This is a genomic window from uncultured Algibacter sp., assembly GCF_947495925.1.
Lineage (GTDB): Bacteria > Bacteroidota > Bacteroidia > Flavobacteriales > Flavobacteriaceae > Algibacter_E.
Genome location: NZ_CANMAU010000003.1, coordinates 1 through 57,671 on the forward strand (window position 1 = coordinate 1; position 57,671 = coordinate 57,671).

General features: G+C 33.0%; 54 protein-coding genes and 1 tRNA gene (1 of these 55 running past the window's edge). 36 read left to right on the forward strand and 19 right to left on the reverse strand.

Annotated elements, in window-relative coordinates:
• The 7 genes from Q0857_RS06260 to Q0857_RS06290 form a co-directional block, all read left to right on the forward strand.
• On the forward strand, positions 1-1,089 hold a 1,089-nt coding region (locus Q0857_RS06260; protein ID WP_298533123.1), incomplete at its 5' end, for a gliding motility-associated C-terminal domain-containing protein.
• Positions 1,090-1,120: 31 nt separating this feature from the next.
• Entirely contained in the window at positions 1,121-2,053 is a 933-nt protein-coding gene (locus Q0857_RS06265; protein WP_298533124.1) for a type IX secretion system membrane protein PorP/SprF, read from the forward strand.
• A gap of 9 nt (positions 2,054-2,062) precedes the next feature.
• Positions 2,063-4,018: an OmpA family protein gene (locus Q0857_RS06270; protein ID WP_298533125.1), complete on the forward strand. Its 1,956-nt coding sequence runs from the start codon at positions 2,063-2,065 to the stop codon at positions 4,016-4,018.
• A gap of 109 nt (positions 4,019-4,127) precedes the next feature.
• On the forward strand, positions 4,128-4,652 hold the full coding sequence (gene idi / locus Q0857_RS06275; protein ID WP_298533126.1) for an isopentenyl-diphosphate Delta-isomerase: 525 nt from the start codon (positions 4,128-4,130) through the stop codon (positions 4,650-4,652).
• A complete protein-coding gene (locus Q0857_RS06280; RefSeq protein ID WP_298533127.1) occupies positions 4,649-5,059 on the forward strand; it encodes a 6-carboxytetrahydropterin synthase in 411 nt (136 codons plus the stop codon). Before idi ends, Q0857_RS06280 begins: the two co-directional genes overlap by 4 nt.
• A 119-nt stretch (positions 5,060-5,178) precedes the next feature.
• A complete protein-coding gene (locus Q0857_RS06285; protein WP_298533128.1) occupies positions 5,179-5,448 on the forward strand; it encodes a hypothetical protein in 270 nt (89 codons plus the stop codon).
• A gap of 60 nt (positions 5,449-5,508) precedes the next feature.
• A tRNA-Thr gene (locus tag Q0857_RS06290) sits at positions 5,509-5,582 on the forward strand.
• A 124-nt stretch (positions 5,583-5,706) separates the two neighbouring features.
• On the opposite strand, the gene Q0857_RS06295 is transcribed toward Q0857_RS06290, so the two are convergent.
• The 3 genes from Q0857_RS06295 to Q0857_RS06305 form a co-directional block, all read right to left on the reverse strand.
• Complete coding sequence (locus Q0857_RS06295; RefSeq protein ID WP_298533129.1) at positions 5,707-6,408, reverse strand: DUF4369 domain-containing protein; 702 nt, start codon at positions 6,406-6,408, stop codon at positions 5,707-5,709.
• A gap of 50 nt (positions 6,409-6,458) precedes the next feature.
• The gene (locus Q0857_RS06300; RefSeq protein WP_298533130.1) at positions 6,459-7,763 is read right to left on the reverse strand and encodes a DUF819 family protein; all 1,305 of its coding nucleotides are present in this window, start codon (positions 7,761-7,763) and stop codon (positions 6,459-6,461) included.
• 508 nt (positions 7,764-8,271) lie between these two features.
• Positions 8,272-8,865, reverse strand: a complete 594-nt coding sequence (locus Q0857_RS06305) for an alpha-ketoglutarate-dependent dioxygenase AlkB (protein WP_298533131.1) — start codon at positions 8,863-8,865, stop codon at positions 8,272-8,274.
• A gap of 39 nt (positions 8,866-8,904) precedes the next feature.
• Here Q0857_RS06305 and Q0857_RS06310 point away from each other — a divergent pair, with 39 nt between their 5' ends.
• Positions 8,905-9,570, forward strand: a complete 666-nt coding sequence (locus tag Q0857_RS06310; protein WP_298533132.1) for a M15 family metallopeptidase — start codon at positions 8,905-8,907, stop codon at positions 9,568-9,570.
• A gap of 19 nt (positions 9,571-9,589) precedes the next feature.
• Here Q0857_RS06310 and Q0857_RS06315 read toward each other — a convergent pair whose 3' ends face one another.
• From Q0857_RS06315 to htpG, 9 genes are all read right to left on the reverse strand, one after another.
• Entirely contained in the window at positions 9,590-10,093 is a 504-nt protein-coding gene (locus Q0857_RS06315) for a cupin domain-containing protein (RefSeq protein WP_298533133.1), read from the reverse strand.
• A gap of 12 nt (positions 10,094-10,105) precedes the next feature.
• A complete protein-coding gene (locus Q0857_RS06320) occupies positions 10,106-11,347 on the reverse strand; it encodes a DEAD/DEAH box helicase (protein WP_298533134.1) in 1,242 nt (413 codons plus the stop codon).
• A 41-nt stretch (positions 11,348-11,388) separates the two neighbouring features.
• Positions 11,389-12,024, reverse strand: a complete 636-nt coding sequence (locus Q0857_RS06325) for an MOSC domain-containing protein (protein WP_298533135.1) — start codon at positions 12,022-12,024, stop codon at positions 11,389-11,391.
• A 61-nt stretch (positions 12,025-12,085) separates the two neighbouring features.
• A complete protein-coding gene (locus tag Q0857_RS06330) occupies positions 12,086-13,351 on the reverse strand; it encodes an acyloxyacyl hydrolase (protein ID WP_298533136.1) in 1,266 nt (421 codons plus the stop codon).
• Positions 13,352-13,444: 93 nt separating this feature from the next.
• A complete protein-coding gene (locus tag Q0857_RS06335; protein ID WP_298533138.1) occupies positions 13,445-13,900 on the reverse strand; it encodes an FKBP-type peptidyl-prolyl cis-trans isomerase in 456 nt (151 codons plus the stop codon).
• Positions 13,901-13,932: 32 nt separating this feature from the next.
• Positions 13,933-14,625, reverse strand: a complete 693-nt coding sequence (locus Q0857_RS06340; protein WP_298533139.1) for a YafY family protein — start codon at positions 14,623-14,625, stop codon at positions 13,933-13,935.
• 65 nt (positions 14,626-14,690) lie between these two features.
• On the reverse strand, positions 14,691-15,068 hold the full coding sequence (locus tag Q0857_RS06345; protein WP_298533140.1) for a VOC family protein: 378 nt from the start codon (positions 15,066-15,068) through the stop codon (positions 14,691-14,693).
• 258 nt (positions 15,069-15,326) lie between these two features.
• Positions 15,327-17,801, reverse strand: a complete 2,475-nt coding sequence (locus tag Q0857_RS06350; protein WP_298533142.1) for a T9SS type A sorting domain-containing protein — start codon at positions 17,799-17,801, stop codon at positions 15,327-15,329.
• Between the two features lie 197 nt (positions 17,802-17,998).
• Positions 17,999-19,909: a molecular chaperone HtpG gene (htpG, locus tag Q0857_RS06355; RefSeq protein ID WP_298533144.1), complete on the reverse strand. Its 1,911-nt coding sequence runs from the start codon at positions 19,907-19,909 to the stop codon at positions 17,999-18,001.
• Positions 19,910-20,070: 161 nt separating this feature from the next.
• Between htpG and Q0857_RS06360 the strand changes: the two genes are divergently transcribed.
• Positions 20,071-21,078 carry a 3-oxoacyl-ACP synthase III family protein gene (locus Q0857_RS06360; protein WP_298533146.1) on the forward strand — a complete coding sequence of 336 codons (1,008 nt, stop codon included), beginning with the start codon at positions 20,071-20,073 and terminating at the stop codon, positions 21,076-21,078.
• 474 nt (positions 21,079-21,552) lie between these two features.
• Here the strand turns inward: Q0857_RS06360 and Q0857_RS06365 are convergent, their stop codons facing one another.
• Entirely contained in the window at positions 21,553-24,033 is a 2,481-nt protein-coding gene (locus Q0857_RS06365; protein ID WP_298533147.1) for an outer membrane beta-barrel family protein, read from the reverse strand.
• A 107-nt stretch (positions 24,034-24,140) separates the two neighbouring features.
• Here Q0857_RS06365 and Q0857_RS06370 point away from each other — a divergent pair, with 107 nt between their 5' ends.
• Positions 24,141-24,503, forward strand: a complete 363-nt coding sequence (locus tag Q0857_RS06370) for a CoA-binding protein (RefSeq protein ID WP_298533149.1) — start codon at positions 24,141-24,143, stop codon at positions 24,501-24,503.
• Here Q0857_RS06370 and Q0857_RS06375 read toward each other — a convergent pair.
• Positions 24,480-25,922, reverse strand: a complete 1,443-nt coding sequence (locus Q0857_RS06375; protein ID WP_298533150.1) for a sodium:solute symporter — start codon at positions 25,920-25,922, stop codon at positions 24,480-24,482. The genes Q0857_RS06370 and Q0857_RS06375 overlap by 24 nt on opposite strands.
• Positions 25,923-26,035: 113 nt before the next feature.
• On the opposite strand from Q0857_RS06375, the gene recR reads away from it, so the two are divergent.
• The 13 genes from recR to Q0857_RS06440 all read left to right on the forward strand — a co-directional run bounded on the left by recR (position 26,036) and on the right by Q0857_RS06440 (position 36,572).
• Positions 26,036-26,653 (forward strand): recombination mediator RecR, encoded by a 618-nt coding sequence (gene recR, locus Q0857_RS06380; protein WP_298533152.1) that lies wholly within the window; start codon positions 26,036-26,038, stop codon positions 26,651-26,653.
• A 12-nt stretch (positions 26,654-26,665) separates the two neighbouring features.
• Positions 26,666-27,778 (forward strand): glycosyltransferase family 2 protein, encoded by a 1,113-nt coding sequence (locus Q0857_RS06385; RefSeq protein WP_298533153.1) that lies wholly within the window; start codon positions 26,666-26,668, stop codon positions 27,776-27,778.
• A gap of 76 nt (positions 27,779-27,854) precedes the next feature.
• Positions 27,855-29,189: a dihydrolipoamide acetyltransferase family protein gene (locus Q0857_RS06390; protein WP_298533155.1), complete on the forward strand. Its 1,335-nt coding sequence runs from the start codon at positions 27,855-27,857 to the stop codon at positions 29,187-29,189.
• A 100-nt stretch (positions 29,190-29,289) separates the two neighbouring features.
• Entirely contained in the window at positions 29,290-30,066 is a 777-nt protein-coding gene (locus Q0857_RS06395) for a 3'-5' exonuclease (RefSeq protein ID WP_298533157.1), read from the forward strand.
• Positions 30,067-30,210: 144 nt separating this feature from the next.
• Positions 30,211-30,822, forward strand: coding sequence for a fumarylacetoacetate hydrolase family protein (locus Q0857_RS06400; protein WP_298533158.1), 612 nt, complete (start codon positions 30,211-30,213; stop codon positions 30,820-30,822).
• Positions 30,823-30,824: 2 nt separating this feature from the next.
• Positions 30,825-31,166 carry an Hpt domain-containing protein gene (locus tag Q0857_RS06405; protein ID WP_298533160.1) on the forward strand — a complete coding sequence of 114 codons (342 nt, stop codon included), beginning with the start codon at positions 30,825-30,827 and terminating at the stop codon, positions 31,164-31,166.
• Complete coding sequence (locus Q0857_RS06410) at positions 31,166-32,416, forward strand: competence/damage-inducible protein A (RefSeq protein ID WP_298533161.1); 1,251 nt, start codon at positions 31,166-31,168, stop codon at positions 32,414-32,416. Before Q0857_RS06405 ends, Q0857_RS06410 begins: the two co-directional genes overlap by 1 nt.
• A gap of 82 nt (positions 32,417-32,498) precedes the next feature.
• Positions 32,499-32,735 carry a 50S ribosomal protein L28 gene (rpmB, locus tag Q0857_RS06415; RefSeq protein ID WP_072402996.1) on the forward strand — a complete coding sequence of 79 codons (237 nt, stop codon included), beginning with the start codon at positions 32,499-32,501 and terminating at the stop codon, positions 32,733-32,735.
• Positions 32,736-32,761: 26 nt separating this feature from the next.
• Positions 32,762-32,944 (forward strand): 50S ribosomal protein L33, encoded by a 183-nt coding sequence (gene rpmG / locus Q0857_RS06420; RefSeq protein WP_007648529.1) that lies wholly within the window; start codon positions 32,762-32,764, stop codon positions 32,942-32,944.
• A gap of 46 nt (positions 32,945-32,990) precedes the next feature.
• On the forward strand, positions 32,991-33,140 hold the full coding sequence (locus tag Q0857_RS06425; protein WP_136480553.1) for a DUF4295 domain-containing protein: 150 nt from the start codon (positions 32,991-32,993) through the stop codon (positions 33,138-33,140).
• Between the two features lie 237 nt (positions 33,141-33,377).
• The gene (gene ftsY / locus Q0857_RS06430; protein WP_298533163.1) at positions 33,378-34,352 is read left to right on the forward strand and encodes a signal recognition particle-docking protein FtsY; all 975 of its coding nucleotides are present in this window, start codon (positions 33,378-33,380) and stop codon (positions 34,350-34,352) included.
• Between the two features lie 135 nt (positions 34,353-34,487).
• A complete protein-coding gene (rimO, locus tag Q0857_RS06435; protein ID WP_298533165.1) occupies positions 34,488-35,792 on the forward strand; it encodes a 30S ribosomal protein S12 methylthiotransferase RimO in 1,305 nt (434 codons plus the stop codon).
• A gap of 93 nt (positions 35,793-35,885) precedes the next feature.
• A complete protein-coding gene (locus Q0857_RS06440) occupies positions 35,886-36,572 on the forward strand; it encodes a peptidoglycan DD-metalloendopeptidase family protein (RefSeq protein ID WP_298533167.1) in 687 nt (228 codons plus the stop codon).
• Positions 36,573-36,659: 87 nt separating this feature from the next.
• Here Q0857_RS06440 and secA read toward each other — a convergent pair whose 3' ends face one another.
• The 5 genes from secA to Q0857_RS06465 form a co-directional block, all read right to left on the reverse strand.
• Positions 36,660-40,016, reverse strand: coding sequence for a preprotein translocase subunit SecA (gene secA / locus Q0857_RS06445; RefSeq protein WP_298533169.1), 3,357 nt, complete (start codon positions 40,014-40,016; stop codon positions 36,660-36,662).
• Positions 40,017-40,179: 163 nt separating this feature from the next.
• Entirely contained in the window at positions 40,180-40,401 is a 222-nt protein-coding gene (locus Q0857_RS06450) for a DUF2795 domain-containing protein (RefSeq protein WP_019387375.1), read from the reverse strand.
• 312 nt (positions 40,402-40,713) lie between these two features.
• Positions 40,714-41,286 (reverse strand): cob(I)yrinic acid a,c-diamide adenosyltransferase, encoded by a 573-nt coding sequence (locus tag Q0857_RS06455; protein WP_298533170.1) that lies wholly within the window; start codon positions 41,284-41,286, stop codon positions 40,714-40,716.
• Between the two features lie 73 nt (positions 41,287-41,359).
• Positions 41,360-42,133, reverse strand: a complete 774-nt coding sequence (locus tag Q0857_RS06460) for an O-methyltransferase (protein WP_298533172.1) — start codon at positions 42,131-42,133, stop codon at positions 41,360-41,362.
• Positions 42,134-42,138: 5 nt separating this feature from the next.
• Complete coding sequence (locus Q0857_RS06465; RefSeq protein ID WP_298533173.1) at positions 42,139-44,001, reverse strand: ABC-F family ATP-binding cassette domain-containing protein; 1,863 nt, start codon at positions 43,999-44,001, stop codon at positions 42,139-42,141.
• A 106-nt stretch (positions 44,002-44,107) separates the two neighbouring features.
• Here Q0857_RS06465 and Q0857_RS06470 point away from each other — a divergent pair, with 106 nt between their 5' ends.
• The 13 genes from Q0857_RS06470 to cysC form a co-directional block, all read left to right on the forward strand.
• The gene (locus Q0857_RS06470; RefSeq protein WP_298533175.1) at positions 44,108-44,902 is read left to right on the forward strand and encodes a polysaccharide biosynthesis/export family protein; all 795 of its coding nucleotides are present in this window, start codon (positions 44,108-44,110) and stop codon (positions 44,900-44,902) included.
• A gap of 3 nt (positions 44,903-44,905) precedes the next feature.
• Positions 44,906-47,380, forward strand: a complete 2,475-nt coding sequence (locus Q0857_RS06475; RefSeq protein ID WP_298533177.1) for an exopolysaccharide transport family protein — start codon at positions 44,906-44,908, stop codon at positions 47,378-47,380.
• Positions 47,381-47,486: 106 nt separating this feature from the next.
• Positions 47,487-48,332, forward strand: a complete 846-nt coding sequence (locus Q0857_RS06480; RefSeq protein ID WP_298533179.1) for an ABC transporter permease — start codon at positions 47,487-47,489, stop codon at positions 48,330-48,332.
• A gap of 1 nt (position 48,333) precedes the next feature.
• Positions 48,334-49,551 carry an ABC transporter ATP-binding protein gene (locus Q0857_RS06485; protein ID WP_298533181.1) on the forward strand — a complete coding sequence of 406 codons (1,218 nt, stop codon included), beginning with the start codon at positions 48,334-48,336 and terminating at the stop codon, positions 49,549-49,551.
• Positions 49,552-49,563: 12 nt separating this feature from the next.
• Positions 49,564-50,244: a YqiA/YcfP family alpha/beta fold hydrolase gene (locus Q0857_RS06490; protein ID WP_298533183.1), complete on the forward strand. Its 681-nt coding sequence runs from the start codon at positions 49,564-49,566 to the stop codon at positions 50,242-50,244.
• A 19-nt stretch (positions 50,245-50,263) separates the two neighbouring features.
• On the forward strand, positions 50,264-50,998 hold the full coding sequence (locus Q0857_RS06495; RefSeq protein WP_298533185.1) for a sulfotransferase: 735 nt from the start codon (positions 50,264-50,266) through the stop codon (positions 50,996-50,998).
• Between the two features lie 7 nt (positions 50,999-51,005).
• Positions 51,006-52,028 (forward strand): UDP-glycosyltransferase, encoded by a 1,023-nt coding sequence (locus tag Q0857_RS06500; RefSeq protein ID WP_298533186.1) that lies wholly within the window; start codon positions 51,006-51,008, stop codon positions 52,026-52,028.
• The gene (locus tag Q0857_RS06505; RefSeq protein ID WP_298533188.1) at positions 52,021-52,938 is read left to right on the forward strand and encodes a glycosyltransferase family 2 protein; all 918 of its coding nucleotides are present in this window, start codon (positions 52,021-52,023) and stop codon (positions 52,936-52,938) included. The genes Q0857_RS06500 and Q0857_RS06505 overlap by 8 nt, the downstream gene beginning before the upstream one ends.
• 31 nt (positions 52,939-52,969) lie before the next feature.
• Positions 52,970-53,899, forward strand: coding sequence for a glycosyltransferase family 2 protein (locus Q0857_RS06510; protein WP_298533190.1), 930 nt, complete (start codon positions 52,970-52,972; stop codon positions 53,897-53,899).
• 6 nt (positions 53,900-53,905) lie between these two features.
• A complete protein-coding gene (locus Q0857_RS06515) occupies positions 53,906-55,060 on the forward strand; it encodes a glycosyltransferase family 4 protein (RefSeq protein WP_298533192.1) in 1,155 nt (384 codons plus the stop codon).
• On the forward strand, positions 55,061-56,233 hold the full coding sequence (locus Q0857_RS06520) for a glycosyltransferase family 4 protein (RefSeq protein ID WP_298533194.1): 1,173 nt from the start codon (positions 55,061-55,063) through the stop codon (positions 56,231-56,233).
• Positions 56,220-57,599, forward strand: a complete 1,380-nt coding sequence (locus tag Q0857_RS06525; protein ID WP_298533196.1) for an asparagine synthase-related protein — start codon at positions 56,220-56,222, stop codon at positions 57,597-57,599. The genes Q0857_RS06520 and Q0857_RS06525 overlap by 14 nt, the downstream gene beginning before the upstream one ends.
• A 59-nt stretch (positions 57,600-57,658) precedes the next feature.
• A protein-coding gene (gene cysC, locus Q0857_RS06530) for an adenylyl-sulfate kinase (protein ID WP_298533198.1) crosses the window boundary here: on the forward strand, positions 57,659-57,671 show its start. The gene runs 581 nt beyond the window's last position; the window shows 13 of its 594 coding nt (coding positions 1-13); it begins with the start codon at positions 57,659-57,661; the stop codon falls past the right edge of the window.

The window sequence follows — 57,671 nt, forward strand, 5'->3', positions numbered from 1 at the left end:
TTAGATGTAGCGAGTAGTGTAGATACGGTAATTGATATAGTAACTACTGATGGTACAGCAGCATCAGGAGATGATTATACAAGTACGACCACGACGATCACAATTTTAGCAGGTGATTTAAGTACGACAGTATCTATACCGGTCTTTGAAGATGATATCTCTGAGGGAGACGAAACTTTTACAGTAGGTGGTACTGTAACGAGTGGTAATACAGTTAATACCGATCCAAGTGGTGTTGTTACGATTATGGATTGTTTATCTTACCCTATGGATGATTGCGATGGAGACGGTGTTACAAATGCTGATGAAATTAGAGATGGCACAGATGTAGATGATCCATGTAGTTTTATTGGAACAAGTATCACATTGCCCGTTACTTCACCAGTTGATTGTGTAGCCAGTATTGAAGCTACTAAAATAGCTGATGTATTTGGCGAGGAAGTTGGAGATAGAATCAATTATACTATTGAGGTTGAAAATACTGGTAATGTTGAACTTAGCGATTTGGAACTGGAAGATATCTTTTTAGACGCTCAGGGCAATGTCATAGAGTTAACGAGTGGACCTACTTTTGTTAATTCAACTTTTGATAGTGCTGAAGGCATATTAATACCAGGGGAAATTGCTACGTATGAAGCTACTTTCATAATTGATCAACAAGCAATATATTCGGGAGGTGTGTCTAATAGTGTTATTGCTATAGCATCGGAGAATAATTTTAATACCGATATATCTGATGTTAGTGATGATGGTGATGATTTTGATGGCAATGATTTAGATGATGCGACTGTAACAGTACTTGGAAATTTATTAATATTTAACGAATTCTCTCCAAATGGAGATGGCGTTAATGATACATTTGTTATCAATGGAATTGAAGATTATCCTAATAGTAGTTTAGAAGTTTATAACCGATGGGGTAATATTGTTTACAAAACGAAAAATTACCGAAATGACTGGGGAGGTATTTCTAATGGAAGAGGTACCATAAACAAGCAGGAAGAATTACCAATTGGAACATATTATTATGTTTTAGACTTAGGAAATGGTTCTGAACCGAAAGTTGGATGGTTGTATATAAATAGATAATAAAGAGTTGGCAACTCAAAGAATTAAAAAGATGATTAAGAAAATATCATTAATAAAAAATTTGATTTTAGTAGTGTTTATTTTACTATTAAACTGCAACTTGGAAGCCCAACAAGATCCACAGTATACACAATACATGTATAACACCATGAGTGTAAATGCGGGTTACGCAGGTCAGAGAGGGGTGTTAAGTGCCACAGCATTATATCGTACACAATGGGTTGGAATAGATGGAGCACCCAAAACCATTACTTTTGGAATTCATTCACCATTAGGAAATGAAAGAATTGGATTGGGTTTAAATGTAGTTAGTGATCAACTTGGACCAGCTATGGAAACGAATTTAGACGCGAACATCTCTTATACTATACCTGTTGATTATTATGGCGAAATTGAGTTATCGTTTGGAGCCAAAGCTGGGGTACATTTTTTAGATACAGATTGGAGTAAGGGTATCTTTCAAAACCCTGATGTGGTTTTCAATGAAAACGTAAATTTGATATCTCCAACAGTGGGTGCTGCCTTGTATTTGCATTCTGAAAAATGGTATGTAGGTTTGTCCGTACCAAATGTCTTAAATACTAAGCACTATGACGATTTTCAAGAATCTTTAGCAACAGAACGACTACATTTGTTTTTAATCGGAGGTTATGTGTTCGATTTGAATACAAATACTAAATTGAAGCCCACATTTTTATTAAAAGGAGTTTCAGGAGCACCTTTAATTGCAGACCTTTCAGTAAATGCTTTATTTTATGAAAAATTTACACTAGGTTTAGCATATAGATGGAATGATTCTGTTAGTGGCTTAGTTGGGTTTCAAGTTAGTGATCAGATTTTTATAGGATATGCCTATGATGCAACCACAACGGGGTTAAATAATTATAATAGTGGTTCACATGAAATTATGTTAAGATTTGAATTGGCTGAGATTGGTAGAATTATATCCCCAAGATTCTTTTAAGGAAAATAAATGAAGTTAAAGATATATATTATAATACTTTGCAGTGTATTCTGTTTTAATAGTTCTTATGCCCAAATAGGAAAGATTAAGAAGGTTACTAAAAAGTATAATAATCTTGAATATGAAGAGTCGAAAGAAACTCTTTTAAATTTAGCTTACAGACCCAACCCTTCTCCCGATATCATTGAAAAATTAGCAAATGTCTATTATTTTAATGGTGACATGGAAGATGCCTCAAAATGGTATGAAGAACTTTTAAAACTAAAAGAGACGAATAAAATCGATTCTTTAGATTCTGAAAACTATTTTAGATATGCCCATGCTTTAAAGGCGCAGGAAAAATATGATGAAGCAGATGCTATTTTTGACGTTTTTCTTGCTCTTAATACAGAAGATTTAAGAGCTAAATCTTATTCGAAGAACCCAGATTATTTGCATGAAATATATAAGGTTTCTCAAGATTTTCCTTTGAATAGCCTAGATGTTAATACTCAATTTTCAGATTTTGGGGCATCGCTTCACAACGGTAAATTAATTTTTGCATCATCAAGGGGTAAGGGCAAGGGTAAAAAATTGTATGGTTGGAATGGACAACCTTTTCTTGATTTGTTTCAGATTGATTCATTAGGAAATGTAGAAGAATTTGGTAAAGAGATAAATTCAAAGTATCATGAAGCTACAGCTACATTCTCAAAAGACGGAAAAACATTGTATTTCACTAGAAACAATTATTTTAAAGGGAAATTTAAAAAGAGCAAAAAGAATTCTCATGTATTGCAGATTTTTAAAGCTGAGTTAGTAAATGGAGCTTGGACGAATATAGAGCCATTACCATTTAATAGTAAAGAATTTAATGTAGCACATCCAGCTTTAAGTTTAGATGAAAAAAAACTGTATTTTGCTTCAGATATGCCAGGGACTCTTGGGGGATCTGACTTATTCGTTGTTGATATAAATGAAGATGGAACTTATGGTACTCCAGTAAATTTGGGTGAAAAAATTAATACAGAAGGAAGGGAAAATTTTCCTTTTATAAGTGAAAAGAATATTCTTTATTTTTCTTCTAACGGTCATGTTGGCCTAGGCGGTTTAGATGTTTTTAAAATTGATGTTAACGATATACATCTTTCGGAAATAGGTGTGAGTGAAATAAATGTTGCTGAAATAAAGAATATCGGTAGACCAATAAATAGTCCGAAAGATGATTTTGGATATGTGATTTTTGAGGAATCGGGAAGAGGGTATATTTCTTCGAATAGAGCTGGTGGTAAAGGAGATGATGATATATATAGTTTTACAACTCCAAAATGTGAACCTATTGTAAAAGGAGTTGTTATAGATAAGTATACTCAGGAAGCCATTCCCAATGCGAGTATCGTTATTTATGATGCCGATAAGAATATCATAATTTCATTAACTACTGATGATTTAGGATTCTTTTCTTACGGGTTGGATTGTTTAAAGGAAAACTATGCTGTTGAGGGTAAGAAAGAGGGTTATTTCGATGACTATGCTGAGTTCAAAATTGTGTCTAATATTACTCAAACATCTAATGTTAAATTACAGTTAGCGCCAATACCAGCGCCAATAGGTACAGATTTAACTGAATTACTGAGTTTAAATCCTATTTACTTTGACTTTGATGAATCTTTTGTTCGTGAAGATGCTCAAGCAGAATTAGAAAAAGTAATCGCTTATTTAGAAAGGTACCAAACGGTAAAATTAGATGTACGTTCTCATACGGATTCAAGGGGTACGGATGAATATAATATTGAGTTATCTAACAAAAGAAATGAAGCTACATTAGATTATATACTAAAATATGGCAATGTCGTGCAAGACCGATTATCTGGAAAAGGTTATGGTGAATCTCAACTTACTAATAAATGCTCAGATGGTGTACCATGCTCAAAAAAAATGCATCAAGCTAACAGACGTAGTGAGTTTATCATTTTAGATAACTAATTCTTTTTTTTTATTTCAGTCAAATACCTGAAATGTGTTATGGGTACTTTTTATTTAATTTATTTTCAAGCTTAACAATTTTATTATTTGTTTGTATTTTTGTTAGACTATGGAAGAAGAAAAAGTTATCCTTGTTAATGAAAAGGATGAGCAAATAGGTCTTATGCCTAAAATGGAGGCTCATGAAAAAGCAGTTTTACATCGTGCATTTTCTGTTTTTATTTTTAATGATAAAAATGAATTGATGCTTCAAGAGCGTGCCCATGATAAGTATCATTCTCCGGGACTTTGGACTAATACTTGCTGCAGCCATCAAAGAGATGGGGAGTCTAATATTGCAGCTGGTAAAAGACGTCTGCAAGAAGAAATGGGATTTGAAGTTGATTTAACTGAGTCCATTTCGTTTATCTATAAGGCGCCCTTTGATAATGGGTTAACAGAGCATGAATTGGATCATGTTTTACTTGGATATTTTAATGGAGAACCAAATATTAATTTAGAAGAAGTTGCCAGTTGGAAATGGATGCCACTGGAGGATGTAAGGGTAGATATTTCATTGCATCCCGAGCTTTATACAGAATGGTTTAAAGTGATTTTTGATAAATTCTATGAACACATAAATATCAAGTTATGAAGATAAAGGTTAGTAGAAGAGCTCACTTTAATGCCGCTCATAGATTATACAAAGCAGATTGGAGTTTTGAAAAGAACGATGCGGTTTTTGGAAAGTGCAATAACCCAAATTTTCATGGTCATAATTATGAACTAATAGTGAGCGTGACTGGTGAAATTGATAAAGAAACAGGTTACGTTATCGATATGAAGGAGCTTAAAGATATTATAAAGAGTGAAGTGGAAGAAGCTTTTGATCATAAAAATCTAAATGTTGATGTGCCAGAGTTTAAAACTTTAAATCCTACGGCTGAGAATATTGCAGTTGTAATTTATAATAAAATTAAACCTCACATAGAGCAAGATTTAGAATTAGAGATAACACTTTACGAAACCCCAAGAAATTTTGTAACCTACTGTGGAGGGTAGATTTTTATAGGTAATTGATTTACTATTTACCTTCAATTTAAGACCAAAAAAATAATATTAAAAAGACTATGTGATTAGAAGTTTATATGTAGTTTTGTAATCAAATTAAAAAAGAAATTATGGCAAATGTTAGAGATTTAAAAAAGGATATTAATTACGTTTTAGGAGATATTATTGAAGCTGTATATGTTTGGGAATATTCAAATACAGATAAGGACACAAAGAAAAGTGAAGCCATTATAGATGAAGCTATAGAAACTTTTGACGAGTTGATAGCTAAGGTAAATGCTAAGAATGTTGAAAACGCGAAAGCACATTTTAAAGCTATTAATCAAGAGCTAGAAGATAAAGGCAGGGCTTTAATTGATAAAATTAATAAACTAGGATAATTTTTTTAACGGACAGCTTGGAAATGTTATTTTAGATATTATATTTGCACCCGTTAAAACGCCGATGTAGCTCAGCTGGCTAGAGCAGCTGATTTGTAATCAGCAGGTCGTGGGTTCGAGTCCCTCCATCGGCTCAAAAAGCTTCACTTAAACGAAGCTTTTTTTTTGTTAGAATTATAGAATAAACTTCAACCTCATAAGGTGTAAAAATTAAAAGCCACTCATATGAGTGGCTTTTAATATATGTGAGTAAGATTATTATTCTTTTTCTTTCTCCTTAATATCCTTAATAAATCTATCAAGTTCTATACCGTACTTTGAAGCTTTTACTTTTGGCGTCAAGGACTCGTTTATGGTATCTAATAAATCAATTCTAGCATTATAAATTTCAGATAATGCAAGGTAAGGAGCGACTTCACTGTCCTTATTGTTCAACGCAAAGTTTACCGTGTATAAGTACTTACGCTTTAAAGCGCCGCTTTGTTCTTTTTCAAGAGCTTTTATTTTAGCTGTATCTCCTATTTTTTGAGCTTCAAAGGTTTCCTTAATTAATTCTAAGTTTCTGTCATTTGCTCTGGATATAAATTTTTTGTATTCTTCTAATACCTTTTGCTGAGAAGAACCTTTAATTTTAGCGTCAAAGACGAAATTTTTTAAGGTGGTATTAATTTCTGTAATCCCCTTATCAGCAAAAAAAGCTATCCTGTCTTTCTCAGCACTATTTTTATCTAAGTAAAGAAAGAATATTTCGGGTGTATCTATATCACTATATAACTCAAAATTAGAAGTACCACTAATGTTAACAGAATCTACGGTTACCAAAGCTGTGTCTTTAATTTTTTTTAGGTACACAGTTCCTTTTTTTAAACCTTTTACATTAGCTTTCACGATTAAATCATTGGGCTTGTTGGAACATGCTACTACGAATAGGGCGATTAGAAATAAAGAAATGTGTTTCATCGAATATTGTAAATTTTGATGGCAAATATCTTATAAATATTAATTAAATACTAACCAGTAGCGGCTATTTTCATAAGTTCTGCACAAAGCATTGCTCCGTACGTACCAACAACATATCCAAATACAGCCAAGAGTACACCAACAGTAGCCAATGAGGGGTGAAACGCTGCAGCAACTACGGGTGCCGAAGCAGCACCTCCAATATTGGCTTTGCTACCTACTGCTAAGAAAAAATATGGTGCCTTTATTAGTTTGGCTACCAAGAAAAGTAAACTAACATGTATACACATCCAGATTAAACCTACAACAATTAACCCTGGATTTTCGGTGACCGTTGTTAAGTCCATTTTCATACCTATACTAGCCACAAGAATATAAATAAATACGCTCCCTATTTTACTTGCTCCAGCTCCCTCATATTGTTTCAATTTAGTAAATGATAATAAAATACCTGTTGCCGTGGCTATAGTAATCATCCAGAAAAATTGAGATCCAAATGATGACATCGCTGATGATTTATCCCTCACTACGTTAAAAGTTGATTTTAAGAATTCTGAAATTGTATTTGCGCCTAAATGAGACAAACTCACAACAGAAAATGCAATACCTAAAATAACTATATAATCTGCTAGCGTAGGTGTTCTTGAAATTTTAGAAGCGTATGTTGATACGCGATCTTTTAAAATTTCAATTGCAGAATTATCGGCCTTTAGCCATTTATCTATTCTATCTGATTTACCAATACCTAGAAGCAAAATGGCCATCCAAATATTGGCGACTACGATATCAACTATAACCATTCCTGCATAATTATTAGTGTTATACCCATAAATTTCTAACATGGCTGCCTGATTGGCACCACCACCAATCCAACTACCAGCTAAGGTTGCCAGACCCCGCCAAACGGCATCAGGACCAACTCCTCCCACCGTTTCGGGAGAAATAATGGATATTAATAATATAGCTATAGGACCGCCAATAATAACACCAACAGTACCGGTTAAAAACATTATCAGTGCTTTGGGGCCCAGATTATATATAGCTTTTAAATCAATGCTTAAAGTCATGAGTACGAGAGCAGCTGGCAGCAGAAATCGACTAGCTATATAATATACTTGTGAATGATGTTGAATCGACTCCCCAGATGAATTAACTGAAGACCATTCAGGAGCAATAATACCCAAGGTAGTTAAAGCACCTGGAAGCATGTATGCCATTAATAAAGCTGGAATATATTTATAAAACTTTTTCCAAAATGAATTTGAACTAGAGGATGTATAAAATACAAATCCTAACATTAACATAAGTAAACCAAAGACTATAGTGTCTTGAGTAAAAAGAGGTTGATTATTCATAAAAAGATATTATCTGAAGCTGAAAGATATAAAAAATAAAAGATCACATTTTCCAATTTTGGCATGACTATTGTTATTATACAAATGAATACATTCAGAATAAGGTTTATTGAGTGGTTACTTTAAACTTCTGAGTTGTAATTCATATTTTGGTTGGTTAGTTAGTAAAAAAGCACCTTTATGAGGTGCTTTTTTTATGAATTTGGGTTAGGATACACGGAATTGGCATTTTTTTTGGTGACAGAAAAGTGCATTTAATCGATAATATCGATGAAATCATCTAAATATGTTAAAATTACATGTATTTCATCGAATATAAGTGCTTTTTATCGTGTTTGTATGTTTATTAATTCTATATTTGGAGTGTACTAAATAACACACTTTTTAGTTCAATGGATTAATTAATTAATATTTGCATTATGTTGTTGATATGGAGACCCCAAATCTAGCTTCATAATATTAAAAAGCAAATTGAAAAGAAAACCGAGTTTGAGGGAACTCGGTTTTTTTATGCTATAATTCTAAAAGTTAAGTTGATTCGTTTCCCAACATGCTTTGATGTTTTAGGTATTTGATGAAGCCAAAATTTTTGAGTTTCACCTTTCATTATAAGTAAGCTTCCATGTAGTAAATTTATTTTTGCTTTTAACGCTTTTTGGTATCTGTGTTTTAATTGAAAAATGCGCTCTGCTCCAAAAGAGACAGAAGCTATAATGGGTTGGTCTCCTAATTCCTTTTCGTTATCAGCATGCCAGCCATTACTATCTTGACCATGTCTATATAGATTCGCTAAACAGCTTGTAAATCTTGTGTTAAGCTGAGACTCGACCATTCTTTTTATGCCTAACAATTCTTTATTAAAACTATTTGGCTTCATAATTATGTTACTGTATTTATATGATTTATTATTATCTGCAAAAAAAGCAGTTAACCTTGGTTGTAAATGTGTTTTTCCAAATACCGTAATGGTATCTTGTTGCCAATCAATCTTTTTATCTAATTGGTCAAAATAGATATCGGCCTGTTTCTTATTAAAAAAGTTTGGGTGATAAACAATATCAGAATCTTTTAGATTTAAATTTATTGGAGTTTCAAAAAGCATGTTCTTTTATTTTCTAAATTAGCACAATTAGCTATTTGTATGAAATACATCATAATATTTTTTATTTGTTTCTGGAACACAAATCTTATTGCCCAAATACCAGATGGTTTTGTCTCGGTTAAAGATATTATTGATGATATAGAAATAGAACTTCGTTATTTTACCTCGAATAATTTTGTAGGAAAACCAATTGATGGATACAATTCAAACAAATTAATCCTTACTGCCAAGGCGGCCCAAGTATTAAAAAGAGTTCATGAGGATTTGCAAGATGAAAACTTATGTTTAAAAGTTTATGATGGTTATCGACCTCAAAGAGCGGTTAATCATTTTGTTATATGGGCTAGAGATCTGAATGATACTATTAATAAAGGCATATTCTACCCGAACGTAAAAAAGCAAGACCTTTTTAGCAAAGGCTATATAGCAAGTAAGTCTGGCCATAGTAGAGGAAGTACAGTCGATTTAACCATAATTGATGGAAATACTGGTGCTCCATTAGATATGGGAAGTCCTTATGATTTTTTTGGAGAGGTTTCCTGGGTTGATAATACCGAAATCACGGCTCAACAGAAAGCGAATAGACTATTGTTACAGTCTATTATGATGAAATACGATTTTAAAAGTTACTCCAAAGAATGGTGGCATTTTACCCTAATTGATGAACCTTTTCCTACTACTTATTTTGATTTTGCTATTAAGTAGCATAAGTTGTTGCCTGTATTTATATTCTTGTAAGCTTTAAAATAATGTCTTGATGTTCTGGAAATAATTGAGTTAGAGAATGTCTTTCCGCAAGTTCAAAATCTTTAAAATCAAACCCAGGAGATACCGTACAACCTAATAATGTATATGCATTGCTGCTAATAACTTCAGCAGCAAACCAATCTCCAGCGTTAACTACATACTGTGGTAATTCACCTTTTTCTAAATCATTTCCAATTACCACATTGTTATAAAGTCCTTTAGCAGAAATGATGTGAAGCTTTATAGCAGTTCCTTTATAAAAATGCCAAATTTCATCCTGTTTAATTCTATGAAAAGCCGAAAAAGTATCCGAAGTTAATAAGAAATAAATACAGGTTGAATAATGTCTTTCTCCTAAAAAGTCGTTGCCTAGATTCTCTTGATTAATTACTCCAGAACTTCTATAGGTTTCTTTATAATAACCACCTTCAGGGTGTGGTAACAAGTTTAGTTTATTTGCAATTTTTTTAGCATCAGTCATTCATAAAAAATATTAATACCATCGTTTCTTTTTCTTTTTTGAAGCCACACTTTTCCGTCCTTTTTTATGCTTGCTTCCTGTTTTTTTAGATTTATGAATGATTGGTTTAGCCTTCGGGTCTAAAGGGTAGGGGTGGTCCTCAATGACATCTAATTGAAGAAGAATAAGCTGTTGGATGGATTGGATATAGCTTTTTTCATCTGCAGAGCACAGAGAATATGCAATTCCAGATTTACCAGCTCTAGCAGTTCGTCCTATTCTGTGTACATACGTTTCGGGAACATTGGGTAAGTCAAAATTGACTACGGCATCTAAATTACTAATATCAATACCTCGCGCTGCTACATCAGTAGCAATTAAAATATTAACGTCTCCTTTTTTGAATTTATTTAAAGCTTCTTGTCTAGTGGTCTGACTTTTATCGCCATGAATACTATCTACTTTATAACCATTTTTCAATAGTGTTTTTTCCAATTTATCAACACCAAATTTTGTGCGTCTAAAAATGATGATACGGCCTTTAATTGTATTACGCAGTAAATGTAAACAGAGCTCAATTTTATTACGTTTAGGGACATAATAGAGTAACTGATTTACATTTTTTGATGTCGATGAGTTTTGAGCGACTTCAATACGTTCAGGTGAAGTTAGAATAGACGAGGCCAATTGCTCAACTTTATAAGGAATGGTTGCTGAGAATAGAAGTATTTGCTTTTCGCGTGTACAAAGGCGCTCTATTTTTTTTACATCATCTATAAAACCCATATCTAGCATTAAGTCTGCTTCATCTAAAACAAGCGTTTCAACATAGTCAAGGTTAACAATGTCTTGCTTGTGTAAATCTAATAAGCGTCCTGGAGTTGCAATTAAAATGTCAACCCCTTTTTTTAAAATGTCCTTTTGCGGTTCAATAGAAATTCCACCAAAAACAACTGTACTTCTTAAATTGGTGTACGTGCTATAGGTTTTAAAGTTTTCTTCAATCTGAAGTGCTAGCTCTCTTGTTGGGCTTACAATTAAAGCTTTAATGGTTTTTCCTTTTTTTGCGACATCTTGTCTGTCAAAAAGGAGTTGTAAAATGGGCAATGCAAAAGCTGCTGTTTTACCAGTACCTGTTTGAGCAGAAACAATGATATCTTTTTTATTTAAAACTAAAGGGATTGTTTTTTCTTGAACTAAGGTAGGGTTATCGTAACCTGTTTCGGCAACAGCTCTTAAAATAGGTCTATTTAATTGTAAGTCTTTGAATGACATTTAAAATAATTTGATGCAAAGATATAATAAACCGCATCAAGTTATTTTAAAAAGGTTTTTAGTTTGTCTCGTTTTCTTTTAGGTAATGCGTTATTGTTTATTACCAATTTAATGTGTTCTTGATTTTTTTCGGTTTTATATAACAGTTGGAATAATTGCCAAGTACTAATACTTTTTTTTGCCTTTTGAACTAGTTTCATGGTATCGTTAGCTTTTACAAAACCCTCCTCTAAAATACGAACATAAGTCCCCGAAAAGCCATAGTTTATAAATTCCTTTAATACCTTTTGTGAACCAAATTTTACGCCAAATTTAAAACAAGGCTGTCTGGGTTGGGTAATCTGAACAAGTGTTGATCCAATTTTATAAATATCACCAATATAAAGGTCTTTTTCATTAAGTCCAGAAAGGGTTAGGTTTTCTCCAAACATACCCCAATTCCAATTTAGGTTTGGATAAAGTGATTTCCAATATTCATAATGATCTGCGGAAAATAAGTAGCAAGCCTTGTATTCGCCACCATGCACATTTCTATCTGAAACTTCATCGTTTTTAACGCCTTGATTGCCTAAAAAAATAGGCTCAGCGGTGGGGTTTTTATAAATACCTGTTAAAACTTCTTTTCCATTCCAGCTGATGGTTGTAGGTTTAGCGATATTTGTAGAAACAATCTTCATTTTTATTTTAAATTATAGTATGTAAAACCTTTATAAATTAACTAACATAAAGAGTTTAATTTTACTCCTTTCTGTTTTTTAATTTGAACCGATACACATATCCTAAACTAAGCTCTGTAAAATCTGCCTGCCCCAAGTTTGAATTGATGTAAATACCCATAAAAATATTGTTTTTTGGAGAATCATTGGTGTTAAAAACATAATATTTTAAGCCTAATTTGCTAGATATAGTTCTTTTAACTTCATAATACCAATCTAACTCCCCTAAGAAGAATATTGTTTTTTCTCCGTCATAATAAGAGTATCCTTGATTTATTTGATAATCAATTTTATAGAAGGGTTTATATACGTTGAAACCAATATTCCATTCAAACCCAACATGGCTCAATAATAATTCAGCACTACCAAAAAAACCGAAATTAGTAGCGTATTTATAAGGCGTTTCTTTAAAATGCGGAACCTGTTCAGAGATTAATTCACCATCACTTTTTATATAATCATAGTAGCCTTCAAGAAAGCGATAGTACATGCCTCCACCAAATTTAAACGTCCGGTTTAATACGATTCCGGCAGAAGCTGTAATCGTGTAGACTTCTCTTTTTGTGATGTCCAATTCAGAAAGTACATTTTGTCCTATTCCGGTTTGAATATTTATATAGGTTTGCTTACTCCTTTCTTTATGATTTTTTTCTTTTGTAGATAAAGGGTGTTTTGCCTCTTTTTGGGAGGGTATCATGGCTGATACATTAAAAATCAAGGAGTTTAACCCTTGATTTGGCAGTCGCGTATGCCCGTTTGAATGATGAAAGTATCCAAGGCCTAAACGCCAGTCCATTTTAGAACGTTCTAAAATATTATAATACAATACAGATCTAAAAGCCCAATTAAAAGTTGTAGATATGGCTCTGTTATACGGGTTGGTTTCATTACTAAATTGAGTATCAATGTATGCTCCTCCAACGCCAATGGCAAGATTTAGTTTATTGGTTTTCTTTTTGAAAAGGCCAAATTCCAAATAAGGTAGGAAAGAATAAGCACGGCCTAATTTGGAACTATTTCCAAAATCGGTAAAAGATAAACTGAATCCAGATTTTGGACGACCAAGTTGCTTAACCCAAGCTGCACTATTGTTTCGGTTCAGGCTACCCATGCTGAAAACTGCACCAGTCTGTAAATTGGTTTCAGGGAAACCCGTATTGGCTTCTAGAGTTTGTCCAATATAAACCTCTGCATTATAGAATAGGTCACTTTTTGATGAAAGCCCCTCTTGAGCATTAACTTTAAGTACACAAAATATGCATAGTGTATACCTAAAAATTAAGTTCATGAGCTTGTGGTTTATTAATAACCCTAAAGTAATAATGTTTACTCAGTATTAAAAACAACCTGCGCCCTAATTTAGTAAAGTGTTAAAAAGGTGCTAGTTAACAGATTTGAGCTCTACGTCAAAAATAAGTACGGCACCACCCGGAATACTCCCTCTTCCGGCGTTACCATAACCGAGATGAGATGGAATTAAAAGTATACCACTTCCTCCTTCTTTAAAATAAGTGATACCTTCTGTCCAGCCAGCGATAACTTGACTTAAACCAAAAGAAATACCATCGGAGTCACTTTGGTCAAAAACTTCACCATTTGTGAAATAACCTTTATATGCAACGGTTACATTATCGGCAGCCGTTGGTTGCATTCCTGTACCCGGATTATTTATAACATAATGCAAACCAGAACTGCTTTTTTCTGCATTTAAGTTATTCGCTTTGATATATGCTACTATTTCTTCTTCATTTTGAACACGGTAATCAGGAACTGTGTCATCATCATTTGCACAAGCAGTAAAAAGAATGATCGAAAATGCTATTAATATATTTCTCATGTTAATAATTTTTCTTGCAAATATAGTAGAATTTATTTGTCTTCATATGGGCAGGACTGAAAGTAAGTTTGAAGGTTAAATGCTCTATCTTCAAATTTTTCTGGAAGTATTTTGAAATGTTGAATTCTGTCAATTCTAAAAGCGCGATAGTCATTTCTAAGGTAGCACCAGGCAATTAAAATCCACTTATGGTTGGTAGAGTAAAACGCATAGGGTTCTATTTTTCTGAAGGAAATATGAGTATCATTCGCTTTCTTATAATTTATTTCAACGAAGTTAAAGTTCGTAATTGCTAATTGAATTTCGGAGAGTGCATTACTTGCTATGTCCTCATAGCGGTTTTCAAAAATGTGGATTTTGCTATCTAGCAATTCGCTTTTTTCTTGAATAGAGGTTTTAAAGACCGATTTTATTTTTGTTAATGCTTCTTTAAAATCGGTAACAAACGAAGCATCTTGTGTTTGATTAACTAAATGCTGCGCTGTAATTAAAGCATTGGCTTGTTTTTCGGTAAATTGAACAGGGGCAATATTGTAGCCTTCCATTAGCGAATAACCTCGGCCTTCAATAGTGGTTACAGGAATGCCAGCTTCTTCTAATTTTCTAATGTCTCTGTAGATGGTACGTACACTTACATTAAATTTATCAGAAAGCTCGGTAGCTGTTAAGAGTCGTTTAGATCGTAACAGAGTTAAAATAGATATGAGTCTGGATAATTGCGACATAAAACAAAGATAGCGAACCGTAAAAACAATCCGCTATCATCTCGTTTTTTGATTGTTAAACAATGTTACATCCAAGAATGTAGTGCAATTCTATTGCCTTCGGTATCGGTAAATTGTGCCATAAAACCATTTTCCCCAATATCTGTTTTTGGCATCATTACTTTACCCCCAGAAGCTTCTACTTTGCTTAAAGCAATGCTTAAATCCTCTCCACCGTTTAAATATATGGTAGGGCCATCGGTAGTTGGTTTTTGTCCGTCGGCTTCAATAAGTCCGCCACCTACACCATTATTATCATTATCATACGGAAACATACCGTACTTAACGTTTTGTTCTGGCATGTGATGATCTTTAATTTCTAAAGCCATAACGGTACTGTAAAATTGTTTTGCTCTTTCGTAATTTTTTACTGGAATTTCAAACCAGTTAACTGCATTTTTCATTTTAGAATGGATTTTGTTGTTAAAATTTAATGCAAATTTATACGGGTTTGTGTCGTAGGATGTCAGGGGTTGTTTTTAATTTTACTTTTTTTAAAATTTAGGTTTTTGGGAGGTTCGTTTAAGGGTTCGTATAAGAAAGGTTGCGTAGTTTAGCATTAAACTTTGAAAGTACACACCAAACTGAACATTTGCGAGGATTTTCAGAAGTAGGTGAGAAAAAGCAATTACTTATAACCAATATTGTAAAACGTTATAAATTTAATCTTTAATAATTTTGCGAGTTATTTTGATGCTATCTGATGTTGTGAATTTTATAAAATAAATTCCTTTTGGAAGTGACGTTAAATCAATTTTATCATTTAGAATAGAATCGTTTTTAAAATGAATTTTACCTAATGTGTCATATACTTTTATTTCAAGAATATCTTTTTTATTATCAGAGAATTTCCATCGCAGCATATTTGAAAATGGAACTGGAAAAACTTTAAAATCAGCAATATCATAATTTTCAGCATCAATTATAGAAAGGGTTGATGTATTAAGATAATAACCGGTTTTTTTAATATGATGGTAACTTGTTAAAATATCAAGTTTATTATCATTGTTTATGTCTTCTAAAATAATGTCTCGATCTAAGCTTGACAAGTAGCCAGCATTGTCAACAAGCACCATAGAATCAAAACCCGAATCGTCATTTAAATAATAAAACACTTTTTCATCACCACCCTCACTCGTGGATTCGTAATACACGCAAACCAGATCTTTATATCCATTATTATCAATATCTTCAAATGAAAACTCTGTTACTCCTGTATTATTATCTATTGTAGTTATATTTGAGGAAAAAGTACCTTCGTTGTTTTTAATCCAATAGATTTTTTTATTACCAATATAATATCCTCCAGAAACAATATCCAAATATCCATCATTGTTAACATCTTCTAGAGATATAGGATTGGTTGTGATTGATTGCATAATTAGTAAATTCGAGAAATCACCAAATCCATTATTTTCCAAGAGATATATTCGAGAGTAATTTTTAGAGCTTACAACAACATCAATATCACCGTCATTATCTATATCGCCTGCTGCAATTTTATTAGGTTTAAATCCATATGAATCATCAGTGAAAATGGTCATGTTACCAAAACTTAAATCCCCATTATTTTTTATCCAGGCAATTTTATCATCATCTCTATCGTCAATTCTAACGATTATATCTTTGTACCCATCACCATCAATATCTTCTAAAACCATATTCCTATTTAGGTTTAGATTTGAATAAGAATAAAATGTACTTGAAAATGCATCATTTCCATCATTTACGAATACTTCTATGCCGTCATATCTAAGACCAATTAATTCTTTATTACCATCTGAATTTAAGTCAAAAATAACTGAATCTAAATAAGAGTTGCCCTCGTCAGTAGAAGAAATAAGTTTATATGAGCTAAAGTTTGCATTGCCATAGTTCTCAAACCAAAGAAGGTCATCACAAGCTATAATAATGTCTTTGCTGTTATCATTATTTAGATCGGCTGATTTTATGTCATAAGGAAACCCATACCAATAATTTACTATAGTTTCTTGAAAATAGCTTCCCGAATTGTGATTTTTAAACAAAGATACTTTTGATAAAGCATAAGAGGTTGATATGATGTCATTGCTATTATCGTTGTCAATATCATCGATAATAAATGATTTTGGATTGCTAATATTATCAGTAATTAAAATCTTATTACTAAAAATACCATTTCCTAAATTTTTATACCAACTTAGATTGTCATTAGTCCAAAACGAAACTACAATATCTTTTTTACCATCATTATCCATATCTTTGGCTTTTATTTCAAACGGTTCTTGAATAGTATTATCAATAATAACTGCATTGTGACCGTCAAAAGTTTGCCCGTCTTGATTTACTATATATCTTACATTATCTGTGTCATAATTATTTGCTGTGATAATGTCTAAAAAGCCATCATCATTTACATCCATAAAGTCTATAGCAGTTCCATCATCCGAGCCACCAGTGATGATAGATTGTCTAATGTCATAATTATTATTTCCTAAATTTTTCGCCCAATATATTGCTCCATCATCGTGACTAGAAATAATATCTAAAAGATTATCATTATTTAAGTCAGCCGTCTTTATTTTTTTTGTATCGTAATTTCCGTCATATATTGTTACTGGACTTTGAAAGTTACCTATATTTAAGTTTTCTAAAAGAATTATTTTATCATCCACTCCCCCAGTTAGAATATCTAAATCACCATCATTATCTATATCGCTCACATTTATTGTAAGTGGACCATTAATAGTATTTGAAATGATATGTTCGTTTGAAAAAATACCATTTCCTAAGTTTTCAAACCAAACAATTTTATCTTGAATAGTACTACTAGTCGATATTATGTCTTCCAATCCATCATTGTTTAAGTCGCCATATGCAATGCGACTAGGACCATCCACGATTTGCGATGAAATTATTTTTCGTTGAAAATGAGAGAAATCCCCATTTACATTTTTATACCACATAATTGTATCATCATAATTTGAAGAAATAACTAAATCTTTATAATCATCATTATCTAAGTCAACTAATAACAAAGAAGTCGGATCTGATGAAGTATGTGATGCATCTATTAAAATTGTTTCATTTTCAAAATTTATTTGCGCAAAAGCAACGAAGGAAAAGAAAAGTGATATATATGTAATTGTGTTTTTCATGTTTTAGTTTTAATATTTTACATCCTAGGTTAAACGAAGGTAGAAGAATTTTTTTACAAAGTCAAATGCTTTGGAAAATGAAAAAACCACCTTGTTTTTACAAAGTGGTTTTGGTTTTATATGTTTCCGCGAAAGCGAAAAAAACACTTGTACTTTATTATGAGATTATCATGTTGTGCCTCCTCACAATACGGTACTTATTTTATCATTTCGTAACTACGTTTGATGAAATTGGTTAACTCTTCACCTTTTAATAAACCTTGCGATAATCGTGCTAGGTCTAAACTTTGGTTTATTAAACGCTCTTGTTTTTTCTTTGTTTTTGTACCAATAATTTCACTAACCAATTCGGAGTTTGTATTCACCACTAGGTTGTACATTTCTGGCATGTTACCCATACCAAACATACCGCCGCCACCAGTTTGCTGCATTTCTTTCATTCTGCGCATAAATTCTGGTTGTGTTATTGTAAATGGAGATTCGTTGCTATCCATAGCTTCTAATTGTACCATGAATTTTTCAGAAGGAATAACTTCTTTCAACAGCTCATCTAAAGCTTTGGTTTGATCTTCATCTAATTTAGAAATTGTTGTTTCGTCTTTCTTAATTAAATTATTAATATGATCGCCATCCACACGAGCAAACGTGATATTTTCTTTAGAGCTTTCTAACTTCTGGATTAAGTGCGATACAATTGGAGAATCTAATAATAATACTTCGTAATCTTTCGCTTTAGCAGACTCGATGTAACTGTGTTGCGCATCTTTATCAGAAGCATAAAGAATCACTAATTTATCGTCTTTATCGGTTTGTTTTGCTTTTATTTTGTTGAATAATTCTTCGTAAGTATAATACGTACCATCAACCGTTGGGTATAAAGCAAAGGCATCTGCTTTTTCAAAGAATTTTTCTTCAGAAAGCATACCGTATTCAATAACAATTTTAATATCGTTCCATTTTGCTTCAAAATCTTCACGGTTATTGTTGAATAACGATTTTAATTTGTCGGCTACTTTTCTTGTAATATAAGATGAAATCTTTTTTACGGCACCATCGGCTTGTAAGTAAGAACGCGATACGTTTAATGGAATGTCTGGAGAATCAATTACACCACGCAACATGGTTAAGAATTCTGGAACAATACCTTCAACATTATCAGTTACAAAAACTTGGTTTTGGTATAACTGAATTTTGTCCTTTTGAATTTGCATATCGTTCGACATTTTCGGGAAATATAAAATCCCTGTTAAGTTGAACGGATAATCTACATTTAAATGAATATTAAATAAAGGTTCCTCAAATTGTGTTGGATATAACTCTCTATAAAAACCAGTGTAGTCTTCATCTTTTAACTCAGCTGGTTGCTTTGTCCAAGCCGGACTAGGGTTATTAATTATATTATCAACAGTAATTTGTCTGTGAGGTTCGGTGGTTTCTTTACCGTCTTTATCTTTTGTAGTTTGTGGCTCATGCTCAGGATCGTTAACTTCCTTAGTTCCAAATTTAATTGGCACAGGCATAAACTTGTTGTACTTTAATAATAATTCGCTAATTCTACTATCTTCTAAGAACTCTGTAGAATCTTCAGCAATATGAAGAATAATCTCTGTACCTCTTTCTGTTTTATCAGAAGCTTCTAATGTAAATTCTGGTGAACCATCGCAACTCCAATGCGCTGCTGGTTCATCTTTAAAAGATTTAGTGATGATTTCAACTTTTTCAGCAACCATAAATGCTGAGTAAAAGCCTAAACCAAAATGACCAATAATTCCTGAATCTTTAGCAGAATCTTTATACTTATCTAAAAACTCTTCAGCTCCAGAAAAAGCAACTTGGTTGATGTATTTTTCAACTTCTTCGGCGGTCATACCTAAACCTTGATCTATAATATGAAGTTTTTTACCATCTTTATCAACCTTAACCTCAATCTGCGGATTACCATATTCTACCTTTGCATCACCAACATTAGTTAGGTGTTTTAATTTCAAAGTTGCGTCTGTAGCATTACTAATAAGTTCACGTAAAAAGATTTCGTGATCGCTATACAAGAATTTTTTAATGAGAGGGAAGATGTTTTCTACCGATACATTAATGTTTCCTTTTGTCATAATATATAATGTTTTATTATTGTTTTGTTATGCTTGTGTAGTAGACAACAAAAATGCCAATTGAATAAATATGACAAACTGACACAATTATTTGGAGTTTTCTTTTTATTCTTCATTGATGATTTAATTTTGTATTTTGGTTAAACAATAAAGATGACACTATGTACAACTCAAAGATTACCGGATTAGGTAAGTATGTTCCAGAAAATATAGTTACTAATGATGACTTGTCTAAGATGATGGATACAAGTGATGAATGGATTCAAGAACGTACTGGTATCCAAGAGCGAAGGTGGATACCAGAAGGATCTGAAGATACGTCGGCAGTTATGGGTGCTAAAGCAGCAAAAATTGCAATAGAGCGCTCAGGGTTAACTAAGGATGATATCGATTTTATTGTTTTTGCAACCCTTAGTCCAGATTATTATTTCCCTGGTTGCGGTGTGCAAATTCAAGATATGTTGGATATGCCAACCGTTGGGGCGTTGGATGTTAGGAATCAATGTTCGGGATTTGTTTATGCCATTTCTGTTGCAGATCAGTTTATAAAAACTGGAATGTATAAGAATATTTTGGTTATTGGAGCGGAGTATCATAGTAATGGATTAGATAAATCTACCAGGGGTAGAGGTGTGACTGTTATTTTTGGTGATGGAGCAGGTGCATGTGTTTTGAGTAGAGAAGAAGATACGAGTAAAGGTATACTATCAACCCATTTACATAGTGAGGGTAAGTATGCTGATAAGTTAATTGTTGCATCGCCCAGTATTGCACATTGGGTTCCAGAGATTTTAGAATCTGAGGAAGAAGATATTTCTTATTTCCCATATATGGATGGCACTTTTGTGTTTAAACATGCGGTGGTGCGCTTTAGTGAGGTTATTATTGAGGGTTTAATGAAAAACGGAATACAGAAAGATCAAATAGATATGTTAATACCACATCAAGCTAACTTAAGAATAGCACAATTTATTCAGAAGAAGTTTGGACTAAGAGATGATCAGGTATTTAATAATATTATGAAATACGGAAATACTACAGCTGCATCTGTAATTATTGCACTTACCGAAGCTTGGGAGCAGGGTAAGATTAAAGCAGGGGATCATGTGGTTTTAGCTGCTTTTGGAAGTGGATTTACATGGGCCAGTGCCATAATTAAGTGGGCGTAAGGTTTATAATAATATAGGAATAAACAAAAAACCCGAAACGCATGCATTTCGGGTTTTTCTAGCTATTAATCAACTTCAACTAACACTAATGTGAAGAATCTTAATGTATTAGACGCAACATGTTTAAAAATATTGCATCAATATCTATTATTTAACGTTTTTTAACACAATAAAGAAAAAACTCGAAAAAATACTTTCGAGTTTTCTTATACTAATCTTATCTATATTACGAATTTTGATATGTGTAGACGACTAACTCTAAATAATTATTCATTCGTTAACTGGCTAGATTGTATATTTTTTGAACGCAAAATTTTAAAAATTATTGTGGTTAATGAAAACTTTAACATAGTAACAGTAATACTATTACTAAAAAGCAAAACTCCGAAGTTATTTAACCTCGGAGTTTCTTATTTAATATCCATACAATAACACTAACCATCAACTATTATGTAGGCTATCAAATTTGTTGTTTTACAGGAAGCCTCCGCCACCAGATTTTTCATTATTATCACGTCTTTTTCTTTTAAGTGATCTGTATTTTCCACCACCAAAACGGTAAGAGAATGCAATATTCCAGGTGTTACTTTCCCAATTGAAACCACCGTACCCGGGGAATGGTGTGTTTGTTTCAAATTCGAATTGCATGGTGTTAAAAACATCATTATAGTTAAAACTAAGGGTTCCTCGGTTATTGTCTAAGAAACTATAACGCATTCCTGTATTTACAAAGTACATCGGTTTTCTCGTAAATTGAATCCCTTTTTCTTCACCTCTATACATACCAAATAGTGAGAAACTTAATTTTTTCGATGCTTTGAAGTTATTGAAAAGTCTAAAGTTCCATACAATATTATCTACTTCCGTATTTTGTCTTACAATATCTTCCGGTGTAGCGTTTGGCAAATCATCAGTGTCAAGATATTCTGTAATACCACGTTGTGTTTGCGAATACAAATCAAAACTTGTGTTAAAGCTCCACCATTTTGTTGGTTTATAACCTGACGATAATTCTATACCATAGGCAGACGTATTTTCAAAGTTATTATAGGAAAGAATTACATTTCCAGAGGTTATATCTGTTCTGTCAATAATGAGGTACCTGTTAATATTATCTTCAATAAATCTATAGAAAACGCCTGCTGTAATGCTTCCTTTTTCCAAGTTTCTGATATAGTTTACTTCAACAGAATTGGTAAACTGAGGTTCTAACTGTGGGTTCCCATAAGATGAAACTCTTGGAGTACTCCATTCTCTAATCGGATTTACTTGTTGAAGTCCGGGGCGGTCTACTCTTCTGCTTGCGCTAAATTGATAGGTGTTTTTTTCTGATGGATTGTATGATAAAAATATTGATGGGTACAATTGAAAGTATTCATTTTCGAATGGTAAAAATTCAGTAGAATTATCATCGAAAGTTCTTAATGCATCTGCGTTAACAAAAACTTGTTCAGCCCTAAGTCCAGCTTGGTAACTCCATTTTTCGAATTTTTTAGAATAGGTGAAATATGCAGAGTAAATATCTCTTTTGTAATCAAAATTAGTACTCGGTGTTGGGATTAAATCACCGTTACCATTGAATGTTTGTCCGGTTGACATGTAACCAATAATAGAATTGAATAACCTTGCCTCTAAACCAGCTTCAATTTTCACATCTTCATTAACAGGTTTAACGTAGTCTACATTTATAGTCGTTCTATCACGTTTAGTGTCTACATTGTCTACATAATCAGTGGGGAAAGTGAAATTGATAAAATTAAAGTTGGCAATTTCTTCAGCATCATACTCGTTATAATTCACTTCTACATCTAAAGTTTCATCTTCATTGTCAAACTCATGTTTGTATGCTAAATTATATTGGCTTGAACTGTTTTCAGAATCGTTCATGAATAACTGTGTTTGAACACCAGTAACAGGATATGTTACATCAGTTGAACTATTACCTTCTCCATTAAATACGTTTTGATTTGTGAAAAAAGAGATGGTGTTTTTATCATTCATATAAAAATCTACACCTATTTTGTAAAGGTGGGATTTATTACTATTCTGAAAAGAAAAATCCTGCACAGAACCATCGTCTAAACGGTTTACTTGTCCGAAATTATCGTATTTTCCAATATTGTTTCCGTAGTTTCCATAAAAGTTAAATTTTCCGTTTCGGTAGTTCATGTCAATAGAACTATTAAACTTTGCAAATACTTCATTGGTTACCCCCACATTTAGGTTACCATTAAAACCAATTTGCGTGTTTTTGTGTAATTTAATATTAATAATACCACTCATGCCTTCAGGATTGTATTTAGCAGAAGGATTAGTGATTAGTTCTATTTGCTTAATGGAAGTTGAAGGAATCTGTTTAAGTAATTGGGCAATAGGAACATTAGTGAGTTTACCATCAACCATAACCCTAACATTTTCATTCCCTCGAAGGCTTATGTTTCCTGTTTGTTGATCAACATTAACCGAAGGAATATTGTTCATGATGTCGCTGGCTGTGGCTCCGGCAGTAATCAAGTCTTTACCAACGGTAATAACTTTTCGGTCGACTTTTTGTTGAATAGTAGAAGTTTCGGCTATAACTGTAACTTCATCTAACCCTTCGGCTTCTTCTTCTAAAAAAATATTACCAAGGTTTACATTAAAATTACCTTTTCCAACGGTAACATTTTTGTTGTAAGTTTTATAACCAATATATTGTATACTAACTACAATATTGCCTTCTGCAACTTTTTCAATTTTGAAAGAACCATCATCAAGCGTTATACCTCCAGTTAGAGTTTTACCAGCGGAGTTCTTAATGATAACATTAACATAAGGTAAGGGTTCTTTTAAATTGGCGTCTAATACTTTGCCAGAAATGGTTCCGGTTTTTTCAGCATTGGGGTCAGGATCTGTAAATGCGTTGGTTGATAGTGCAAAAAGAAATGCAAAATAGAAAAATAGATTTTTCTTCATTTTTGATTAGTTTGATTGATGATTATTTTATCGTTTGATTATTAAAGAGACGTTTATAATTACAATCTGTTACCATATTTTTTTTACTTAACATATATTTAACACTCATGAATAAAAAAACTTTAGTTCTGGGAGCTTCACTAAAGGCTAATAGATATTCTAATTATGCCATTCAGCGACTTGTCGCAATTAATATTGAAGTTGTTGCATTTGGATTAAAAAAAGGAGAAGTGTCTGGGGTGATAATTGATGAAGATTTGTTGCCGTATACAGGCGTACATACCATTGCCTTGTATTTAAACCCTAAGCGGCAACATGATTATTATGACTACATCATTTCACTAAAGCCAGAACGTGTTATTTTTAATCCGGGTACAGAAAACTCTGAATTCTACGATATTTTAAAAGAAAATAATATTGATTTTGAGGTGGCTTGTACCTTAGTTTTACTTTCTACGAATCAATATTAATCCCAAAAAGGTTAGTAACCCATTTATAATTAGTATTTCAAAACCAATCTGATATCCGTTTAATAAATCCATCGAATATTTATTAATAAAATAGGATACTAGAGGGGCTATAATAGCAATTATCCAAACATACTTGTCTTTTAGTTGTGCTTTTGTGAAAATTCCAAATGCAAATAAACCTAGTAACGGTCCATACGTGTAACCTGCTGCTTTAAAGAGTTCCCATATTACAGATACGTCTTTAAAAATAGCATCAAACAATACAATAACAATAACAAGTATGATGCTTATTAAAATATGAACTTGCTTTCTAACTTTTTTCTGGGAGGCTAAAGGTTTTTTGTCTAACTCAATGATGTCAATACAAAATGATGTTGTTAAAGAGGTTAAGGCTGAATCTGCACTTGAATAGGCGGCTGCAATTAGACCTAATAAAAAGAACGCAGATGTAACGATTCCTATTTCGGGTAACATAGCTACAGTTGGGAACAGATCATCTTTTTTCGCTGTAATACCATGTTGGCTAGCGTATTCTGTTAAAAGTAAGCCCAATGCTAAAAACAAAATATTTACAAAAACTAAAACCACACTAAAGGAAATCATGTTTTTTTGAGCCTCTTTTAGGTTTTTACAGGTCAAGTTTTTTTGCATCATATCTTGATCTAATCCCGTCATGGTAATAGTAATAAACATACCAGCAAGGAAGCTTTTAATAAAATATTGGGGGTCGTTAATGTTGTCGAAGAAGAATACTTTGCTCATGGCATTTTCCTTAACGTTTGCGTAAACCTCCGAAATGCTATTTAAATCTAGAGCAGAAGCTAAAAAAGCAATGGTAACAACTACCGATATAAGCATGAAAAGCGTCTGCAAAGTATCTGTAAAAATGATGGTTTTTATACCGCCTTTAAAAGTATAAAGCCAGATTAATGCAATGGTAATTACTACCGTAATTGTGAATGGTATGTGGTATTGATCAAATATTAAAAGTTGTAGCACTTTTGCGACTAAAAATAATCTAAAAGCTGCTCCAACTACTCTAGATATTAAAAAAGCAATGGAGCCCGTTTTGTAGCTTACATTTCCAAATCGGTCCTTTAAATACGTATATATTGAGGTGAGATTTAATCTGTAATAAATTGGCAATAACATGTAGGCTATGACTAGATAACCAAAAAAGTAACCCAATACGACTTGTAAATAACCAAATTGTTTAGCTTCAACCGCACCAGGAACAGAAATAAAAGTTACCCCAGAAAGAGAGGCGCCAATCATTCCAAAAGCAACTAAATACCATGGAGCTGATTTATTAGCTTTGAAGAAGGCTTCATTACTGTCTTCTTTTCCTGTGAAGTAAGAAATCAAAATTAAAACAACAAAGTAACCAACTATAAGAAGCAGGATTTGTGTAGCAGTCATACATCAACTTTTTTACGATCGAAAATTACAAATATTAAATAAGAAGCTTATACTATTATTAAAAGAGTTAAGTAAATTAGTGAAATTGGTGTGTAAATATTAATTTCGCCAATATGGATTTTTCTTCAAAATTACTAGAACGTGCTGTTAACGAGATGTCTCAATTACCGGGTATAGGTAAACGTACAGCGTTACGTTTAGTGCTGCACATGTTGAGACAACCTAAGGATCAAACTTTAGCGTTGGCAGAAGCCTTACAGTGCATGAGGAATGAGGTGAAATTTTGTAAATCATGCCATAATATAAGTGATGTTGAGCTTTGTGAAATATGCTCGAACCCTAATAGAAATGAAGCGATTGTTTGTGTTGTTGAAGATATTCGCGATGTTATGGCTATTGAAAATACAAGTTCGTTTAAAGGACTTTATCATGTATTAGGGGGTAAAATTTCTCCAATGGATGGAATTGGTCCACATGATTTGAATATAGAATCGCTAGTGAATAAAGTAAAAGGAGGTCAAGTAAGAGAACTCATATTTGCATTAAGCTCAACTATGGAGGGAGATACAACTAACTTCTATATATATAAGCAAATTCAAGATTTTGAAATTCTCACTTCTACTATTGCGCGAGGAATTTCTGTTGGTGATGAATTGGAATATGCTGATGAGATTACTCTGGGTAGGAGCATAATTAATAGAATTCCGTTCGAATCTTCTATAAAAATTTAATACCATACTAATTTGCAATTATCTGTAGTTATATTGAATTATAATGTTAGGTACTTTTTGGAGCTTTGCTTAAAAAGTGTCGAACAGGCTATTCAAGGTATTGATGCTGAAATAATTGTTGTTGATAATAATTCAAAAGATGGTAGCTGCGAGATGGTTAAAACATTATTTCCTAATGTTAAGCTTATTGCCAATACAGAGAATTGTGGTTTTTCTAAAGGAAATAATATAGGTGTTTTATCTGCGCAAGGCGAATACTTATGTGTTTTAAATCCAGATACAGTAGTCGCAGAAGACACGTTTTATAAGGTGTTAGAATTTGTGAAATCTAAAGATAATCTTGGGATTGTTGGTTGCAAATTAATCGATGGTAGAGGAGCGTTTTTGCCAGAGAGTAAGAGAAAAATACCTTATGTTAAAGCCGCTTTTAAGAAGTTGATTGGAAATACCGACGACTATTATGCTAATAACATAAACTCTGACGGAATTGGTGAAGTTCCTGTTTTGGTTGGTGCTTTTATGTTCTTAAAGAAGTCGGTTTATATAGAAATAGAAGGGTTTGATGAAGATTATTTTATGTATGGTGAAGACATTGATATTTCATATAAGGCATTAAAATTTGGCTACTCAAATTATTATTTCGGAGAGACAACAGTAATACATTTTAAAGGAGAGAGTACGCTTCGAGATAAAAACTATGCCAAACGTTTTTATGGTGCTATGCAAATTTTTTACAAAAAGCATTTTAAAAAAAATGTGTTTTTTGATTTTTTCGTTTGGATAGGAATTAAGTTGATTCCCTTAATTAGAAAATCTTCAATCCAAAACAGTAAAAATGTGAGTGCTTATATTTATGTTTCTTCTAAATTGAATCCAAATATGATGTCTGTTTTAAATGAAGATATGGTTTTAAAACAGCACTTGGTAGATATAGGGAACTTAGAAGATGAAACAGAATTAGTCTTTGACGCAAATGTTATTAAGTACAAAGAAATTATAGAATTTATGGATACTAATTACGCTAATATGGGTAAATTAGTCACCTATAAAATACAACCTAAGGCGTCCAATTTTATTTTAGGAAGTGATAATTCGGTTAGTAGAGGGGAAGTTGTTGTTTTTTGATTATTATGAGTTATTTGACGTGTATTTTTATTAATTTTGCAAAATTAAACTAAAAAATAAGTATTAAATTATTGATATGGCAAAGTTTGAGCTGAAATTACCAAAAATGGGGGAAAGTGTTGCTGAGGCAACAATTACTTCTTGGTTAAAAGAAGTTGGAGATACTATTGAAATGGATGATTCTGTGCTGGAAATTGCTACGGACAAGGTAGATAGTGAGGTGCCTAGTGAAGTTGATGGTGTTTTAGTAGAACGATTATTTAATGTGGACGATGTTGTGCAAGTTGGTGAGGTCATCGCTATTATTGAAACAGAGGGGGATGAAGGTGAAGGAGAGAAAATAAATGAGGATGATAAAGAAGAATCAGTAACCGAGGAGCAGAAGGCTATTGAAGAGGTAGAGCAAACTATAACTATAGCAAAAGAAACAGTTAACCCTGTGATTTCTAGTGGAGATCGTTTTTACTCACCATTAGTAAAAAATATAGCAAAGGCTGAAGGCGTTTCTCAGGAAGAATTGGATGCTCTAAAGGGAACAGGGAAAGATGGTCGTGTTACAAAAAACGATATCCTAGATTATATTCAAAATAAGGGTAGTAAACAAAGTGAGGTACAGGTACCCAAAAAAGTCGAGCAACCCGTTATTGAAAATAAACCAGTTGAGAAAATAAAAACGGAAGCGCCAGCTGCTATCTCAAATGGTGAAGATGAAATTATTGAAATGACTAGGATGGGCAAACTTGTTGCCAATCATATGACGAACTCACTTCAAACATCTGCACATGTTCAAAGTTTTATTGAAGCCGATGTTACCAATATTTGGAATTGGAGAAAGAAAGTGAAAGCGGACTTTTTGAAGCGCGATGGAGAAAATTTAACCTTCACTCCAATATTTATGGAGGTTATTGCTAAGGCATTACGAGATTATCCGATGATGAATATTTCTCTTCAAGGAGATACCATAATAAAAAAGAAAAACATCAATTTGGGTATGGCAGCAGCTTTACCAGATGGGAATTTAATTGTTCCTGTTATTAAAAATGCAGATCAGCTTAATTTGGTTGGTATGACCAAACAAGTGAACGATTTAGCAAATAGGGCTAGAATGAATAAATTGAAACCCGATGAAATTCAAGGAGGTACTTATACCGTAACGAATGTAGGGTCTTTTGGAAGTATTATGGGAACTCCTATTATTAATCAGCCGCAGGTGGGTATTTTAGCTTTGGGAGCTATTCGTAAAGTGCCCGCCGTAATTGAAACACCAGAGGGCGATTTTATAGGAATTCGTTATAAAATGTTTTTATCGCATTCTTATGATCACCGTGTGGTTAATGGCGCTTTAGGGGGTATGTTTGTGAAAGCTGTTAAAGATTACTTAGAAGCTTGGGATGTGAATAGGGAAATGTAAATTGAAATTATAAACAATAGTTAAACCTGACCTTTTAGCGGTTGGGTTTTTTTATTTTAGCGAAAAATATATACTGAATTCATAATAACATTAATAATTAATGCAGTTAAACCTTACTAAGCCTATTTGTTTTTTTGATTTAGAAACAACAGGAATCAATATAACGCATGACAGGATTGTTGAAATATCTATTTTAAAGATATTTCCAAACGGGACTGAAGAAAGTAAAACATGGTTGGTAAATCCAGAAATGCCCATTCCAAAAGAAACGACTGCTATTCATGGAATTACTAACGAGAAAGTTGCTAACGAGCCTACTTTTAAAGAATTGGCCAAAGCTATTTATAATATGATTAAGGATTCTGATCTGGGTGGGTTTAATTCTAACCGTTTTGATATTCCCTTATTAGCAGAAGAAATGTTGCGGGCGGATATTGATTTTGATATGAAAAACCGTTTGGCAATAGATGTACAAACAATTTTTCATAAAATGGAACAACGTACATTAAGTGCGGCATATAAGTTTTATTGTAATGAAAGCTTAGAAAACGCACATAGTGCTGAAGCCGATACAAATGCAACCTATCAGATATTAAAGGCGCAGGTTGCTAAATACGATGAATTAGAGAATGATACCAAGTTTTTAGCAGAATTTAGTTCTAGAAAAAAGTTTGCTGACTTCGCGGGGTTTATAACCTATAATAAAGAGGGGCTGGAGTGTTTTTCTTTTGGTAAGCATAAAGGAAAGTTGGTTACCGATGTTTTAGAAAAAGAACCTGGGTATTTTGGATGGTTGCTAAATGCAGATTTTCCTTTGTATACCAAAAAAGTATTAACAGCCATTAAGCTCAGGAGTTTTAATAATAAATTGGGGTAAGAAGAGTTTGGAGGTTTTAGCTTAAATCTTGGCGGATTGTTGCGTTAGGGATTGGAGTGGAAAGCCCGCAGTGAAGTATGAGCGAGGACTTGCAACAGAAAGCCCGACCCTAAAGGGAAACGCCCTATTTAAAATAATAAATAAATGAAACTTATTTGTATTGGTAGAAATTATACCGAACACATTAAGGAATTAGAAAATGAAAGACCTAAAGATCCTGTTGTTTTTTTAAAGCCAGATACCTCCATTTTATTAAAAAAACAGCCGTTTTTTATTCCTGATTTCTCAGATGATGTGCATTATGAGGTTGAGGTTTTAGTGAAAATAAATAGAGTGGGTAAGCATATTGATAGAAAGTTTGCTCATAAATATTATAATGATATTGGTTTAGGCATTGATTTTACGGCTCGCGATTTACAGAGTCAGTTGAAGGCTAAAGGCTTACCTTGGGAAAAAGCAAAATCTTTTGATGGAGCAGCGGTTATAGGTCATTGGATTCCTAAAAAAGAGATAAAAGATGTGAATAAAATTCAGTTTTCTTTAAAAAAGAACGATGAAATTGTTCAAAATGGAAATTCGAGCCACATGCTTTGGAAAATTGATGAATTAATAGAATATGTGTCAAAATATTTCACTTTAAAGATAGGAGATATTATATTTACAGGCACACCAGCTGGAGTTGGCAAAGTAATTGCGAACGATAAGCTAAAAGGATTTATAGAGGATAAGGAGATGTTTTCAATAACAGTTAAGTAAAAATGGAGCAGCATTATAAATTATTACGAGTAAAGGAGTTGGCAGATAACGATGAAGATTTTATCGCAGCATTGGCGGCGGCTTTTCTTGAAGAAGTGCCAATGGATGCAGAACGTTTAAAAACGGCCGTAGCTGAAGGCGATTTTTATAACGCTTATCAAGCGGCACATAAAATGAAACCAACAGTTGATTTGTTTGAACTGGGAGTGCTAGACACGTTGATAGAGGTTCAGGACTGGGGAAAGTTTGAGAAAAAGGACTTAGATGTAACCGAGCAATTAGCCATTGTTATTTCGGCAGTGGAAAAAGCTTCTGCTGAGATAAAATCTGATTTTGGTTTGTAATGATAGCAGAAATCATCACCATAGGTGACGAACTTCTTATTGGTCAAGTTGTAGACACTAATTCCGCCTTTATTTCAAAGCAGCTGAATAAAATTGGGGTGTCTGTCTATCAAATCACGTCAATTCAAGACGATAAGAATCATATTTTACAAGCTTTGGCAGATGCCGAGAATCGTGTTGATATTATTATTTGTACAGGAGGTTTAGGGCCTACTAAAGATGATATCACTAAAAAAACAATATCGGAATACTTTAATGATACACTTGTAAGAAATACGGCTGTTCTTGAAAATATAGAAACTATTTGGAGGCAGCATGTTAGAACAGAATTACTTCAAGTAAATAGAGATCAGGCTCTCATACCTTCAAAGTCAAAACCTTTAATGAATAAGCTGGGTACCGCTCCAGGTATGTGGCTTGAAAAGGGTGATAAAACGTTCATTTCATTGCCGGGTGTGCCCTATGAAATGAAAGCTTTAATTGATAATGAAGTTATCCCAAACCTAAAAGAAAAGTACAACTGCCCGTTTATTCTTCATAAAACTATGATTGTTTATGGATTGGGAGAAAGTGCTTTGGCTGCAAGAATAGAAGCATGGGAAGACGCTTTGCCAAAACATATTAAACTTGCTTACTTACCAAATTTAGGCAAAATGCGATTGCGATTATCTACAAAGGGGTTTGAAGAAGAGCAATTAAAAAATGAGATTCAGGAACAAATTGATAAGGTGATTCCTTTGATAAAGGAAGAATATGCTGGTTTAGAAGATGAGGATGGTTCTGTAGAAATAGTTATTGCAAAACAACTTACAAAACTTGGTCTTACATTGGCCATCGCTGAGAGTTGTACTGGAGGGGCAGTGGCAGAACGTTTCACTTCAAATCCGGGAGCATCAGCTTTTTTTAAAGGAGGCGTAGTAACCTATTCAACACAGTCTAAGATAAATGTTTTAAAGGTGTCAAAGTCAGATATTGACACTTTTTCTGTTGTTAGTTCTCAAGTAGCGGAGGGAATGGCACAAAATGCACAACAATTATTTCAATCTGACTATGCTATTGCTACAACGGGAAATGCAGGTCCAACCAAAGGTGAATCTGATGCAGAAGTTGGTACTGTATTTATTGCTATTGCTACAAAATCTGGGGTTTACTCTCATGAATTCAACTTTGGTAATTCGAGAATTAAAGTCATCAATAAAGCCGTAAATAAAGCCTTGGAAATTCTTCTAAAAGAAATTTTTAAAAATTGATAAAAATTAGGTTGGCATAATATAAAGAATTTGTATATTTGCACCTCGATTTTAAGCAACAAAGAATTTAAAGTTATATAGAATGTCAAGAGTTTGTGAACTTACAGGAAAGAAAGCCATGGTTGGAAACAACGTGTCTCATGCATTAAACAGAACTAAACGCAAATTTAACGCGAATTTGGTTAAGAAACGTTTTTACATTCCAGAAGAAGATAAATGGGTAACTTTAAAGGTTTCTACATCTGCTTTAAAGACAATAAACAAAATAGGTATTTCTGCAGCAATTAAAGAGGCGAAATCTAAAGGATTTTTAAAATAATAGCTGTATTTAATAAGTAATAAGACATGGCAAAGAAAGGTAACAGAATACAAGTAATCTTAGAGTGCACAGAGCACAAAGAGTCTGGACAACCAGGAACTTCAAGATATATTACAACAAAAAATAAAAAGAATACGCCAGATAGAATGGAGATTAAAAAATTTAATCCAATTCTTAAGCGTATGACAGTTCATAAAGAAATTAAATAATTAGAGGTTTTTAAAAAATCTCAAATAACCTTAAAGTGTATAGGTCATGGCAAAAAAAGCAGTAGCATCATTACAAACAGGATCTAAAAGATTAACAAAAGCAATAAAAATGGTGAAGTCTCCAAAAACAGGAGCTTACATGTTTGTTGAGTCTATCATGAGTCCAGATCAAGTTAACGACTTTTTAAAGAAATAAAAAAGTTTCGTTTCAAGATATTATAAGCTGCTTTCTATTGAAAGCGGCTTTTTTATTTTATATTTATCTGCCATATTAACAGGTCGTAAAATGTGGTAAGATAATTGACAATTATGTTTTGAGCGTTACCAAAATGGTCGGGCTTTCGGCAGTCGCTTTCAAAGAAGAGCTCTAAGAAAAGCCTCAATCCCTAACGCAAAGTGTAGTTTCAATTAAAGAACCAACCAATAATAAGAAATGAGTTTTTTTAAAAAAATATTTTCCTCAGAAAAAAAGGAAACCCTAGATAAAGGATTAGAAAAATCTAAATCCAGTTTTTTTGGCAAGCTAAGTAAAGCGGTAGCCGGAAAATCAAAAGTAGATGATGAGGTTCTTGATAATCTTGAAGAAGTTTTGGTGTCGAGCGATGTGGGCGTAAATACTACACTTAAAGTAATCGATCGTATTGAAGAACGTGTTTCTAAAGATAAATATTTGGGTACCGATGAGCTTAATCAAATTCTTCGTGAAGAAATAGCATCCCTTTTAAGTGAAACAAACTCAGGAGAAGAAACCGATTATATAATTCCAGACTTGCCAAAGCAAGAAAACGGAACAAAAACACCTTATGTACTTATGGTAGTTGGTGTGAATGGTGTAGGTAAAACAACGACTATCGGAAAATTAGCATATCAATTTAAAAAGAAAGGCTTAAAAGTGGTTCTTGGAGCAGCCGATACTTTTAGAGCTGCAGCAATAGACCAACTTCAGGTTTGGGCCGATAGAGTAGATGTGCCTATGGTACGTCAAGATATGGGAAGCGATCCGGCTTCGGTTGCTTTTGATGCTTTAGAGTCTGGAGTAAATCAAGATGCCGATGTTATTATTATTGATACCGCAGGACGTTTGCATAACAAAGTAAACTTAATGAATGAACTTACAAAGGTAAAACGTGTGATGCAAAAAGTGGTTGGTGATGCACCACATGATGTTTTGTTGGTACTAGATGGTTCTACGGGTCAAAATGCTTTCGAGCAAGCTAAACAATTTACGGCAGCCACAGAGGTTACATCTTTAGCAGTTACAAAATTAGATGGAACAGCAAAAGGAGGTGTAGTTATTGGTATTTCAGATCAGTTTCAAATTCCCGTTAAATATATTGGAGTTGGCGAGGGTATTGAAGATTTGCAGGTATTTAATAAATATGAATTTGTAGATTCTTTTTTTAAATAGTAAAAAGATTTCTTCAAAATTATTATTCTAAACAGGGCATCTTTTAATGATGCTCTGTTTTTAATTTATATGTATTTGGAATAAATCTGAAATCCACAATCATTATGTATCTTTGCACACTGATTTACAGAAATTATGCGCACAAAAACTCTGAAGAAAAATAAGATTAATGTTGTTACTCTTGGTTGTAGCAAAAACGTTTATGATAGCGAAGTCTTGATGGGGCAACTTAAGGCAAGTGGTAAAGACGTAGTGCATGAAGAGGAAGGCAATGTGGTTGTAATCAATACCTGTGGTTTTATTAATAATGCCAAAGAGGAGAGCGTTAACACGATCCTGGAATACATGCAGAAAAAGGAAGAAGGTGAGGTTGATAAGGTTTTTGTGACAGGATGTTTAAGTGAGCGCTATAAGCCTGACCTAGAAAAGGAAATTCCAAATGTAGATCAGTATTTTGGAACGACAGAATTGCCAGGGTTGTTAAAAGCATTAGGCGCAGATTATAAGCATGAGTTAATTGGGGAGCGCTTAACAACAACTCCAAAAAATTATGCTTATTTAAAAATTGCTGAGGGTTGCGATAGACCTTGTTCGTTTTGTGCGATTCCTATTATGAGAGGAAAACACAGAAGCACGCCTATTGAAGAGATTGTTATTGAAGCTGAGAAATTGGCGGCCAATGGTGTTAAAGAATTGATTCTTATTGCTCAAGATTTAACCTACTATGGGTTGGATTTATATAAAAAACGAAACCTGGCTGAACTGCTAGAAGCTTTAGTAAAAGTAGAAGGTGTTGAGTGGATTCGGTTGCATTATGCTTTTCCAACAGGATTCCCTTTAGATGTGTTGGATGTTATGAATCGGGAGCCAAAAGTTTGTAATTATTTAGATATCCCGTTGCAGCACATATCAGACTCAATTTTAAAGAGCATGCGCCGTGGAACTACTAAAGAGAAAACGACCAAGTTAATTCATCAGTTTAGAGATGCTGTACCAGAAATGACAATAAGAACGACACTTATTGTTGGATATCCAGGAGAAACCGAAGAAAATTTTCAAGAATTAAAGCAATGGGTAACTGACATGCGTTTTGAGCGATTAGGTTGTTTTACATATTCACATGAGGAGAATACGCATGCCTATAATTTGGAAGATGATGTGCCTGAAGATGTTAAAATTGATAGGGCTAACCAAATTATGGAAATTCAATCTCAAATTTCTTGGGAATTAAATCAACAAAAAATAGGGCACGAGTTTAAGGTTATTATTGATAGAAAAGAAGGTAACTATTTTATTGGTAGAACAGAGTTTGATTCACCCGATGTGGATAATGAGGTTTTAATTGATGCTTCAAAAACCTATTTGAAAACAGGAGAATATACCACTGTTAAGATTACCGAGGCAGAGGATTTTGACCTTTATGGAGAAGTTTTAAATTAGTTGTTAGTTGTGGAATGGTAATGTTGGTTTGAGCGATTCTGTTTTTCAGGGGGATTATGACAAGAACTCATAAAGTTTCTTACTTTTGAAGTTATGACCTTGAATCCGTTTTCTAAGTTTATTAATAGTATCAGTTCAGAACCGCTATTTGTTTTAGATTCATCCATTCCAAATGAAAAATATATTCCTATAGATTTATCGGAATCTAACGAGGAGCTGAATAAGATTGATGTCTCTTCATCCCAAAAATTAGCAGCTTTTGTTAATAATCATATTGTAAAGGAAGATCATGTCATTGCTTACGGCGGCTATTTGGAGGTTAGAAATATTTACAAACGTAGTGAGCACTTTAACGCACAAGCACAAGATGAGCGAAACATTCATTTAGGAATTGATTTATGGTGTAATGAAGGATCTACTATATACGCGCCTTTAAATGGAATGGTTTACGGTTATGCGAATAATACCGGTTATGGTGATTACGGACCAACAATAATTTTAAAGCATAACATTTCAGGAGTCGAGTTTTATACGCTTTATGGGCATTTAAGTTTATCTTCTCTTAAAGATTTAGAACCGGGAAAGGAATTTGAGAAAGGCGATTGTATAGGTAAATTGGGTGATGCTTCGGTAAATGGAGATTACCCTCCGCACTTACATTTTCAAATTATTAAAGATATCGAAGGTTATTATGGAGATTATCCAGGAGTATGTAATAAAGATGATTTGGATTTTTATCGAATAAATTGCCCTAATCCTTGTTTATTATTAAAGCTGTAAATACTAATAAATATGTAAAATAAAAATCCCAGTAGCTTTCTACTGGGATTTTTATTTTATTACTAAATGCTTCCTTTTGGAAAAGTATTAATCTTCAACTAATACCCATTCACCTTTGGCAATTAAAGGTTCTGCTTGCTTGTATTTAACGGTTTTATTTTCACCATTCATAACATGCTTAATGGTTACGCGATCATTACGTCCAATTTTTGGCCTATCACGAACAATAGTTTCTACAACCTCCTGTTGGCGCTGGGTATTACCAGCTGCTCTATTTTGAGCAGAACGTTCATCTAAATTAGGAATCTCATCTTTTTGAGTTTTTAAGTTTTCCTTTTTACGGGTTTGTCTTGCTTCCTGAATCGTATTTTGCGTTTCTTGAGGTAGTTCGCCTTTAAATAAGAATGAAATTACGTCCTTATTTACTTGGTCAATCATGGCTTTAAATAACTCAAAAGCCTCAAATTTATAAATTAATAAAGGGTCTTTTTGTTCATGTACTGCTAATTGAACAGATTGCTTTAACTCATCCATTTTACGTAAATGGGTTTTCCAAGCATCATCAATTATAGCTAAGGTGATATTTTTTTCAAAATCGGTAATAAGCTGTTTACCATTCGTTTCATATGCTTTTTCAAGATCGGTAACCACATTTAGGCTTTTAATACCATCAGTAAATGGCACGACAATACGTTTGAATTTATCACGCTGTGTTTCATAAACATTTTTAATTACAGGAAAAGCTATATCGGCATTACGCTCCATTTTTTCTCTATAATGATCAAAAGCGGCCTTATATATTTTTGATGTAATGTCTTGGGCAGATAGTTTTCCAAACTCTTCTTGAGAAATAGGAGAACTCATTGAAAAATAGCGAATCAGTTCAAACTCAAAGTTTTTATAATCGTTAGCGCCTTTGTTGGTTTCAGCAATGCCTTCAGTAGTATCAAAAATCATATTCGCTAAATCAACACGTAAACGTTCACCATGCAAAGCATGTTTGCGACGCTTATAAACCACCTCACGTTGTGCGTTCATAACGTCATCATATTCTAGTAATCGCTTACGAACACCAAAGTTATTTTCTTCAACTTTTTTCTGAGCACGTTCAATAGATTTAGAGATCATCGAATGCTGGATAACTTCGCCTTCTTTTAATCCCATTTTATCCATCATTTTGGCAATACGCTCAGAACCAAATAAACGCATTAAATTGTCTTCTAAAGACACATAAAATTGTGAGCTTCCTGGATCTCCTTGACGACCAGAACGACCACGCAACTGCCTGTCTACACGACGTGAATCATGACGCTCAGTACCTACAATGGCTAAACCACCAGCGGCCTTAACTTCATCAGATAATTTAATGTCTGTACCACGCCCAGCCATATTAGTTGCTATCGTTACCTGCCCCGATTTACCTGCCTGATCAACAATATCGGCTTCTTTTTTATGTTGTTTCGCGTTTAGTACATTATGGGGTATTTTTCTTATGCTTAGCATTTTGCCAAGTAACTCACTTATTTCTACAGATGTCGTACCTATAAGAACAGGTCTTCCGGCCTGAGCTAATTGTGTAACATCATCAATAACCGCATTATATTTTTCGCGCTTCGTTTTATAAACTAAATCTTCTTTATCATCACGAGCAATAGGGCGATTCGTAGGAATTTCAACAACATCTAATTTGTAAATTTCCCAGAATTCACCAGCTTCAGTCACGGCAGTACCTGTCATACCTGAAAGTTTGCGGTACATTCTAAAATAATTTTGAAGCGTTACCGTAGCAAACGTTTGGGTCGCATCTTCAATTTTTACATTCTCTTTGGCCTCAATCGCTTGGTGTAATCCATCAGAATAACGACGACCGTCCATAATACGACCTGTTTGTTCATCAACTATCATTACTTTATTTTCCATCACCACATATTGGGTGTCTTTTTCAAATAAAGCATAGGCTTTTAATAACTGGTTTAAAGTATGAATGCGTTCAGATTTTATACCAAATTCTTTAAATAGATCTTCTTTAAGTGTTGCTTCTTCTTCAGCAGCCAATCCTTGTTCTTCAATTTTAGCTACTTCAATGCCTATTTCAGGTAGAATGAAAAAATCTGGATTGTCTTTTCCAGAAATGTATTCAACCCCTTTATCAGTTAATTCAACCTGATTGTTTTTTTCTTCAATAACATAGTATAATTCCGCATCAACCTTTGGCATTTCACGGTTATTATCTTGCATATAGAAGTTCTCCGTTTTTTGGAGCAATTGCTTAACACCTTCTTCCGATAAAAACTTAATTAGCGCTTTATTTTTAGGAATACCTCTGTAAACACGAAGTAATTGGAATCCACCTTCTTTAGTATCTCCTTCTTTAATAAGTTTTTTGGCTTCGGCTAAAACTCCCGTTAGATATTTACGTTGTACAGAAACTATATCATCTACTTTAGGTTTTAACTCTGTAAACTCGTGGTGATCACCTTTTGGGATTGGCCCAGAGATAATTAAAGGTGTACGAGCATCGTCAACTAATACAGAATCCACCTCATCTACAATAGCGTAGTGGTGCGGACGTTGTACTAAATCTTCTGGAGCATGAGACATATTATCACGCAGATAATCAAAACCAAATTCATTATTGGTTCCATAAGTAATATCGGCGTTATAAGCGGCAATACGTTCTGGAGAGTTAGGTCTATGATAATCAATACAATCTACACTCATGCCATGAAACTCAAAAATAGGAGCCATCCAAGCACTATCACGTTTTGCTAAGTAATCGTTAACTGTGACTAAGTGAACACCTTTTCCAGCCAACGCATTTAAGTAGACAGGTAAGGTCGCTACTAGGGTTTTCCCTTCACCTGTTTGCATTTCTGCAATTTTACCCTGATGCATGGCAATACCTCCAATTAATTGAACATCATAGTGTATCATGTCCCAAGTAATGGGCTTTCCTGCCGCATCCCAAGAGTTTGCCCAAACAGCTTTATCTCCTTCTAAAGCGACATAATCTTTACTGCCAGAAACCATTCTGTCAAATTCGTTTGCGGTTACGTCTATGGAGGTGTTATTAACAAAACGTTTTGCTGTTTCTTTAACTACTGCAAAGGCTTCGGGCAGAATATCATTTAAAACAGTTTCAGTAATTTTATAAGCATCATCATTAAGTCTATCAATTTGCTCATAAATATCCTCACGCTTATCAATATCTTCGGTGTTTTCAGCATCCTTTGTTAAGCTTGCTATTTCGGTGTTTATTTCCTTATTAGCATCAGAAATCGTAGCCTTAAATTCGGCTGTTTTGGCTCTTAATTCATCATGCGTTAGGGCTTCTAGCGCTGCTTCAAAGGTTTTAACTTTATTTACAATAGGCGTAATGGCGCTAACATCTTGTTTTGATTTGTCGCCAACAAATACTTTAAGTACAGAATTTAAAAAACTCATGGGTGTTGTTTTATATATTTTATCTAGGATTACCCTAGGGTTTTATCATTGTTTTAGCCTAAATTAGGCGCTTTCAAAGATACATTTTGTTATGCTTTTAAGTATAATTAAGAGCAAAAAAAAAGCCTCAAATCGAGACTTTTTTATCTATATGCTTGTTTATTTAATACTCATCTTCGTTCCAGAGGTAATCCTCATCGGTCGGATAATCAGACCAGATTTCTTCAATAGAGTCATAAGAGTCTCCTTCATCTTCAATAGATTGTAAGTTTTCAACAACCTCTAAAGGGGCTCCAGTTCTAATAGCGTAATCTATGAGTTCGTCTTTCGTCGCTGGCCAAGGTGCATCACTTAAATAAGATGCTAATTCTAATGTCCAATACATTTCTTATTTGTTTAATTTTGTGCAAAAATAATTTTTTAGTTTAAACACACAAGAAAAAAATGAAATATTTAATCATTAATTAAAAGAACGTATCATTTTGAAATCTAAACACATGAAATTATTATGGCTATGATTATAATAATAACACAAGATTAAGTTTTTATTAAATTTTTAATTTGGGCGTTACCTCAAGGGTCGGGCTTTACGTTTCAAGTCCTCGCTCACACCTCGCTGTGGGCTTTCCTCTGCAATCCCTAACGCAAATAGCAGCTCAAAGTAAAACTTATTTAAACATGATTCTTTTCAAAAACATTATTGCTTCTCAGGAATCCACTTAATCTCGTTTGCTTGTAAGTCAAATGACAATTTTCGTGCCAATACAAAAAGGTAGTCAGAAAGGCGGTTTAAGTACATTAAGGCATTTGGGTCAATGGTTTCGATGTCATTGAGAGCGGTTGCTAAACGTTCTGCTCTGCGGCATACACAACGTGCAATATGACAGAATGACACCGTTTGGTGTCCTCCAGGAAGTACAAAGTGCGTCATTGCAGGCAATGCCTCATTCATCATATCCATTTCACGTTCTAAGATATCAATATCTTCAGATGAAATCTTAGGGATATTTAAACGTTCTTTTCCGTTTTTTAAGATGGCTTTATCTGGATCAGTCGCTAAAATAGCACCAACCGTAAACAGTCTATCTTGAATACAAGTAATTAAATCTTTATAAGCTTGGTTAATATCTTGATCACGAATCAGGCCTAAATGTGAGTTTAGTTCATCAACAGTCCCATAACTCTCAATTCTAATGTGGTGCTTGGGAACTCTTGTACCACCAAATAATGCAGTGGTGCCTTTGTCTCCTGTTTTGGTATAGATTTTCATTTTTCTTTTCTGTGCAATGGTTTTTTTAAGACCAAGTTTTTTCAAATTTAAGATAAACTAACCAACTGCACAATTATACTCTTACGATAAAATGTTCTTTAACCTGCTCTGTTCTGAAGAAAATAAACCCCCAAAAAAAAGTATCTATACTAACCGTAACCCTTGGATGTTTTTTAATGGTTTCCCAAGCCTCTGTCATGCCTTTAGACCAATATATGTCATCAAAAATAAGGACAGTGTTGTTATTCGCAGTTTTTAGTAAGGTTTCAAAATAATGGATGGTGGCCTCTTTTTGGTGATTACCATCAAAAAAAATGAAATCATAGGTGTTTGTGGTCAGATTTTCAATGTTATTCTTAAAATCTCCGGTGATAAATTCTATATTTTTGGCATTTACAGCCTCTACATTTTTTTTCGAAAATGCCGCTGTATTGGGGCAGCCTTCAATGGTTGTAACAGTTCCTTTTTTATGGCCTAGACCCATAGCATAAGTCCCAATGCCTAATGAAGTACCAAGTTCTAAGCTGTTAGAAGGTTTAAAGTATTGTGTAAGTCTGAATAGTAATCGAGCTCTTTTTTTAGTCGTTCCGGCATTTTTCGCAATACTGCAAATTAATCGGTCTTGTTGACCCATAACTTGGGAACCTGCACCTAGATCGGTGACTTTAATTTTGGTCTTGTTATTTAGTAAGGCCTTACGATACGCATTAATAGAATCGTAATCAGGGTAAGTGGTCTTGTCGTAGAAACATGTTGTGATTACATCATACACAAAAGGCGAATGCACACCATGTTGGTTGCTAGATTTAAAAAGAAATTTGAAGTACTGTAATATCTGATACCACATAAAAGTTAATCTTCAAGTTTAGCAGACAGCTCAAACCAGCGTTCTTCTTTGGCATCCATTGCGTCTATAATTTTCTGCAAATCGTCTGAAAGCTTTTTAATATCATCTTGCGATAAGTCAGGGTTTGTGAACTTGTTCTCCAGTTCTTTTTTATCGTAAGCTAAAGCATTAAGCTTACTTTCAATATTTTTTAATTCTTTTTCCTCGTTGTATGATAGTTTAGAAGCCTGATTCTGTTTTTTAGAAGGCTTACTTTTTTTGTCTTCTGTTGTCTTTGAAACTGCAGGCTGACTATCTTCATAAACCCGGTAATCTGTATAGTTACCAGGGAAATCTTCAATAACCCCATTACCTCTAAAAACAAAAAGGTGATCAATAACCTTGTCCATAAAATAGCGATCGTGGGAGACCACTATAATACAGCCTGGGAAGTCTAACAAAAAGCTTTCAAGCACGTTTAGTGTTACAATATCCAAATCATTCGTTGGCTCATCCAGTATTAAAAAATTGGGGTTCTGGATTAAAACTGTACATAAATACAAACGCTTGCGCTCGCCTCCGCTTAATTTTTCAACAAAGTCATATTGTTTTTTTCTGCTAAACAAAAAACGTTCTAAAAGTTGTTGAGCACTAATTTGTCGTCCTTTTTTTAAAGGGATATAATCCCCAAATTCTCTAATAACGTCAATAACCTTTTGCTCTGGTTTTATGCTAATACCGTTTTGAGTATAATAGCCAAATTTAACCGTATCGCCTTTAATAACTTTACCAGAATCGGGTAATGCAGATTGGGTAAGGATGTTTAAAAATGTGGTTTTTCCGGTTCCGTTTTTTCCAATAATACCAACGCGTTCACCTTTTTTAAACGTGTAATCAAAAGCGTCAAGAATAGTTTTGTCTTTAAAGGCTTTAGATACCTTATGGAACTCCAAAATTTTGCTTCCCAAACGTTCCATATTCAATTCTAATTGAACTTCATGGTCGTTTCTACGCTGGTGCGCTCTATGTTTTATGTCGGCAAAATCATCAATTCTAGATTTAGACTTCGTTGTTCTTGCTTTAGGTTGTCTTCGCATCCAAGCTAATTCTTTTTTAAAAAGCTGTTTCGCTTTACCCGTTTCCACAGCTTCGCGTTCAATTCTAGCTTCTCGCTTTTCAAGGTAGTAGGAGTAATTACCTTTATAACTATATAATTGTCCAGCATCTAACTCTATAATTTCATTACAAACACGTTCCAGAAAGTATCTGTCGTGTGTTACCATAAAAAGGGTGATGTTTTCTTTAGCAAAAAAGCCTTCTAACCATTCAATCATTTCTAAATCTAAATGATTGGTAGGCTCATCTAAAATGAGCAGGTCTGGTTTATTAATTAAGGCATTGGCTAACGCAAGTCGTTTTTTTTGGCCTCCAGAGAGTAAGCCTACTTTTTGACCTAAATTTTCTAGTTTTAATTTAAAAAGTATCTGTTTGTACAGCGTTTCAAAATCCCAAGCCTGATGCCTGTCCATAGCATCAAATGCATTCTGGTAAGCTTCCGTATCATCAGGATTTAAAAGAGACTTTTCGTAGTCAGAAATAATTTTTAAAATAGGGTTTTCACATGCAAAAATAGTTTCTTCTACAGTCAGGTTGTTATCAAACTTGGGGTCTTGGGATAAAAAAGAAACCTTAATATCTTTTCTATAAATAATGCTACCCGAATCTGGTTCGTCATCTCCGGAAAGTATGTTTAAAATAGAAGTTTTACCTGTACCATTTTTGGCAACAAAGGCTATTTTCTGATCTTTATGAATACTAAATGAAATATTTTCAAAAAGAACAAGTTCTCCGTAGGATTTTGATATGTTTTCGACCGTTAAATAATTCAAAAGCTTTGTTTTTTTGCAAATAACGGATAAAAAACCAAAAAACCAGCCATAAGTTTTATTGTTCATCCCTAAAACTTATATTTGTGAAAAATCAAACGGCCTCAAAATGAAGAGAAGTTTTCTCGTCCTAATTATCTTAGTAAACGTGGTGTTGGTCTCCTGTATTCCAACTAAAAAGTTGACTTATATACAGCCGCCAGAAGAGGCTGTCGATTCTTTAATGGTAATCCAGGAAAAGCAATCGCCTTATCGTATCCAAGTTAATGATATTCTAAATATTAGGGTTAAAGCTCTGGATCAAGAGAGTGTGCAGATTTTTAACCCAGTAGGGGAGGAAAATTTAAATGCTAATAGTGAAGAACGTGCCTATTTTGATGGCTTTTCTGTAGACATACATGGGAACATTAGAATACCTGTTTTGGGGTATATGAATGTGTTGGGCTACACTACCGAAGAATTAGAGAAGCTTATCGAGAAGAAGTTGTTGGAAGAGCAGTTTAAAGAGGCTGCCAATATTTTTGTTTCTGTGAAACTTACAGGACTGCGCTACACAGTTAATGGAGAAGTTAGTAGTCCTGGAACAAAGACCATGTATCAAAATAGATTGAATATTTTTGAGGCTATAGCTAATGCCGGTGAAATAGATGTGGTTGGTAACCGCGAAGATGTGTTAATTATACGCCAGTATCCACAGGGGCAAAAAGTACACCATCTTAATCTGCTGGAAGATGCCGTGATGCAATCCCCATATTACTATATTCAGCCGAATGATATCATATATGTAAAACCATTGAAGCAAAAGTCGTGGGGTACAGGGTCAACAGGTAGAGAGACTTTACTTACTATTGTATCCACATTAACACTCTTAACAACGACCCTTTTATTAATTGATAGACTTTAATTGATGTCAGATTACAATAATTCAAATATAGATGATGAAGGTCTAAATTTCACTTTTGATTTTAAGGGCTTTTTTTATAAAGTTACAAGTAAGTGGAAATTAATCTTATTCTGTATTTTAATTGGCCTTGTGACGGCTTATTTTATAAATGTTAGAAAACAGAATGTTTATAGCTTAAATTCGTTAATCTCTGTTGAAAATAATAAAAGTCCATTTTCAAGTGCCAATACTAGTATATCCTTTAATTGGGGTGGGGTTTCTGGTAAAGTAGGTCAGGTTATGACTAGCCTAAAAACAAGAACGCACAATGAATCTGTTGTTGATTCTTTGAAGTTCTATATTGATTATTTAGAAGAAGGTGAATACCAGAAAATTGATGTTTACAAAAAAGCACCATTTGTATTTACTCCTAAACTTGATGCGCCCCAACTGTTAAATGAATTTATTGGTATTCGTTTTTTAAATGAAACTAGTTTTGAGCTGTTTACGGAGTTTGAAGACGAACAAGGTAAAGGGCAGATATATGGGACTAAAGCATTTGAAATGATTTACAATCTTCCAGTTGGAGTTTATGATAAGACCTACCGAATAGGCCAAATTATAGAACTCCCATTTATGCATGGTGTTTTAGAATTAAAACCAGAGCACCTAATTAAGCCCAATGAAACATACTTTTTAAGATTTAGAAATTTTGATAAAGTAGTTAGTAGTTTTCAGAATAACATTAAGGTGGCAGCTTTTCAACAATCCTCATCTGTTATTCAATTGGCCTTAGCTGGGCATAATAAGAACAAAATAGTAGAATATTTAAATGCGACATCTGCTATATTAAGTCAAACCGAGTTAGAACGAAAAAATCAATATGCCACAAATACCATAAAGTTTATAGATAGTAGTTTAGCTTCAGTAGATGGTAATATTAAGGAAGTGAGTCAAGCGATGGACAACTTCAGAAGAAAGAATAAGGTGTTCAATGTCGCAGATGATATGCAAAAGGTCTCTCGAGATTTACAACTATTTGAAGCGCAACAGGTAGATATTAAGATTAAGCTTAATTATTTAAATTCGTTAGAAACTTACCTCAAAACAGAGCAAGACTATTCTGGGATTGCAGCACCAACTTCTGTAGGAATTACCGAAGTTAATATTTTAAATGGTGTAAGTGCTATTATAGTTTTATCGACTGAAAGAAGGTCAAAAGAGTTCACCACACGAGAAGAGTCTAGTGTTTTTGAAAATATTGACCGACAAATTGAGGCCGAAAAAAATGTACTTTTAGCGACCATACAATCTACTAAAAACACCTTAGAAACCCAGTTAGAAACGGTTAGCACTACTGTAAAAAAATTAGATAGAAGGCTTTCAGATTTACCGAATAACCAGCAGGAATTTTTAAAAATACAACGGCAATTAAATATAAGTCAAGAGGCTTATACGCAATATATTATTAAACGCAGTGAAGCCGCTATTTCTAGAGCTGCAAATGTATCAGACATTACCATTGTTGATAGTGCTAAGGATATTGGCGGAGGGAAAATTGGTCCAGACACATCACTTAGTTATATGATGGGCGCATTGGCCGGTACATTTATACCCGTGGTTATTCTTTTTCTATTATACTTTCTAGATAATACGGTGCATGGCCCAGAAGATATTAAGCGCATCTCTAATATTCCTATTCTAGGTGTTATAGGTAAGCACACTTACCACAACAATCTTGTTGTTTCGGAAATGTCAAAATCATCAGTAGCGGAATCTTTTCGAGCCATTCGTTCTAGTTTGCAATTTGTTATTAAAAAGAACTCTAAGGAGCGTGCAACAACTTTATTAGTCACCTCCTCGGTAGGTGGTGAAGGAAAGACCTTTTGTTCTATCAATATGGCAACTGTGTATGCTTTGTCTGGTAGAAAAACCGTTTTAGTTGGATTAGATTTAAGAAAACCCAAAATATTTGGAGATTTCGATCTTAATAATGACATAGGCGTTGTTAACTATTTAATTGGACAACATTCGTTAAAAGAGATCACCAATACCACGTCCATTAAAAACCTAGATGTTATTACGGCGGGGCCAGTGCCTCCAAATCCTTCAGAATTACTGATTAGTGAAAGTATGGATGTTTTTGTAAATAAACTTAAAGCAGAGTATGATATTATTATTTTAGATACACCTCCCTTAGGTATAGTAACCGATGCTTTAGATTTAACTAAATATTCAGATACCAATATTTTTATGATTAGGTTAAATTATACTAAAAAAAGTATGCTCCAATTTATAAAAGCCAAGTATAAGTCTAAAGAAATAAAGAACATCAGTTTTGTTTTAAATTTTTATAGGCCCAATAACCACCAAAATTTAAATTATGGCTATGGCTATGGTTATGGGGTTTATGGAAATAATTATCATGAGACTGAGCGTCAGAAAAAAAGTGTTAAGAGTAGATTTAAGAGGGTGTTTAAAAGAAATAAAAACAGTTGAACGATTTACGTTTAAATTAAATTGTTTTTTCACTTGCTAAATGCGTTCTATCTACAATTATACGTTCGTAAATTTAAAATTAAAAAAAGTTCAATAAAAGGATTAAATGCAACTTGAAACCAAAATATATCAGAAAGAAAACAACTTAAAAATAGGTAAGCTTTTAAAAGCAAGTGCTAAAGATTTTTTTGGTTCTTTATTTTTAGCGAAGCAGTTGGCTATAAGAGATATTAAGGCGCAGTACCGGCAATCATACTTTGGTTTATTTTGGGCATTTATCACGCCATTAACCACCGCTTTTGTATGGGTGTTTTTAAACATGTCGGGTACTATTAGGTTAACAGATACTGGCATTCCTTACCCAGTTTATGCATTTTCTGGAACCTTATTATGGTCTATCATTTCCGATAGTATTAACTCCCCAATTTTAAGTACCACCGCAGCAAAAGGCATATTGTCAAAAATTAATTTTCCAAAGGAAGCTTTATTAGTTTCTGGGGTTTATAAGTTATTGTTCTATTCTGCTATAAAAGTAGTATTGTTACTTGTATTTATAGGCTTTTTTGGTGTTGGTTATCATGCTTCATTGTTGTTGTTTCCATTGGCATTGTTGGGGGTTATTATAGTAGGCACTACAGTAGGTTTGTTTATTACCCCTATAGGAATGCTATATAAAGATATAGGTAAATTTATAACTATTGCATTAAGTATGTTAATGTATATTACTCCTGTAGTATATGTGCTTCCTAAAGAAGGTTTTATGAAAACACTCATGGAAATAAACCCATTAACCCCGTTAATTTTAACTACAAGAGATTTGGTAATGGGCTTTACTCCTGAATACTTAAGCTATTATTTTTGGGTGTTAGGAATAAGTTTTCCACTATTTTTTATGGGCCTTTTATTTTATAGAATTTCGATACCAATTTTAGTTGAACGTATGAGCGCTTAATATGCAAGAAGATAAGGAAGTTTTGATAAAAGTGGAGCACCTCTCTAAAAAGTTTTGTAAAGACTTAAAAACAAGTTTATGGTATGGTGTAAAAGACTTATATAGCAATATCACTGGTAACTTTAAAGAACGGGCCTTACGACCAAAAGAGTTTTGGGCGGTAAAAGATATCAGTTTTGAGTTACGAAGAGGGGAATGCTTAGGTTTAATTGGGCATAATGGAGCAGGAAAATCTACGCTACTTAAAATATTAAACGGTTTAATAAATCCTGATGAGGGCAAAATAACCATTAAAGGAAAAGTGGGTGCCTTAATTGAATTAGGAGCGGGTTTTAATCCGATACTTACTGGGCGTGAAAATATTTACAACAACGGTGCTGTTTTGGGGTTTACAAGAAAGGAAATAGATACTAAAATTGAAGATATTATTGATTTCTCTGAAATTCGAGAGTTTATTGATATGCCTATTCAAAACTATAGTTCAGGCATGAAGGTTCGGCTGGGATTTTCTATAGCGGCACAAATGGAGCCTGATGTACTTATAATTGATGAGGTTTTGGCTGTTGGAGATTTGGGCTTTGTTCTAAAATGTTTTAAAACTATTGATGCTATTTTACCAAATACAGCCATAGTTTTTGTTTCTCATAATATGCCTATGGTTTCACGAATTTGTACTGAAATAATATTAATGGAACATGGGAATTCCCAATTTCAAGGGAATGATGTAGGAAAAGCAATTGATTTGTATTATCAACGGTTTACTCAAAATGATAGTAATATTGTTTTTGATGATAAAAGAATAAGTTTGTTATCTGTCAATTTTTCAGAGAAAGTAAAAACAAATAATAAAGTTGGGATTTTGAACTGGGGAGAAGAATTGGTGTTCTGTTTTGAAATTAAATTTAATTTACCATTTAATGAAATACCATATTTTAAATTAATTTTTTTAGATAAAGAACTAAGAGGGGTAGCATCAGTTAAGCAAGATGAAACATTTTTTAATAAGGTGAAAATTAAAAAAGATGAGAAAATTTCATTTAATGTTAGTATTGATAATTTACAATTGTCCAAAGGAATATATAGTGTAAATTTAATGATAGTTGATAGAAAAAGGGAAGTTTCTATTCTTAGATGTAATAATATTTTGTCTTTTCAAATAATTGGAGATACTCAAATTTGGCAACCCTTCCTATTAGATTCCAAATTTCAATTGAATTAATAAATTTTTGGAGTGGATTTATATCAGGATAAACAGGAGTTATTTAAAGAGTTAAATAATAGTTCTACGTTGGTTATTGTTTTTGGAGGAATCAAACAAGGATTAGGTATTCCTGTTTATGAGTTTATGAATCTATTAAGGGGATTTAAATTTGATAAGGTGTTTATTAGAGATTTAAGCCAGTCATGGTATCAAAACGGAATTTTTGAAGCAAATTCAATTTTTAAATTAAAAAAAAGAATAGAATCCATAATAAAGCAAGGGAGTTATAAGAAAGTATTTTTTATTGGAAATTCTATGGGAGGATATGCAGCAATTATGTTTGGTTCTCTTATCGGAGTTAATGAAGTAATTTCTTTTTCACCTCAAACTTTTTTGAAAAAGAGCCTTAGAAAGAGGTATAAAGATTATAGGTGGAAAGATGAAATTTTGAAAATTAAGTATATTTTTTTTAAAAGAAAAATTTTGGATTTAAAAAAACTTGAATCTTTAATTGAAAATAAAAATCTTCATATTGAAATCCATTATTCATTAAGGGACCGATTAGATTCAGTACATGCGGCAAGGGTTAAATCCATAAAAGGAGTAACTTTATATCCTTACAACTTTGGCAATCATAATTTAGTAAAAGAGTTAAGAGATAAAGGGACGTTAAGTGGAATTTTAAATAAAAAATTTGGCAATAATTATTAAAATTATAACAATAAAGTAAATGATTTTTAGAAATATTTTTAAGAAAAAAAACAGAATAGTTTTTATTTTTGGTGCACCACGAGGCGGAACAACTTGGTTATGGTCTTTATTGGAATCCAATAAAGGAACAATTCCTTTTTTAGATGAGAAAACTAAAAATAAGGATGGAACGTACGATTCAAGTGAATCAGGTGTTTATATTAAAGATGCCAAAAATGCAGGAAAAAAAATAAAATCATTTATAAAGAATCATAAGGATAAAATGGTTTTTGAAAAAACGCCTTCACATACCTTAGTTTATGATAAGATTTTGAAAGATTTTCCAGCTAGCAATAATATTGTAATTTTCAGAAATCCAATAGCTATTGTTAATTCAATGATTAAATCTGAAATGGAAGCTTTTAAAAATCATGATATAGAGAATTCAATAAATAGTGTAAAAGCATATTATAATAAATTAGAAGAACTTTGTAAAATAGAAGGAAACATTATAATAACTTACGAGAACCTCTTGAAGGAAACTAAACCTGTTCTTAGCGGTATATTTCAAAAATTGAATCTTGAAGTTAGTAATATTGATGAAATTATAGAAAACAATAAATTTAAAACAAAAGTAAATGTTAAAGGGGCTTTGAGAAAAGGAACAAGTGATTCGTATAAAGAAGATTTATCAGAAGCTGAGAATGATTTTATTGCAGAACAATTAGAATACGAAATGAGGTTTTTTGAAAGAATAAGTAAATTGAACAGGTAAAAGTTTAATGAGTTTTAAAGTTAAAAATATTTTAGTTGCGACTAACCGTTTATCAAAAATTGGTGGTTCAGAAACATTTACTTATACTTTAATTGAAGAATTAATTAGAAGGCAAGAGTATCATATTGAGTACTTCACACTTGAAAAAGGTTTCTTGTCAGAAAAAATTGAGAATGAATTAGGGATTGGCTTTTTTTCAAAAAGAAAATATGATTTAATCCTTGCTAATCATAATACTTGTGTACAGGAATTATATAAGTATGGTTTCATTATTCAAACCTGTCATGGTATATTTCCTGAATTAGAACAACCTCATCCTAAAGCAAATGGATATGTCTCTATTTCGCAGGAAGTACAAAATCATTTGGCAGACATCGGGTATCCAAGTAAATTAATCTATAACATGATCAATTTATCTCGATTTTATCCCAAAAATGAAATTAACGACTCGCCGAAGAAAATTTTAAGTTTATGTCATTCCGAAAAGGCTAATGGTATTATTAAGGACGTATGTAAGGATTTAGGTTTAGTTTATTTAGAAGCCTATAAATATGGCAATCCTATATGGAATGTTGAAGATTTAATAAATGATGCTGATTTGGTTTTTGGACTAGGTAGATCTGCATATGAAGCTTTAGCTTGTGGAAGACCAGTTATTGTATTTGATAGTAGAGGGTATTTTCCAAGTTATGGGGATGGATATCTTAGGGGTGTTTTAGGGTTAAGTTTATTAAACAATTGTTCCGGTAGATATAGTAAAAAAGAATTTTTAAAGGATGATTTAATTAAGGAGGTTTTAAAGTATAGTAGTGAGGATCAAAACTTTTTTTATGATTTTGCACAGAAGGAGTTAGATGTTATAAAAAATATTGATAAATATTTTGATTACTATTTAAAACTTAAAAAGATAAATAAAAATAGAAGGATTGATGTAATTTTAAAAAGGAAGGTTTTAAAATATATATTGAAATTAAAATTTTTAGTCAAAAAAAAACTAAAAAGTATTCTAACTTTAAGTAACAATGAGTAGATCAACTTTTATTGTAATAGTAACTTATAACGGAATACAATGGCTTGAAAAATGCCTAAAAAGTTGCAGTGATTATCCAGTAATTGTAATCGATAATGCTTCAACGGATGGCACATGTTCTTTTATTGAAACGAACTTTCCGGAAGTAATATTATTTCGTCAAAAAGAAAATAAGGGTTTTGGTCAAGCTAATAATATTGGTATTCATTATGCCTTAGAACAAGGAGCAGAGCACGTATTTTTGTTAAATCAAGATGCCTATTTAGTTGATAATGTATTGGATGAACTTGTTACTTTTCAAAAAAAACATAAAAAATATGGTATAATTAGTCCTATACATGTTACAAATGATAGGAATAAAATGGACGAAAATTTCGCTAAATATATGCTTAGAGAAGTTACGGGGCAGTTTTATTCTGATTTTGTTTTAGGTAACCCAATTCAAGAGATTTACGACGTGCCTTTTATCAATGCTGCATCTTGGTTAATATCCAAAAAATGTTTGGAAACTATTGGGGGATTTGACCCTTTGTTTTTTCATTATGGTGAGGATAATAATTATTGTCAGCGTGTTTTATATCACAATTTTAAAATTGGTGTATTGCCTAAAACATATGTTATTCATGATAGGACTGAACGTAAAAAAAAGCCTTTAATTGAATTTACAGAGCATTATTTTTCAAATAGACTTCTGGTGTTTAAAAAAAAACAAGCGAATATTTTGCAAGATGAGCGTATGGATAAATACTTTTTGAAATTAAGAAAATTGATTTTGAAATTGCAAATACAAGGAAAATTTAAAAGGGCTACTGGTTATAAAAAGGAGTTAGCCTACTTTAAAGAAGTTTATTCAGAAATATTAGAAAGTAGAAAAGTTAATAAGACTAAAGGAAAACATTATTTAAGCTAATTTACATTTTCGAACTTACATAATATAAAATATGAACGCGCCACTAGTATCCATCATCATTCCTACTTACGATATGGCACATTTGATAACCGAAACTTTAGATTCTGTTTTGGCTCAAACCTATGCCCATTGGGAATGTATTGTGGTTGATGATGGTAGCTCAGATTCTACGGAAACCATAATTCAGGATTATATAGCCAAAGACAATCGTTTTCAGTACCATAAACGGCCTGACACCCATTTATCTGGAGGTAATGGAGCTCGCAATTATGGGTATGAAGTGAGTAGGGGTGAATTTATACAATGGTTTGATAGTGATGATATTATGATACCTGAAAGTATTGCTATTAAAGTAGAAACCATTTTGAATACTAAAGTGGATTTTGTAATTAGCAAAACAAAGTATTTTAACCGCCCTAATTACAAAGGCTATGCTTATGATTATAAAGCTGAAGATGTTACATTTTTATCATTCAGTACAACCTATATTGATTGGATAACGGATGATATTTTTTTAGATAGAAATATTATTAAAAACCTGAGATTTAATGAAACATTAAAAGCGGGGCAAGAGTATAATTTTTCATGTAAATTATTACTTGCAACAAATAACCTTGTGAAAATAGATCAGTTTTTATCTTTGCGACGTTATCATGAGAGCTCAATAGGTACAGCAAGGCGATCAAATAAAAAGTACTATTGGCAAACTAATTATCATTTACATTGGACTACATTAAATGAAGTAAAACGGATTAAAGCGGTCTCACCTACATATATCAAGTATGCACTTTATAAATGCACTAAAAGTATTCTTGAAAACCCAGATATTAAAACAACCTTAAGCTTTCATAAAGCGCTACTAAATGTATTTCATTTTAGGGTAGTCTATTTTTATTTAGGATTGCTTTCAAAATTATGTTTTAATAAGTATCATTTTTTTTATAAAAATTTCAAAAAATAATGGATAATGGACGTACTGCACGTAATTAGAACTTTTGGGGATAAAGATCAGCCATACACAACTAACTTATTGAATAGTATTAATACCATAAGTAGTTTGAAGCATGCTGTTATTTCTGATCTTATTTACGAAAGTTCTAGTAATATTGAGATTCTTTCTATTTCATCTTCAAGAATAAATAAGTTTCAAATAGAAAATATTCCATTTATCGTAAGGTGTCTTAATAATCAATATTTGAAAGAATCTATAGTTGGATTTTCATTCAAGAAGAAAATTAAATTTTTTTTAAAATGGAAAAATTTGATTTTAAGTGATCCAAAGGTGGTTCATTTGCATCATTTACATGTGATTGATTCTAATATTTTAGCATATTTAAACGCAAAAAAAGTACCAATCGTTTGTTCTCTAAGGGGAAGAGATTTATTAATTAATACCAGAAATCATCAAGGCAACAAGGCCTTCAAAAATCACCTTAATTCTTTTAGTCATTTACACGTTATTAGTACTTTCTTGAAAAAGAAATTATTTAAAATCAATGATAAAATAAATACTTCAGTAGTATATAGAGGCGGAAGCCCTCCTTTATTTGAAAACATTAAAAAAGAATTTAATGTTGACCTAAAAAAAGAGATTAAAGTTATTGTAATTGGAAGACTTGTATGGGAGAAAGGACATATTTATATTCTTGAATGTATAAAAAGATTAAAGAATAGAGATGTGAATATAAAAGTAGACATTTATGGTGATGGCTCGTTTTATGAGTTTATGGAATATAGAATTTCTCAACTAGGGCTGACTGATTGTATTTGTCTTAAAGGGTATATGGAGAATAGATTGCTTCAAAAAAAATATAAAGAGTATGATTTTTCAATTCAACCCTCATTATCTGAAGCACTATCTAATGGTTTGTTAGATTTGGCCTTTCATAATATACCTTGTATTATTTCAAATGTAGGAGGAATGCCTGAAATTATTGAAGATGGTATTAATGGGGTTGTGTTCGATATTGAAAATGTAGAGACCTTAGACGATGCTATATTTAGAATTATAAATTTGGATTTTCAAGTACTTTGTTCATATAATGAATTATTAAGGAAGAACTTTTCATTGGATAAAGAAGTAAATGGGTTTGAACTAATTTATAATGAATATCTAGTTTAGATGAAGATAATAATCTTTGACGGTTCTTTTAAAACCACAGCCTTTATCAATCGATTAATAGAAGGGTTGACCAAAACCCATGAGGTTTATGTTTTAGGCTTTAATGAAACGTTGAAGCACAAGATTAATGGGGTGCATTATGTGAAGTTGGGCTCAAACTCTAGTAAACTTGCATTTATAAAAACATCATGGTCTATCGCGGTATCCCAAAGTTCCTTGAAAAAGTGTTTCTCTACACTACTACAACTTATAAAATTTAATAGAAAAGCGCTTCAAAGTCAGAATTTAAATTGGGTTATCGAGGCTATTAATCCGGATATTATACATGCCCAATGGGTTTCTAATATTGCTATTTTAGAGCCTATATTGTCTCAAAATAGATATCCCGTAGTATTAAGTCAACGCGGGTATCATATTAATGTAAGGCCTTTTATTGATGAGGAAAATATGGGCTACTTAAAAGATTGGTTGCCTAAAATGGCAGGGTTTCATTCCGTATCAAAAGCAATTTCCAGCAAAGGTGATTTAATTTATACTAGTCCTTCTAAGATAGACCATGTGGTGTATAGTGGATTGAATTTGTTAAAAGTTGCCTATAGGGAAAAATATCAAAAAACTAAACGCATGGAGTTAATATCGGTAGGTAGACCGCATTGGAAAAAGGGATATGATTATGCGATTAAAGCTTGCGCCTTATTAAAAGCGCATGGTATAGATTTTAAATATACAATAATTGGAGCTGGGCAACATGAAGAGTTAATTTACCTACGTGAGTTTTATAAACTAGAGGATGTTGTGGAGTTATTAAGCCCCATGCCGCAACAAGCCGTTTTTGAGGCTATTAAAGAAGCTGACGCCATGTTATTACCAAGTATTGAAGAAGGTATTGCCAATGTAGCCATTGAGGCCATGGCCTTAGGAACCCTCGTGGTTAGTACCGATTGTGGTGGAATGCCTGAGCTTATAGCGCATAATAAAGACGGTTGGGTAGTGCCTAAACGAAGTCCAGAAGCACTTGCAGAGGCCATTATGGATTTTAGTAAAACTCCAGATGATAAACTAGAAAACATGTGCCAGCAGGCAAGGAAGAAAGTAGAACGACAATTTACGGAAGACAAGATGGTTCAGGATATGGAACGCTTATATAAGGCCTGCATAAATGAAGACAATTAAAACAGATATTATACCCATAAGGCAACAGTTTGCCAAAGTAAAAGCACCGCATGAACTAAACCTTGAGGCTATTTGTGCTTTTACAGCTATTGGCTTTTTTCTAGATCAAGACACCTATTGGAAGGACGAAGTGGTTTTAGGACCGGCAAGTATACATACTATTGATGACGATGGGTTTTTAATTAAAAGTGAACCCTGGTTTACTTGGCATTATACACCATCAAATAAGCCATTTAATACCTGTTTGGATGAGTTTACGAGTTTGTTTGAAGGTCTCATTGATAAACAAACCGGAAATAAGCAGGTTATCTTACCACTTTCAGGAGGTTTAGATAGCAGAACGCAGGCGGTAGCTTTAAAGCATTTAGGTAAAGAAGTGAAAGCATATAGTTATAGTTATAAGGGCGGGTATCCAGAGGCCAAACTATCGAAAAAAATAGCGCAGGCTTGTAATTTTGAGTTTGAAGCTTTTGAAATACCAAAAGGGTATTTGTGGGATGATATTGAGGATCTTGCTAAGATTAATAGCTGTTATTCCGATTTTACGCACCCCAGGCAAATGGCTATAATAGACAAATTTGATGCTATGGGTGATGTGTTTTCTTTAGGTCATTGGGGAGATGTGCTTTTTGATAGTATGTGCGAAGAAGACCTGACTGCAGATCAAGAATTAGAACTGGTTTTAAAAAAAATTGTAAAAAAGGGCGGCCTTGAATTGGCGACAGCTCTTTGGGAACATTGGAAATTACCAGGAGATTTTGAAAGCTATTTACGAGGTAGATTGCAAAATTTATTACATGGAATCGACATAAAGAATTCTAGTGCTAAAATAAGAGCTTTTAAATCTATGTATTGGGCACCCAGATGGACCTCCATAAATTTGGCGGTTTTTGAAGAAAAAAAACCAATCGGATTACCTTATTATGATAATGCCATGTGTGCATTTATCTGTACAGTTCCAGAATCCTTTCTAACCGATAGGCAGCTACAAATAGGGTACATAAAAAAGCGAAACCCAGAAGTAGCTAAAATAACTTGGCAAGAGCATAAGCCTTTTAATTTATATAATTACCAGTTAAATAAAATGCCTTATAATCTGCCTTATCGGGTTTTAAATAAATTTACAAGAGAGTTTAATGAGGTATTGGGAAAGAAATATATTCAAAGAAACTGGGAACTACAATTTTTGGGGGAAACTAATAATAAGAATCTAAAGAAGTTTTTGTTTTCCGAAGAATTTAATCATAATATTGAAAAAAATGTGGTGACCAAATTTTATGATTTATTCTATAAAAACAATAGGATATATTATTCACATGCTATAAGCATTTTATTAACTTTGAGCCTGTATTTTCAAAGGAAATAAAAGTTAATAGGATATAGTTTACGAGTGCCTCGATATAGTATAAATCTGAAATAAAAGAAATGAAAAAAAATA

Excerpts from the sequence above, each read along its gene's own strand:
- Q0857_RS06265 (WP_298533124.1), top strand. The coding sequence starts at position 1,121 with ATGATTAAGAAAATATCATTAATAAAAAATTTGATTTTAGTAGTGTTT.
- Q0857_RS06270 (WP_298533125.1), top strand. The coding sequence starts at position 2,063 with ATGAAGTTAAAGATATATATTATAATACTTTGCAGTGTATTCTGTTTT.
- idi (WP_298533126.1), top strand. The coding sequence starts at position 4,128 with ATGGAAGAAGAAAAAGTTATCCTTGTTAATGAAAAGGATGAGCAAATA.
- Q0857_RS06280 (WP_298533127.1), top strand. The coding sequence starts at position 4,649 with ATGAAGATAAAGGTTAGTAGAAGAGCTCACTTTAATGCCGCTCATAGA.
- Q0857_RS06285 (WP_298533128.1), top strand. The coding sequence starts at position 5,179 with ATGGCAAATGTTAGAGATTTAAAAAAGGATATTAATTACGTTTTAGGA.
- Q0857_RS06295 (WP_298533129.1), bottom strand. The coding sequence starts at position 6,408 with ATGAAACACATTTCTTTATTTCTAATCGCCCTATTCGTAGTAGCATGT.
- Q0857_RS06300 (WP_298533130.1), bottom strand. The coding sequence starts at position 7,763 with ATGAATAATCAACCTCTTTTTACTCAAGACACTATAGTCTTTGGTTTA.
- Q0857_RS06305 (WP_298533131.1), bottom strand. The coding sequence starts at position 8,865 with ATGCTTTTTGAAACTCCAATAAATTTAAATCTAAAAGATTCTGATATT.
- Q0857_RS06310 (WP_298533132.1), top strand. The coding sequence starts at position 8,905 with ATGAAATACATCATAATATTTTTTATTTGTTTCTGGAACACAAATCTT.
- Q0857_RS06315 (WP_298533133.1), bottom strand. The coding sequence starts at position 10,093 with ATGACTGATGCTAAAAAAATTGCAAATAAACTAAACTTGTTACCACAC.
- Q0857_RS06320 (WP_298533134.1), bottom strand. The coding sequence starts at position 11,347 with ATGTCATTCAAAGACTTACAATTAAATAGACCTATTTTAAGAGCTGTT.
- Q0857_RS06325 (WP_298533135.1), bottom strand. The coding sequence starts at position 12,024 with ATGAAGATTGTTTCTACAAATATCGCTAAACCTACAACCATCAGCTGG.
- Q0857_RS06330 (WP_298533136.1), bottom strand. The coding sequence starts at position 13,351 with ATGAACTTAATTTTTAGGTATACACTATGCATATTTTGTGTACTTAAA.
- Q0857_RS06335 (WP_298533138.1), bottom strand. The coding sequence starts at position 13,900 with ATGAGAAATATATTAATAGCATTTTCGATCATTCTTTTTACTGCTTGT.
- Q0857_RS06340 (WP_298533139.1), bottom strand. The coding sequence starts at position 14,625 with ATGTCGCAATTATCCAGACTCATATCTATTTTAACTCTGTTACGATCT.
- Q0857_RS06345 (WP_298533140.1), bottom strand. The coding sequence starts at position 15,068 with ATGAAAAATGCAGTTAACTGGTTTGAAATTCCAGTAAAAAATTACGAA.
- Q0857_RS06350 (WP_298533142.1), bottom strand. The coding sequence starts at position 17,801 with ATGAAAAACACAATTACATATATATCACTTTTCTTTTCCTTCGTTGCT.
- htpG (WP_298533144.1), bottom strand. The coding sequence starts at position 19,909 with ATGACAAAAGGAAACATTAATGTATCGGTAGAAAACATCTTCCCTCTC.
- Q0857_RS06360 (WP_298533146.1), top strand. The coding sequence starts at position 20,071 with ATGTACAACTCAAAGATTACCGGATTAGGTAAGTATGTTCCAGAAAAT.
- Q0857_RS06365 (WP_298533147.1), bottom strand. The coding sequence starts at position 24,033 with ATGAAGAAAAATCTATTTTTCTATTTTGCATTTCTTTTTGCACTATCA.
- Q0857_RS06370 (WP_298533149.1), top strand. The coding sequence starts at position 24,141 with ATGAATAAAAAAACTTTAGTTCTGGGAGCTTCACTAAAGGCTAATAGA.
- Q0857_RS06375 (WP_298533150.1), bottom strand. The coding sequence starts at position 25,922 with ATGACTGCTACACAAATCCTGCTTCTTATAGTTGGTTACTTTGTTGTT.
- recR (WP_298533152.1), top strand. The coding sequence starts at position 26,036 with ATGGATTTTTCTTCAAAATTACTAGAACGTGCTGTTAACGAGATGTCT.
- Q0857_RS06390 (WP_298533155.1), top strand. The coding sequence starts at position 27,855 with ATGGCAAAGTTTGAGCTGAAATTACCAAAAATGGGGGAAAGTGTTGCT.
- Q0857_RS06395 (WP_298533157.1), top strand. The coding sequence starts at position 29,290 with ATGCAGTTAAACCTTACTAAGCCTATTTGTTTTTTTGATTTAGAAACA.
- Q0857_RS06400 (WP_298533158.1), top strand. The coding sequence starts at position 30,211 with ATGAAACTTATTTGTATTGGTAGAAATTATACCGAACACATTAAGGAA.
- Q0857_RS06405 (WP_298533160.1), top strand. The coding sequence starts at position 30,825 with ATGGAGCAGCATTATAAATTATTACGAGTAAAGGAGTTGGCAGATAAC.
- Q0857_RS06410 (WP_298533161.1), top strand. The coding sequence starts at position 31,166 with ATGATAGCAGAAATCATCACCATAGGTGACGAACTTCTTATTGGTCAA.
- rpmB (WP_072402996.1), top strand. The coding sequence starts at position 32,499 with ATGTCAAGAGTTTGTGAACTTACAGGAAAGAAAGCCATGGTTGGAAAC.
- rpmG (WP_007648529.1), top strand. The coding sequence starts at position 32,762 with ATGGCAAAGAAAGGTAACAGAATACAAGTAATCTTAGAGTGCACAGAG.
- Q0857_RS06425 (WP_136480553.1), top strand. The coding sequence starts at position 32,991 with ATGGCAAAAAAAGCAGTAGCATCATTACAAACAGGATCTAAAAGATTA.
- ftsY (WP_298533163.1), top strand. The coding sequence starts at position 33,378 with ATGAGTTTTTTTAAAAAAATATTTTCCTCAGAAAAAAAGGAAACCCTA.
- rimO (WP_298533165.1), top strand. The coding sequence starts at position 34,488 with ATGCGCACAAAAACTCTGAAGAAAAATAAGATTAATGTTGTTACTCTT.
- Q0857_RS06440 (WP_298533167.1), top strand. The coding sequence starts at position 35,886 with ATGACCTTGAATCCGTTTTCTAAGTTTATTAATAGTATCAGTTCAGAA.
- secA (WP_298533169.1), bottom strand. The coding sequence starts at position 40,016 with ATGAGTTTTTTAAATTCTGTACTTAAAGTATTTGTTGGCGACAAATCA.
- Q0857_RS06450 (WP_019387375.1), bottom strand. The coding sequence starts at position 40,401 with ATGTATTGGACATTAGAATTAGCATCTTATTTAAGTGATGCACCTTGG.
- Q0857_RS06455 (WP_298533170.1), bottom strand. The coding sequence starts at position 41,286 with ATGAAAATCTATACCAAAACAGGAGACAAAGGCACCACTGCATTATTT.
- Q0857_RS06460 (WP_298533172.1), bottom strand. The coding sequence starts at position 42,133 with ATGTGGTATCAGATATTACAGTACTTCAAATTTCTTTTTAAATCTAGC.
- Q0857_RS06470 (WP_298533175.1), top strand. The coding sequence starts at position 44,108 with ATGAAGAGAAGTTTTCTCGTCCTAATTATCTTAGTAAACGTGGTGTTG.
- Q0857_RS06475 (WP_298533177.1), top strand. The coding sequence starts at position 44,906 with ATGTCAGATTACAATAATTCAAATATAGATGATGAAGGTCTAAATTTC.
- Q0857_RS06480 (WP_298533179.1), top strand. The coding sequence starts at position 47,487 with ATGCAACTTGAAACCAAAATATATCAGAAAGAAAACAACTTAAAAATA.
- Q0857_RS06485 (WP_298533181.1), top strand. The coding sequence starts at position 48,334 with ATGCAAGAAGATAAGGAAGTTTTGATAAAAGTGGAGCACCTCTCTAAA.
- Q0857_RS06495 (WP_298533185.1), top strand. The coding sequence starts at position 50,264 with ATGATTTTTAGAAATATTTTTAAGAAAAAAAACAGAATAGTTTTTATT.
- Q0857_RS06500 (WP_298533186.1), top strand. The coding sequence starts at position 51,006 with ATGAGTTTTAAAGTTAAAAATATTTTAGTTGCGACTAACCGTTTATCA.
- Q0857_RS06505 (WP_298533188.1), top strand. The coding sequence starts at position 52,021 with ATGAGTAGATCAACTTTTATTGTAATAGTAACTTATAACGGAATACAA.
- Q0857_RS06510 (WP_298533190.1), top strand. The coding sequence starts at position 52,970 with ATGAACGCGCCACTAGTATCCATCATCATTCCTACTTACGATATGGCA.
- Q0857_RS06515 (WP_298533192.1), top strand. The coding sequence starts at position 53,906 with ATGGACGTACTGCACGTAATTAGAACTTTTGGGGATAAAGATCAGCCA.
- Q0857_RS06520 (WP_298533194.1), top strand. The coding sequence starts at position 55,061 with ATGAAGATAATAATCTTTGACGGTTCTTTTAAAACCACAGCCTTTATC.
- Q0857_RS06525 (WP_298533196.1), top strand. The coding sequence starts at position 56,220 with ATGAAGACAATTAAAACAGATATTATACCCATAAGGCAACAGTTTGCC.